A 42,774-nucleotide genomic window follows, 5' to 3' on the forward strand; every position below is an offset into this window, starting at 1 on the left:
GCCCCGCGCCCGGGCCCACCGGCGGGCCGCCGCCCGCGCGCCGCCGGGCGGCCTGCCGTCCCGCTTGCGCGGCCCCACCGGCCGGCCGCCCTGGTCCAGCGGTCCCACCGGCCGGCCCTCCTGCTTCCGCGGTCCCATGGCCACCGCGCTCCTTTCCGCGTGGCCGGTCCGGTGCCCCGCGGGGTCCGGCCGGTCGGCGCTCTTCCTGAACGGTTTCGGTCCGGTCAGCCTGGCAACGGAAAGGCCGGGTCAACAGGTCCAAACGCGTGCCGACCCGCAGGGCCAACGAATGACCGGCGCGGTCGGCGTGTCGGATCGGCGATGCGGAGAATGCCTCGATATCGTGACCTGTCGCCCAGGTCGGCGGCCGGATCGGGCACCGTACCGCTCGAGTCGGCACGATCTACACCTGTGGTCTGGTGGAATAGCGTGCTGTGAGTGGTCAGACGTACCGGCTGGTGCGGCGGGGAAGCGCGGGGCGGTCGATGCCTCCTGCTCTCGACGAGCACCAGCGAGCGGTCGTGCGCCACCAGGGCGGCCCGCTGCTCGTGCTCGCGGGCCCCGGCACCGGCAAGACCACCACGATCGTCGAGAGCGTCGTCGACCGCGTCGAGCGGCGCGGCGCCGACCCCGAGCGGGTGCTCGTCCTCACCTTCAGCCGCAAGGCCGCCGAAGAGCTGCGCGAGCGTATCACCGCGCGCATGCGCCGCACCACGAGAACGCCGCTCGCGCTCACCTTCCACAGCTACGCCTACGCCCTGCTGCGCCGCGAGGCCGTGCTCGCGGGCGACCCGCCCCCCCGGCTGCTGACCGGCCCCGAACAGCTCCTGGAAATCCGCCGCCTGCTGCACGGCGAGCTGGAGGACGGCGCGGCGCAGTGGCCCTCCGGCATGCGCGAGGCGCTCAAGACGCGCGGGTTCGCCGAGGAGCTGCGCGACTTCCTCGCCCGCGCGGCCGAACGCGGCCTGGACGGCGACGACCTGGTCGTCCTCGGCCGCGAGCACGGCCGGCCCGACTGGGCGGCGGCCGGCCGGTTCGCCTACCGGTACGCCGACCGCTTCGACCTGGACCCCACCCCCGCCCTCGACTACGCCGAGCTGATCCGCGCCGCCGCCGGCCTGCTGAACGACGTGGAGGTGCGGCGGCGCGAGCGCGCGGCCTACGACGTCGTGTTCGTGGACGAGTACCAGGACACCGACCCCGCGCAGGAGTTCCTGCTGCGGCGCCTGGCCGGCGACGGCCGCGACCTGGTCGCCGTGGGCGACCCCGACCAGTCCATCTACGGCTTCCGCGGCGCCGACGTGCGCGGCATCCTCGGCTTCCCCGATCGGTTCCGCACCGCCGAGGGCCGCGAGGCGCCGGTCATCGCGCTGCGGGTGTGCCGCAGGAGCGGTCCCGATCTGCTCGCCGCCTCGCGCCGCGTCGCCGGCCGCCTGCCGGCCCCGCCCGCCGTCCCCGGCGCCGAGCCGCCGTCCTCGACCGCGCGCTCGCGCGGTGACGGCCATCGCGAGCTCACCACCCCCGAGGGCGCCGACCCTGGCGAGGTCCGGGTGCTGCTGGCCGACAGCGAGAGCCAGGAGGCCGCCGTGGTGGCCGACACCCTGCGCCGCGCCCACCTCCTCGAAGGGGTGCCCTGGAGCCGCATGGCCGTCCTGGTGCGCTCGGCGAGCCGGCAGGTGCCCATGCTGCGCCGCGCGCTGCTCACCGCCGGAGTGCCGGTCGTGGTGGCCGGCGACGAGGCGCCGTTGGTCCAGCAGTCCGGCGTCCGGCCGCTGGTCACCCTGCTGCGCGTGGCGCTCCACCGCTCCGCGCTCGACGTCGCGACGGCCGAAGACCTGCTCACCGGCCCGGTCGGCGGCACCGACGCCATCGGCGTGCGGCGCCTGCGTCGCGCTCTGAGGGCCGCCGAGCTCGCGGCGGCCTCCGTGGACGACGGCACGCCGCAGCCGCCCCCGCGCTCGTCCGACGAGCTGCTGGTCGCGGCCCTGCGCGACGTCCGCGAGCTGATCCCGGTCGAAGACCACGTCGCCGCCTGCGCCGGGCGCGTCGCCCGGCTGATCGCCGTCGCCCGCGAGGCGGTCCAGCGCGGCGACACCGCCGAGGAGGCTCTGTGGGCGGTCTGGCAGGCGTCCGGGCTGGGCGACGCCTGGACCGAGGCCAGCATGGCCGGTGGCGCGCGGGGCGCCCAGGCCGACCGCGACCTCGACGCCGTGGTGGCGCTGTTCGACCAGGCCGCGCGGTTCGTCGACCGCCTCCCGCACGCCGGGCCCGAGGTCTTTTTGGACGACCTGTCCTCCCAGGAGATCCCCGGAGACACCCTGGCCGAGCACGCGCCCGACGGCGAGGCCGTCCGCGTCCTGACCGCCCACCGCTCCAAGGGCCTCGAGTGGGACGTCGTGGTCGTCGCCGGCGTGCAGGAGGGCGTCTGGCCCGACCTGCGCCTGCGCGGGTCGCTGCTCGGCGTCCAGGAGATGGTCGAGCGGGCCGGCGGATCCGCGCTCGACGGCGCCGACGCCGCCGGGGCCGCTCTGGCCTCCAAGCTGCTGGCCGAGGAGCGCCGGCTGTTCTACGTGGCCGCCACCCGGGCCCGCCGCCGGCTGGTCGTCACCGCCGTCGGCGGCGAGGACACCGACGAGCGGCCCTCGCGGTTCCTCACCGAGCTGCTGCCCGGGGCCGTCGAGGAGGCCGCCGTCGACGACCGCGCCCGCTGGCTCAGCATGTCCGCCCTGGTCGCCGACCTGCGGGCCGCCGTGTGCGACCCCGGCAGGCCCGAGCCGATGCGCCGCGCCGCCGCCGCCCACCTGGCGCGCCTGGCGCGGGCGGGCGTCCCGGGAGCCCACCCCGACGAGTGGTACGCGCTCACCCCGCTCTCGGACGACCGTCCGCTGAGCTGGCCGGAGAACGTCGTCCGGGTCTCCCCGTCCGCGGTGGAGAACTTCACCAAGTGCGGGCTGCGCTGGCTGCTCGAGACGGCCGTGGGCGCCTCGGGCACCGACATGTCCCGCAGCCTCGGCAGCGTCATCCACGCCATCGCCGTCCTCGCCGTCGCCGGGCAGGAGGGCGACACCCTGGGCAAGCGGCTGGACGAGGTCTGGGGCGACCTCGACTTCGGCGGGGTGTGGTTCAACCGCAAGCAGCGCCAGGTCGCCGAGCAGATGGTAGCCCGCTTCCTCGCCTGGCACGAGCAGAACCCCCGCGAGCTGGTCGCGGTCGAGGAGGCCTTCACCGCCGAGCTGTCCGACGGCGTGCACATCCGCGGCCGGGTCGACCGCGTCGAACGCGACGGCGAGGGCCGTGCCGTGATCATCGACATCAAGACCGGCACCACCAAGCCGTCCGACCAGGACCTCGACCGCCACCCCCAGCTCGGCGTCTACCAGCTCGCCACGCTGCTCGGGGCGTTCGAGCGCCACGGCATGACCGAGCCGGGCGGCGCCGCGCTCGTCCAGGTCGGCAAGGCCGCGGGCAAGGAGGCCAAGGAGCAGCGGCAGGGCGCGCTCGGCGACGACCCCGACCCCGGCTGGGCCAAGACGCTGGTCAGCACCGTCGCCACCGGCATGGCCTCCGGGGTGTTCACCGCCACGGTCAACGACGGGTGCCGAACCTGCGCCGCCAAGGCCAGCTGCCCCGTCAACGACGGCGGAGGCCAGGTGTGCTGACGCCCCCTCCCGATCCCTCCCCGCGCCCGTCCTCACCTGCGGCCGGGCCGGACGACACCAGGCCCGCGCTGATCAGCCCGGCCGAGCTGGCCGAGAAGCTCGGCATCCCGCCGCCCACGCCCGAGCAGGCCTCCGTCATCGAGGCGCCGCTCGAACCGACCGTCGTCGTCGCCGGCGCCGGGTCGGGCAAGAGCGAGACCATGGCCGGCCGGGTGGTCTGGCTGGTCGCCAACGGGCTGGTCCACCCCGAACACGTCCTCGGCCTCACCTTCACCCGCAAGGCCGCCGCCGAGCTGGCCGCCCGCGTGCGCAAGCGGCTCTCCCGCCTGGCCGAGGTCGGCCTGGCCCCGGCCGAGCTGCTGGAGGCCGAGCCGACCGTCTCGACCTACCACGCCTACGCCGCGCGGCTGGTCACCGACCACGCGCTGCGCGAGGCGATGGAGCCCACCATGCGCCTGGTCAGCCCGGCCGTCTCCTGGCAGATGGCGGCCCGGGTGGTCGGCCGGTACGACGGCCCGATGGACCGCGTCGACCTCGCCCCGCCCTCGGTCACCGCCGCGGTCCTCGATCTGGCCGGCGAGCTGTCGGAGCACCTGCGCTCCCCGGCGGAGGTCCGCGAGATCGGCCACTGGCTGGACGAGCGTTACGCCCGGCTCACCGGCCGCCCCACCCTGTCCCAGCGCCGGCCGGTCCGCACGCAGGACATCCGCGAGCAGTTCCTGCCCCTGGTCGAGGCGTACGAGCGCGAGAAGCGCCGGCGCGAGGTCATCGACTACGGCGACCAGATGGCGCTCGCGGCCCGCATCGCCGACCGCCACCCCGATGTCGGCATGATCGAGCGGGGCAGGTTCTCGGTGGTCCTGCTGGACGAGTACCAGGACACCAGCCACGCCCAGCTCGTCCTGCTGCGCGCCCTGTTCGGCGGCGGCCACCCGGTGACCGCCGTGGGCGACCCCTGCCAGTCGATCTACGGCTGGCGCGGCGCCTCCTCCGGCAACCTCAAGCGGTTCGTCCACGACTTCCCGGCGGCGACCGGCCGGCCCGCCCCCGTGCGCAGGCTCTCGGTCAGCTTCCGCAACGGCGAGCGGGTGCTCGACGTCGCCGCCCGCGTGCAGGGCCCGCTGCGCGCCGAGGCCCGCGAGGTGCCCGTCCTGGTCCCCGGCGGTAACCGCGTCGCCCGCGGGCGGGTGGTGTGCGCCTTCCACGACACCGCCGAGGACGAGGCGGCGTGGGTCGCCGACGGCGTGGCCCGCATGCTCGGCGGGGAGATCGCCCCGGACGGCCTGCCGTGGGGCGAGGGTGAACGCGACAAGCTACGCGACAAGCTCAAGCCGGGCGGCACGTGGGGCGGGGCCATGGCCCTGCAGCCGCAGGACGTCGCGGTCCTGGCGCGCAAGCGGGCGCAGTTCCCCGCGCTGCGCCGGGCCCTTGAGGCGCGCGACATCCCGGTCGAGGTCGTCGGGCTCGGCGGACTGCTCACCGTCCCCGAGGTGGCCGACCTGGTGGCGACGCTCCGCGTCCTGTACGAGCCGACGGCGGGCGACGCGCTCGTCCGCCTGCTCGCCGGGCCGCGCTGGCGCATCGGCCCCGCCGACCTGAAGGTCCTCGGCGACCTGGCCAGAGAGCTGACCATGGCCACCCGCCGCGGACCGGCGGCCGACGACCCGCTCGAACAGGTCGTCGTCGACATGCGCGAGGAGCGCGGCAGCCTGGTCGACGCCCTCGACGAGCTGGCCGACCGCTCCGAGTGGCTCGAACGCTTCTCCCCGCTCGCCCGCGCGCGGCTGCCGCGCCTGGCGCACGAGCTGCGCGTCCTGCGCGCCCACGCCGGGCAGCCGCTGCCCGACCTGATCGCCGAGATCGAGCGGCGCGTCGGCCTGGACGTCGAGGTGGCATCCCGCGGCGGCGGGCCGCTGGCCGCCCGCGCCGACCTGGACGCCTTCCTCGACGCGGCCTCCCGGTTCGCCGGCGACGCCGAGGACCCGACTTTGGGCGCCTTCCTCGCCTACCTCAAGGCGGCCGAGTCGGAGGAGTTCGGCCTGGAGGCCGGGCGGGTGGGCGAGACCAACAGCGTCAAGCTCATGACCGTCCACGCCTCCAAGGGGCTTGAGTGGCCGGTGGTCATCGTGCCGGGGCTCTCGCAGCTCACCACCCAGCGCGGCGGCCTGGCCAAGGGCAGCGTCTTCCCGGCGACGCCGGCGACCAACTCCCGGTGGACGGAGAACCCCCGCAAGCTTCCTTACCCGCTGCGCGGCGACCGGGCCGACCTGCCGGCCCTGGAAGGGCTGGAGAAGGACGACCTGGCCGAGTTCGACGAGCGCTGCCGCGAGCGCGACCTGATGGAGGAGCGGCGGCTGGCCTACGTCGCCGTCACCCGGGCCCACTACCTGCTGATCGCCTCCGGGTACCGCTGGGGGTCGGCCGCCAGGCCGCTGGAGCCCTCCAGCTTCCTGCGGGAGGTCCGCGACTCCTGCGGGCAGGTGGCGTACTGGGCCCCGGACGTCGAGGAGGACGCCGCCAACCCCCTGCTGGCCGAGCCCGCTTCGGCCGCCTGGCCGGCCACCCCCGAGGGCGAGCGGTACGAGGCCGTCCGCACCGGCGCCGACATGGTCCTGGCCGCCCTCGCCGCCTCCCCGCACCACTCCTCGGGCGCGTCCCCCCACCCCCCGGCCTTCTCCGGCGGGTCCGAGTCGCCGGGCGGGCGCGCCGTCGCCGCGGGGGTGGGTGCTCCCGGCGGCCCTGCCTCGCCCCCGATGCCCCCGATGCTCCCGACGGTCCCGACGGTCCCTGCGGTCCCGGCGGACGACTTCGCGTGGGAGGAGGTCCCCTGGGACGACGACGTCCCGGAGGACTTCCCCTGGGATGACCTGCTCCTCGACGACGCCGTCGCCGAGGATCTCCCGCCCCTGGAAGATCCCGCTGAGGACGACCTCTGGCCCGAGGTCCCCCCGCACACGACCTCCTGGGACGCCCCTCCGCCGCCGTCCCCGCGTCCCGGCGCCGTCCTGTCCGACGCGGCGTCCTCCGACGGCGCTCGCTCGGACGAGACGTCCTTCGACGAAGCCCCCTCCGACATGGCCTCCTCCGACGGCGTCCCCTCGGACACGGCGCCTTCGGGGTCGGCGTCCTCCGGCGCGGCGACCTCGCGGGTAGCGCCGGTGCCGTCGCTGGACGACCTTCCGCTGAAAGAGTGGGAGCGCGAGCGCGTCCGGGCCTGGGCGCGCGACACCGAGCTGCTGCTCCGCGAGCGCGAGCAGAGCAGGCGGCGGGGCGGCGCGGTCGTGGAGCTGCCCGCGCATCTGACGGTTTCCTCGCTGGTCACCCTGGCGACCGATCCCGCGGCGCTGGCCCGCCAGATCCGCCGTCCGCTGCCCCACAAGCCCGCGCCGCTCGCGCGCAGGGGCACCGCCTTCCACCGCTGGCTGGAGGGACGGTGGGGCCAGCAGCGGCTGATCGACGACTTCGAGCTGCCCGGCGCCTCCGACGAGCTGTCCGGCGCCGACGCCCAGCTCGCCGAGCTGCAGTCACGGTTCGAGGAGAGCCCGTGGGCGGCTCTGGAGCCGGTCGACCTGGAGGTCCCCTTCGAGACGATGATCGCCGACCGGCTGGTGCGCGGCCGCATGGACGCGGTCTTCGCCGACGGCGACGGGTACGTGGTCGTCGACTGGAAGACCGGCGAGCGTCCGCGCGGCGGCGCCGCCAGGGCCGCCTCGGTGCAGCTCGCCGCCTACCGCCTGGCCTGGTCGCACCTCGCCGGAGTTCCCCTGGGGAAGGTCGGCGCCGCCTTCCACTACGTCAGGGCCAACCAGACCGTCCGCCCGGTGGACCTGCTCGACTCCGCCGGCCTGGTCCGCCTCATCGAGTCGGTTCCCAAGGACGGGTGACGGCCGGGCCGCACCCGCCGCCGGTGTTCTCACCTGGTGTTCTCACTCGGGGCCGGAGCCGACCGGGGCGTCGAGCGAGAGCTCGTCGTTGGCCAGCAGCGAGAGCCAGCGCAGGGTCTCGCAGATCTGACCGATGGGGAACTGGAACTCCGGGGCGTCCCCGGCCGGGCTGACCAGGAACGCGGTGCCCCACAGTCTCGTGCGCACCGTGACCTTCGCCCGTGTCTTCCCGTCCGGCCCGTAGACGGTCAGCTCGGGCGGACGGCAGGCGCGCTGCGCCGGGATCGCCTCGGTGCCGATGGCAAGGCGCATCCTCATGAAGACGCGGCAGCGGACGCCTTCGGCGAGCAGGTGGCGGCGCAGGACCGTGAGCAGGCCGGCGTCGTCGGCCGCGCGCTTCTCCGAAACGATGTCATCGGCGCTCATCGTCATCGGCCCGATCTCGATCGGTGACAGGAGTCTTGACCGGTGCCGAATCCGCTGTTCTCTGCGGTGTCCCGCATCCGCTTTCATCGTCTATTTCGGAGTTATGTGCTTTCTCGGACATAGCCCCGCCCTCTCTGCGGCGAATCCCCCTGGTGCCCATCCCCACTTGGCGTTCGATCCTTACCCCGTGGAAGGGAATGTTCGCAACAAACGTTCGCCGCTTTCCGCTGGAGAGCCGATCGACCGGAATTGCGAGAAGGCGTCGAGGCTGCGGCAATTGCGGGAACGCTGTGAAGGGAGGGCGAAATAGCTAGGCCTAATCGCCGATTTCCCGGCAAGTCACAGAAATAGGAAAATCCGCTAACAAGGCGAGGGTGGAAGAGTCACGCGCGAGGGGCGCCGTACCAGCGCCAGGTGGCCGGACGCGGACGTCCGGGAAGCTCGCCGCGGCCGGTCGCCCACAGCAGGGTGGGCCAGGGCTCGGTGTCGTCCGGAGCGTCGGGGAACAGGCGGGCGAGGACGCGAACGCACAGGTCGGCGGGCGGTTCCCACGCGAGCCCGAGCCCGTCGATGACGTCGTGCACGTGGACCAGCGCCTCCACGACGCCCATCGCGGCGAACCCCTCGGGGTCGGACGCCCCGTACACGTGGTACGTCCGGGTGTGCGGCGGCTTGGTGCGCACGATGGCGGCGAGCAGCGCCCCGGTCGCCTCCAGCATCCGCAACAGCCCGTCCGGCCCCGCCTCGGGGTCGCAGCGGAAGGCGCTGGCCGGGCCGCCGGGCCTGCGGCTCTCCCAGACGAGCGGCAGGTGCCGGTCCACGAAAGGCGTCCTAGGGCCCTGCCGGATGGCGTAGGAGAAGAAGTCGTCGCTCAGATGCTGGATGGTCTCCCAGCGGTCCCACTCCAGCGAGCCGGCCCTCTGGCGCCAGGCGTCCTCCGGCACCCGCCGCAGGGTCTCCACGGCCATCAGGACGGTCCGGTCGAGATCGTCCGCCGTGACGGCCGGCGAGGACGAGGCGGAAGGAGAGACCGGCTCCGGGGACACCTCTGCGTCCGATGATCGCGACATGCCCTCGACCGTATCGCCCGCGCCCGGGCATCCCGCCCGGCGCCCCCGCCCCGTTCCCGTGGCGCGGCACGCGCGGCCCGGCGCCCGTCGCGCGGGGCAGGTCTGCAGGCCCCGGCCGCGGGTCGCAGGTCCGTTCGCGGTCAAGGAAGCCCTGTCCACGGGTGTGGGAAGCGGGCGGTGGGTCAGGACGCGACAGCACCTGGTCCAGCCGGGCGGTGGGTCAGGACGCCGACAGCACCTGGTCCAGCCGGGTGGCGAAGGCCACGTGCTGGGAACCGAAGCCCCCGTGGTCGCCGGGGAAGGCGACCGGCTCGGCGCCGAGGAGCTCGGCCAGCGCGATGGTGGCCCGGTACGGCGGCTCACCCTGCGACGCCTCGCCCACGGCCGGCACCACCCGCACCCCCGACGCGCGCAGCGCGGCGACGTCGACCGTGTAACGGGAGAAGCCCGGCACCTCGTAGCCGATGAAGAACGCGAAGTTCCTCCCCATGCGCTCCATCATCTCGGCCATCCCGGCGTCCATCCCCCCTTCCGGGCCGTGCGTCGCCGCGGCGTCCCCCTCACCAGCGGCGTGTCCTCCGGACGCGCCCTTCGGCCCGTCCGCTCCGCCTCCGTCCACCCTCTGTGCCCCGTCGGCCCCGTCGGCTCCGTCCGCCCCGTTCTCCTCGGACGGCTCGCCGCCGCCCATGCCCATCGCGGAGGAGAGCGCCTGACCCGCGGCCTCGACGCCCTCCTCGGTGAAGACCTTCTCGACCTGGTCGACGACGGCACGCCAGTGGTCGCGGTCGGGCAGCAGGTCGAAGACGGGCGGCTCGTGGGCGACCAGGGTGCGCACCAGCTCGGGATGGCGGGTGGCGAGCTCCAGTCCGATCTCGGCGCCGGAGCTGTTGCCGAAGACGTGAGCGGGCCGTTCCGCCGTGACGCCCACCGCCGTCAGCACGCGGCCGGCGTCGTCGCCGTGCACCTCGACGCTCTGGTGTTCCGGCGCCCCGTCGAGCGGGCTGCGCCCGTTGCCGCGCCGGTCGTAGGTGACCACGGTGTAGCGCTCGGCGAGCCGGCCCGCCAGGCCCGCGTACCCGGCCGCGTCGTACACCCCGCCGCAGATCAGCAGCAGCACCGGCCCCTCGCCTCGCACCTCGTAGTACAGCGTCGCCCCGGGCGCCTTGAGCGTGTTCGTCCTCACCGCGTCCACCGTCGTTCCTCCTGAAGGATCGTCGTCCCCGCCGATTCCGGCCTCTCACCAGGGAGTCGGAGCCGTCCCCGCCCTCTCGACGTCCCCCTCGGAAATTCTCCTCCGGCTCAGGTGAGGTAGTGGAAGCCGGGCTTGGGGTGCATGAGGAAGTCGTGGTGGGAGATGGTCCAGGCGTAGGCGCCGGCCAGGCCGAAGGCCACGATGTCCCCGACGTCGACCGTCATGGGGATCCGGCGGGCGAAGACGTCCTTGGGGGTGCAGAGCTGGCCGACCACGGTGACCGGCTCGGTGGTCGCACCCGTGCCGGGGCGGCCGGTCGGCAGCACGGCCAGCGGCTGGTCGTGGCCCTTGGCCGCCGGGGTGCGCAGGTGGTGGGTGCCGCCGGTGACCACGGCGAAGACCTCGCCGTGGACCCGCTTCACGTCGATCACCCTGGTGAGGTACCAGCCGCAGTACGCCGTCAGCGCCCGGCCGGGCTCGACGCGCAACAGCTCGCCAGGCTCGCGCAGCTCCGCGAGCCCCCGCCCGTAGGTCTCCCAGTCGAACAGCTCGGACGGGTCGTGGTACGACACGGCCATGCCGCCGCCGAGGTCGACCTCCACGGCCGGCGCGTCCTGGCCGAGGTCCCGGCTCGTCGGGATATGCCCTTCGCCGGACAGGTCGCGGGCGAAGCCCAGGACCGCCTTGGCCAGGTCGAGCAGGTCGGGCGCGCGCAGGCCGCTGGCCAGGTGGGCGTGCAGGCCGCGCGGCCGCACCCTGTTCTGCCGGCGCAGCAGCGAAAGGCACTCCCGCACCCCGCCGGGGTCCATGCCGAACGGCGTCGCGCCGCCGCCCATGGCCAGTGCGGCGCCCTGGACCGGCACGGCCAGGTTCACCCGCAGCAGCGCGTCGGCCGGGGCTCCGGTCTCGATGAGCCGGCGCAGCTCGCCGGGGCTCTCGACGTGCAGGCGGTGGACGTCCAGGGCCAGTTCGGCGTCGGTCTTGCCCGGGCCGCCGAACGCGAGGCGGGCCCGCGGCAGCACCGAGCGGACGTGCGCGACCTCGCCGCCGGAGGACACCTCGAAGCCGTCGGCGTACGGGGCCAGGGCGCGCAGCAGGGCGGGGTCGGGGTTGGCCTTGACGGCGTAGTACAGCTCGACGTCCCGCAGGGCCGCCCGGACGGCGGCGGCGTGCCGGTCGAGCGCGGCCAGGTCGTACACATAGGCGGGCAGGGCGTCGGCGAGGCGTTCGGCACGCTCGCGCACCCGGTCGGGGATGTTCACGCCGGCACCCCCGCGAACGGGTTGGCCACGGGGACGTACCCCGCGTCGCGGTCGGCCGAGCGGGCCCACCGGGTGGTCAGGTTGGCCTTGGCGGGCAGCGGGGCTCCGGCCAGCAGGTCGCGCAGGGGGAGCGGGAGCCGGCCGCGGCCGGCGTGGCGGGCGACGCGCCCCCGGGCGTCCGCCCACAGCTCGTGGAGCAGGTCGTCGCGGGCGTGCGGCGCGGCCGTTCCCGCGACGGTGGCGGCGATCTCGGGGAGGTGGTTCACCATGATGCAGTAGACCACGCGGTTCCAGCCGCGCGCGGCGTCGTAGGTGGCGGCTCTGGTGACCGGATCCGGAAGCCCGGACAGGTCGTGGCGGCCTTCGACCAGCTTGGTGCCCTCCATGTCCCGAAATATCGCTTCAATTGGCATGCCGTCGGCGTCGATGCCGACCAGGACGTTCTGCAGGTGGGGCTCCAGCACCACGCCGTGCCCGAAATAGGCGTCCAGCACCGGCAGCGCCACGTGCTCCACGTACGCGCCCCACCACCGCACCGGCTCGCGCCGCAGCGCGGTCACCACCGCCGCCGGCTCCGGCGCCTCGCCGTCCGGGACGGCGCCCAGGGCTGCCAGGGTCCCGGCGAGGATCGGAGTGACCCCGGGACCGGCGACCTCCCACGGGCTGGACCGGACGATGACGCCCAGCCCCTCCAGCAGGCGCGTCCCGAGCCGCGCCGAGCGGTACCCCGGTTCGGGCAGCCAGCGGGTGCCGGGCAGGCGCCGCGCCAGGTCGGCGAACACCGGCGCGAGCCGGGCGCTCACCTCGGCCGCCGAGGCCAGCTCGTACCAGGCGTTCTTGCGCACGCAGTTGGTGATGCGCACGTCGAGGCTGAACTTCAGGCACTTGCCGATCGCCGGCTCGTACACCGTGCGCACCGAGGAGGTCGGGACCGCGGGCAGCGCGGCGTCCCCGAGGTCCACCAACCACCCGTCCGCGAACGGGGCGGCCAGCTCGGCGGCGAGCAGCTCGAGCTGCCACGGGTGGGCGGGGAGCAGCGTGTACCCGGGCGGCGCCTCGCCGAGCCCGTCGAGGGCCCCGGAGTCGCCGCCGGTCGCCAGCACGTCGTCCCGCACGCCCAGCAGCCGCAGCGGGAACGCGGCGTGCGCCTCCGGCGCGTACCGGACCCACCCTGCGCCGCCTCTGGACTTGGGGGAGGGGTGGAACGGGTGCCCGAGCACCAGCGCCTGCTCCGAGGCCAGCCACGGATCCTGGGGAGGTTTCGCGCCGGCCCGCTCGCGCAGCATGACCGCGATGGCCGCACGGCTCGCGGCGACCTGCCCGGCGAACTCCTCGTTACGCCGGAGCACGGGCCGACCGGCGAACGACTCCTCCCCCCGGCCGGCCCCGGCCTCGACCAGTTCGGCCTCGACCAGGCGGACGAGGTGGTCGGCCGACAGCGGGCGCCAGGCGCCGTGCCGCAGCCGTTCGGCGTCGCCGTCGAAGCGCAGTGCGATCCCTCCGGAGGTCGGCACGCGGATGAGGGTGCCCGCCAGACGCAGCAGCAGGTACGGCGCGGCGGCCCAGACCTGTCCGCGCGGTCCGGCGACCTCCCGCACGCAGCACCGCAGCAGCGCCGCCAGCGTCGCCCGCTCCGCGACGCCCCGCCACGCCGGCTCCGCGATGCCCCGCCACGCCGGCTCCGTACCCCCGGCCTTCCCCGCACCTCCCGCGTGGTCCGCGTTCCCCGCGCCCGCGTTGTCTGTCCCCTCCCCGTAGTGGCCGGAGTCGCATACGACGCCGTTCAATGGTCGGCCTCTCTCCGGAGGTGGTGGCGCAGGTAGTTCGGCCCGCTGGCGCCGTAGTGCTTGTTGATGTCGGCCGAGACGATGCGCGACCGGGCCACCAGGGTTCCGGCGCTGACCATGGACTTGCCGACCAGGCGGGCGGCGTCCAGCGTGCGGGCGCGCAGCAGCCGCGCCACCGGGTCACCGCCGTACTCGGCCAGCGCGCTCTCCAGCGCCGGCGCGACCAGCTCGCCGTGGCCCGCGCCGAACGCCACCGCGGCGGCGGCCAGGTGCAGGGTGATCGTGACGAACACGTCCGCGAGCGCGTGCGGGTCGCCGTTGAGCATGCGCGGGTCGGCGAACGCGGGGACCTCCAGCCCCGCCGCGAGCAGCCGTTCCGGGGAGGCGAGCAACCCGTCGTCGTCCTTGACCAGCAACCGCATCGCCGCGCCGGGGCCCGCGTCCTCGTCGAAGACCAGGGCGAGGTTCTGCTGGTGCGCCTCCAGCGCGACGCCGTAGGTGACGAACAGGCGGACATTCCAGGTGAACAGCACGCGCAGGTAGTCGGCCAGCAACGCGGCCACCTCGCCGCCCCGGTAACGGGCGGCCAACTGGTCGATCACCCGGCCGCCGCCGGGGAACGGCGCGGTCAGGGCGGCGACCGGGACGATCTCGCCCGGGGGTAGCCTGCGCAGCATCCAGCCGAGGTGGTCGTGCCCCGCGTGCGCGTAGGTCTGCTCGTCGGCGACCAGCACGTCCAGGCCGTCCTCGCGGCGCAGGATCTCGCGCAGCAGCAGCTCCGCCCGCGCGCCGTCCTCCAGCGTGCCCGGTTTGATGGACCGCCGGTTGCGCGCGCCCAGCGTGCTCGTCGTCAGGGGCAGCTTGAGGTGCGTGCGCGGGTCCACCTCCACGGTGCGCATCGACAGCGTGGGACGCACCGCCAGGTACGGCTCGTCCAGGAGCAGCACACCGGGTATCGCGCGGACGGCGGCCACGGTCAGCGGGTGCACCGGGAAGCGCAGGTGCTCGGCGTCGCGCGCGGGCCACCACGCGGGAAGCGCGCCCATGGCCGCCGGCCTGGTCACCCGCTCGACCGGCACGACCGCCCAGCGCAGCGGGAAGGACGGCGCGAACTCGGGGGCGTAGGCGGCGACCTCGTCGTCGGCGAGGCCGAGGCGGGCGCGCGAGGTGGGGTAGACCGGATGGTCGGCGAACGCGGCGAGCGTCTCGTAGGCGACCGTCCGGCTCAAAGACGCCTCATCACCAGAGAAGCGGACGAAAGCGGGGAGAACGGGACGGTGCTCGGACGACGCAACCCACCGCTGCGCGTCGGCCGGGGAAGCGGCACGCGGGTGGGGCGGCGCGTCGTCTTGCTGGGCGGTGGGCGGGGAAGCGGTGCCCCGATGGGGCGGTCGTGTGTCGTAGGCGGAGGCCGGCAGGACGGGGCGAAGGCGGGCCAGGATCTCGTCCCGGCGAGGGTCGTGCAGCTCGTACGCGCGCAGCGCCGCGCGGCACTCCTCGGCGAAGGCGGCCACGCCCTCCGCGTCCCCGGGGGCGGCGCTCTGGACCAGCGCGTCGAGCACCTCGGCCAGGGTCAGCGACTGCCCGCGGGCGACCTTGAAGTCCTGGTACAGGTGGCCCGGTGTCAGGCGCACCCGCCGCCCGGAGGGCAGCACGAGCTGGACGCCGTCCTTGGTGCGGGTCATCCGGGAGGCCAGGCCGCCGTAGTCCTCGCGGACCAGCGCGTCCAGCACCCGGGCGGCCAGATACGGCTCGCGCGGTCCGCCGCCGCGCGGCCCCGCGTCCCGCACACGGCCGGGACCGTCCGCGCCATCCGGCGCACCCGCCCCGTCCTGGCCGCACTGGGCGTCCTGGCCGCGCTGCGCGTCCTTGCCGCCATGGCCCACATGGCCGACATGGTCGCCATGGCCGTGTGGGGCGCGATGGTCACGGGAGGGCTCTCCGGGACGGAGGCCGGAGGAGGTCTCCTCGCGCTCGGCGGTGGCCCGGGTCACTCGACCACCCACGGGGCGCGGGCGCGGAAGGCCTCGATGGCGCTGTCGACGGCCTGCCTGCCGGACCCAACAGCGCGGAGTATGCCGAGGTAGTCCCGGTTGGTGTGGGTCGGTTCCACGACGTCCCCGGGCGCGCGCAACGCGCGGTGGCGCAGGCGCACGCCGCCGATGGTCTCGGCCACGTCGCCCGGCCCCGCCTTGACGACCCCTGCCCGCTCCGCGACCAGGCTCAGCGCCGCCCCGTGGCCGGAGACCGGCGGCGGGGCCTGTGCGGGCTCGCCGAGGTGCACCCGCAGGATGTGCTCGAACAGCGGCACCCCGAGCAGGTCGGTGAGCAGGAAGCCGCAGGTGTCGCCGATGAGCCGGTAGTTGACCTCCACGATCCGCGGACCGCGGGCGGTGATGACGTACTCGGTGTGGCAGGCGCCGAATCCGGCGCCGATCGCGGCGAGCGCCCGCACGACATGCTCGCGCGGCCCCGCCTCGGCCCCGTCCGCGACGGACCGTCCCCGCGGCGCGTCAAGGGTGGGTGGGACGCGGTGGCCCGAGCCCGCGTCAAGGACGTCCGGGACGGACGGTCCCCGCGGCGGGTCAAGGGCGGTGGGGACGTGGTGGCCTGGGCCCGCGTCAAGGACGTCCGGGACGGGCCGGCCGGGGAGCGCCCGCGGGTCCCAGTCGAGGCGCTCTTCCACGAAGTGCGGGAGGGGGCCGAGGGTGGTGTGGAAGCCGCCGAGGACGTGGAGCGCGCGACCGTCGCCGAGGGTCTCCAGGGTGTGCAGGGGGCCCTCCAGGTACTCCTCGATCACGAGCGCGGCCCCCGGGCGCCGTGCGCGGACGCCCGCGACCGCCGCGGCCAGCTCCTCCGCGCCGGCGGCCAGCACGACGTCCTCGCTGGCGACGCCCTCGCGCGGCTTGACCACGACCGGGTACGCCGGCGGGTCCGGCACCGGCTCGCCGGGTCCGACCTGCGCGGACCACACCTGCTCCACTCCCGCGGCGGCGAGCCGGCGCCGCGTGAGCGCCTTGTTCTTGGCGGTCAGGCAGGCGCGCCAGTCCTTGGCCGGCAGGCCGAAGTAGTCGGCGGCCAGCGCGGTCTCGGGCTGGATGTGGTCGGAGTCGGAGAAGATCGCGTCGGGCCGGCGGTGGCGGGCGATCGCGTCGACGACCGCGCGCGCGTCGCGCACGTCGGTGCGCAGGGTCTCCACCCCGGTGTACCGCTCGGGCCGGTCGGTGAGCAGCGTCACCTCACAGCCGAGCGCGCGGGCGGCCGGCAGGAATCCATCGGTGACCGAGTCGGTCGGGTTCAGCGCGGTGAGGTACAGCCGCACGCAGGACACCCCCGGAATCAGGTAAGGCTAACCTAACTTGACCGGGTGAATCCTAGCCGCACCGCGATATCACTCGCTGCTGGACATGCTAACCACGCTGAATGTCCGTGTTGTGGCCGCCCACCGGGCATTTCGGTCGGCCATCTTCAGCGGCATAGGATGGACAACCTGCTGGGAGGGAGACGCACGTGGGAGAGATGTCGCAGGGCCAGCGGCTGCTCGGTCCCCTGCTTCTGGCGCGAGGAGGCGTCGACAGGTCCGCCCTGCACCGCAACGACGAGGCCTGGCTGAAGACCGCGTGGGCCGACCCCGCGACGCGCGTCCTGCTCATCAGCGACGGCAACACGCTGATCCGCCGCGACAACGGCACGGCGAACCTGGTGTTCGTGTCCCCGCACCAGGCGCCGCCCGGCGAGCGTTACCTGCTCGGCGTCGACCCCGGCGGCGTCGCCTACTTCGCCGTCGCGGTGAAGGGCGAGCTGCCGCTTCCCCCCTCCGCGCCGCTGCCCGAGGGCACCGAGGTCGCCGAGGCGATCCAGGACGTGCCCGACTGGGCCGACGTCGCCACCGAGGGGTTGCGCAAGGCGGGGGCCGCGCTCGGCGACCGCGACGCCGGCCTGCTGGTCAACGCCGTCGCGCTGGAGGCCTGGCACGCCACCCACGAGCACTGCCCGAGGTGTGGCGGCCGCACGAACATCATCAACGGCGGCCACATGCGGGTCTGCCCGAACGACGGCAGCCAGCACTTCCCCCGCGTCGACCCGGCGGTCATCATGCTCGTCCACGACGGCGACGACCGCTGCCTGCTGGCCCGCGGCCCGCAGTGGCCCGAGGGCCGCTTCTCGGTGCTGGCCGGCTTCGTCGAGCCCGGCGAGTCGCTCGAGCAGGCCGTCGCGCGCGAGGTGTTCGAGGAGGTCGGCGTCACCGTCGCCGAGCCCCGTTATCTGGGCAGCCAGCCGTGGCCGTTCCCGCGCAGCCTCATGCTCGGCTTCTTCGCCAGGGCCACGACCACCGAGATCACCCGCGACCCCGAGGAGATCGCCGAGGCGCTCTGGCTCACGCGCGCCGAGCTGGGCGCGGCCGTGGAGAACGGCGACATCCGGCTGCCGCCGGGGGTCTCCATCGCCCGCCGCCTCATCGAGACGTGGTACGGCTCCTACCTCCCGGGCGACTGGTAGCCGAGGAGGCAACCCCGGGTCGCGGCCGCCGGACGGGGCCGTCCGGCTGCGGAACATGGTGAACCGTCACCGGGACGGAGGCCCCGCAGCGAAACGGGCAACCCGCGATGAGATGGGCGACCCGACAGTGGGGCAGGGGGCCCGTAACGAGACGGGGTAACCCCGATCAGACCGGCAACCCCTCAGCGAGACAGGGCGACCGTCAGCGGGGCGGGGCACTCGCGACGGGACGCCGGCGAGCGGGCTGAGCCCGTCGCCGGCGGGCGCCGAGGGGGTCGCGTCAGGCCTTCGCCCGCGCGAGCAGCCCTTTGAGCTGGATGACCGAGGGGTTGGTCAGGGCGGTGCCGTCTTCGAGCACCACCGTGGGCACGACCTGGTTGCCGTTGTTGACGCTCTCCACGAACTTGGCCGCGTCTGGGTTGGCCTCGATGTCGATCTCCTGGAAGGAGATGCCCTCGCGCATGAGCTGGCCCTTGAGCCTCTTGCAGGGACCGCACCAGCTGGTGGTGTACACCTTGAGCGCCATAGCCTGATTTATCCCTTCATCGTCGGCATCACCTGGCAACACCGCCGCTCCCGCTGGTGTTCCCGGCGTCCGACGCCGCGTCAGTGTGCGCCGACTCGACGCGGCGTCAGTGCGCGCCGACCCGGCGCAGCGAAGGCAGGTGTCCGGACGCTGCCGACTTGGAGCCGCTCGCCGGCTTCGGCGCGGCGGGCGCGGCCAGCTTGCCGGCGACCCACTCGCGGACCCCCTCGGCGACGCCGGGCTCGCGGTAGAGCGGCGCGCTGTGGAAGTACCCCGGCACGACGCGGATGTTCATCGCCACGCCCACCTGGTTGAGCTGCTCCTTCAGCAGCTCGCTCTGGTAGGCGGGCACGAACTCGTCCGAGGAGTGCACCGTGAGGACGGGGGCGTCGTGCGCGCTGGCGTGCCAGGGCACCTCCATGCTGGACCAGACCCTCGCGCAGGCGCCGGTGGGACGGCAGCCGCCGGCCAGCGCGATGGCGCTCTGGCGGAGCTTGCGCTGGTCGAAGTCCGCGCCCTCGTCGCCGTCGGAGTAGGCGGTGAGCGGGGAGATCACCGGCGAGATGCCGACGACGCCGCGCAGCCCGGGCAGGCCGTCCTTGTAGGTGCCGACCGCGGTGGCGAGGTGGCCGCCCGCCGAGAACCCGACGACGACATAGCGGTCGGGGTCGAAGGAGAAGAAGTCGGCGTGCCGGCGGGCGGTGGCGATGGCGGCCAGCGTGTCGGTGCGCTGCGCCGGCCAGGCGGCCTCCTGCGACAGCCGGTAGTTGATGTTGAAGACGGTGTAGCCCATCGCGGCGTACGAGCGGGTGACCTCGGTCATGTACTTCTTGTCGCCGCTGTTCCACCAGCCGCCGTGGATGACGAACACGCCCGGCCTGCGGCCGGCGTGCGGATCCCACCACACGTCCATGCGCTGGCGGGCCGACTGGCGGCCATAGGCGTAGGTGCGCACGATGGTCGAGGCCAGCACGTCTTCACCGGGCGGTGCCTGGGTGGCGCTGGGGGAGGGTGTCGGCGTGGTGGTCGCGCCGGCGGGCGACGTGGCCGCCGGTGCGAGGAGTACGGTGGCCAGAGCGAGCGATCCCACCGTTACCGCGCTTCTCACTGGACGTCTTCCTTCCCCGAAACCATCGGCTCCCATTGTGGAGCAAACCTCGCACTCGCGCACGTACGAGAACCCCTGACGCGCACAGCCGAGAGCGTAGGGCACCAACCTGGGAGCGCTTTCAGGTTGTCCACATGCAGGCCGCGCGGGCGGCCGGCTGCTGGAAGGATGATGCCAGCACACCGTCCGCATCGCACGTTAGGAGGCCCAGTTTGGAGCGCGAAGACGCCCTCGCCGGGCTCGACCCGGAGCAGCGCGAGGTGGCCGAGGCGGTGCGGGGGCCGGTGTGCGTGCTCGCGGGCGCCGGCACCGGCAAGACCAGGGCGATCACCCACCGCATCGCCCACGCCGTCCGCTCCGGCGTCGTCGACGCACAGAGCGTGCTCGCTGTGACCTTCACCACGCGCGCCGCCGGCGAGCTCAAGCAGCGCCTGCGCGCACTCGGCGCGACCGGCGTCCAGGCGCGCACCTTCCACGCCGCCGCGCTGCGCCAGCTCACCTATTTCTGGCCACGCGTGATCGGCGGCGAGCCGCCGAGGGTCGTGGAGTCCAAGCTGCCCCTGCTGATCGAGGCGTGCCGGGTGGCGCGGCGCACCCCCGACCGCGGCGAACTGCGCGACGTCGCGGCCGAGATCGAGTGGGCCAAGGTCACCCAGGCGACCCCCGAGGAGTACGCCGCCCTCGCCGCCAAGGCCGGCCGCACGCCGCCGATCCCCGCCCAGGAGGTCGCCCATCTCTACGAGGCGTACGAGACGCTCCGGCGCCAGCGCCACCTGGTCGACTTCGAGACCATCCTCGAGCTCACCGCCGCGGTGATGACCGAGCACGAGGAGGTCGCCGCCGAGATCCGCCGTCAGTACCGCTACTTCGTGGTCGACGAGTACCAGGACGTCAACCCGCTGCAGAAGCTCCTGCTCGACACCTGGCTGGGCGGCCGCGACGACATCTGCGTGGTCGGCGACCCCAACCAGACCATCTACTCCTTCAGCGGCGCCACCCCGCGCTATCTCACCAACTTCGCCGTCGAGCACCCCTCCGCCACGGTGGTCAAGCTCGTGCGCGACTACCGCTCCACGCCGCAGGTCGTCGGGCTGGCCAACAGCCTGCTGGCCAAGGCGCGCACGCCCCACCGGCTCGAACTGGTCGCGCAGCGGCCCGACGGGCCGCGGCCGGTGTTCGCCCAGTGCGACGACGAGCCCGCCGAGGCCGCGGCGGTCGCCGCGCGGGTCAAAGAGCTCATCGCCCAGGGCGTGCCCACGCGCGAGATCGCCGTGCTCTTCCGGGTCAACGCCCAGTCCGAGCTGTACGAGCAGGCGTTCACCAAGGCCGGCGTCCCCTATCTCCTGCGCGGCGCCGAGCGCTTCTTCGAGCGGCCCGAGGTCCGGCAGGCCGTCGTGCTGCTCCGGGGCGCCGCCCGCTCGGCCAACGACGAGCAGCCGCTCGCGCAGGCCGTCCACGACATCCTCGGCGGCATCGGGCTCACGGCCGAGGCCCCCGGCGGCGGCTCCGCCCGCGAGCGGTGGGAGTCGCTGAACGCGCTCGCCGAGCTGGCCGAGGACATGGCGGCCGAGGGCGGCGACCTCGCCCGGTTCGTCGCCGAGCTCGAGCGCCGGGCCACCGAGCAGCACGCCCCGCCGATCGAGGGGGTGACGCTCGCCTCCCTGCACGCCGCCAAGGGCCTCGAGTGGGACGCGGTCTTCCTGATCGGCCTCACCGACGGCATGCTGCCGATCGTCTACGCCGAGACCCCCGAGCAGATCGAGGAGGAGCGGCGCCTGCTCTACGTCGGCGTCACCCGCGCCCGGGCCCATCTGCACCTGTCCTGGGCGCTGGCGCGGTCGGCGGGCGGCCGCAAGGCGCGGCGCGCGTCCCGCTTTCTCGACGGCCTCACCGGCACGGCCGCCTCCGCCGCGCCCGGCCCGGCCCGGTCCGGCCCGCGTGAGCGCCGCGCCGCGCAGGCCCGCGTCGCCGTGCCCATCTCCTGCCGCGTCTGCGGCAAGACCCTCACCGTGGCCGCCGAGCAGAAGCTCGGCCGCTGCGCCACCTGTCCCGCCGACTATGACCAGGAGCTCCTCGAGCGGCTTAAGCTCTGGCGTACGAATGCGGCGAAAGAGGCCAAGGTGCCGACGTACGTCGTATTCACGGACGTTACGCTCCAGGCACTGGCCGAGCGGGTCCCCACCACCGAGGAGGACCTGCTCTCGATCGCCGGCATCGGGCGCGTCAAGCTCGAGCGTTACGGCCAGGCCGTCCTGGACATCTGCCGCGGAGGGGAAGTGACGTGAACGAGGCGCTCAAGGAGGTCCTCGACCTGCTCGACCTGGAGCAGATCGAGCAGGACATCTTCCGGGGCAGAAGCCCGGAAGAGCGCATCCAGCGCGTCTTCGGCGGGCAGGTGGCGGCGCAGGCGCTGGTCGCGGCCGGCCGCACCGTGCCGGGCGACCGCACCGTGCACTCCCTGCACGCCTACTTCATCCGGCCCGGCGACCCGGCGGTCCCCATCGTCTTCAACGTCGAGCGGGTGCGCGACGGCCGCTCGTTCACCACCAGGCGGGTCGTCGCCATCCAGCACGGCAAGGCCATCTTCACCATGTCGGCGTCCTTCCACGTCCTGGAGGAGGGCATCGGCCACCAGGCGGCGTCCATGCCGCCGGTGCCCGCCCCCGAGACGCTGCCGCTGTTCCAAGACCGCATGCTCGACCTCGTCGGCGACACCGAGCCGTGGCGGAGTTGGCTGGCCAAGCCGCGCCCGGTCGACGCCCGCTACGTCACGCCGCTCACCTGGGAGGCCTACCGCGACCCCTCCCTGCGCGGCTCCGAGACGCAGGTGTGGTTCCGGTATGACGCCGACCTGCCGGACGACCCGCTCCTGCACGTCGTGCTGGCCGCCTACGCCTCCGACTACACGCTGGTCGACACGGTGCTGCTCACCCACGGTCTCGCCTGGGGCGCCTCCAACCTCACCGGTGCGTCCCTCGACCACGCCATGTGGTTCCACCGGCCGCTCAAGGTCGACGACTGGGTGCTCTACGCCCAGGAGTCGCCGTGGTCCGGCAACGCCCGCGGCCTCGCCCAGGGGCAGATGTTCACCGCCTCCGGAGACCTCGCCGTGTCGGTCGTCCAAGAGTGCATGATCCGTGTAGCAAATCCGTGAAATAGCAGGTAGAAAATAAGTTGCCGGGCCCCCGGGTCCGCGTTTAGAGTCATGCACAAGCCGGTCGGACGATCCCCGTCCAACCCCGCAATCACCTGGGAGGTGAGCCCCGTGAAGCAGATTCTCATTCCGACTTGCGCCACGCCGTGGCTCGCTTCCCCGCGTGGCAGTGGCATGCGCGGTGCCGCCCCGGTCATGGGCGCCGCCCGCTTCACCGCCCCCGTCGCCATGCCGGCCGCCGTTCTCACGGTCGCAGGCCCGGCGAAACTCCGACAGGAGAAGACCGCCCGCATCCTGGCCGATGCGGCCGGCTTCGCCTATGGCACCACCGTCGTGACCGCCGAGCACGCGGCCGCCCTCGGGCGTCCGTTCGGCGACGAGCAGACCAGCAGCACCGCCAATGGTGGGGTGCAGGGTCCGCCACCCTGGAGGCACCCGGTCATAACCTGACCGGGAACAAAAAGCGCCTCCAGGCCGCGGATCCGTACCCAGGATCCGCGGCCTTCTTGTTTTCCAAGCCGCCAGATCCGACACCCCAAGAGGTAAACGACCAGATCAACCAGCAAACAGAGAGGTGACGCAGATGGCGGTTTGGACGACCATGGACCTGGTCGACGAAGCCGATATCCCGTGTCGTACCGACCCCGACCTGTGGTTCGCCGAGTCCCCTGAGGACGTCGAGTTCGCCAAGGCCCTCTGCGGAGGGTGCCCGATCCAGAAGGCCTGCCTCGCCCGCGCGCTGGAGCGCGAGGAGCCGTGGGGCGTCTGGGGCGGAGAACTCGTCCTTCGCGGAGCCGTCGTTCCGAGGAAGAGGCCGCGGGGCCGTCCCCGCAAGACCCCGGTCGCAGCCTGACCACCAGCACAGTTCTTCCACACCAGACTTCATGACCCGAAAGGCCACCACGATGAGCTTCCTGCCTACCTGGAGCAGCGAGATCCCGTATATCCGCCAGGAACTGGTACGGGACCGAATACAGGCCCTGCACAACGAGGCCGAGCAGCAACGTCTCGTCCTTCGCCTCCAGCGCATCCGCCGAGCCCGCAAGCAGGCCGAACGTGCCTCCCTGCGGCTCAGGAACGCCTTGGCCCGCATGGCCTAGCGCGGTGACCGCACACGTTCACCGGGCGCGGCTCCTCACTCCGTCGTCACCGGGCCGGCGCGCCGTGATACGGCGACGCCGGCCACGACGCCCGGCCTGGTGAACTTCATCACCGGCACGATCCTCGGGCGGCCGCTCCTCTCTCACCGGGCGGCCGCCCCTTCCCAGGGTGGGCTCTCACCTCCCACCCCGCCCGGCCACCCGCCTCCCGCCGAGTGGCCGCGTCACCCGACCGGGTGACCCAGGGGCGGACCGGCCCGCACGGCCTGGTCCGCCCCTTTCGGTGTTCTCCGGATGACGGCCAGGTTCGCTCCTTTCGCCGTTCGCGGGGATGATGGGTACGCCCGCGAGCGGAGGGAAGAACGCCATGGTCCGCCAGGAAGGTCCCGCCACGGACGGCGCCGACCTCGCCGACCTCGCCGACCTCGCCGACCTCGCCGGGCTGCGGCGTAGGCTCGTCGAGCGGGTGCGCGAGCGCGGCGGGGCGCTCAGCGAGCCGGTGGCGGCCGCGCTGCGGTCGGTGCCGCGGCACCTGTTCGTGCCGGGCACGCCGCCGGAGGCCGCCTACCGCGACCTGCCCATCGTCACCAAGCGGGACGCCGACGGCCGGCCGATCAGCTCCTCCTCCCAGCCGACCATCATGGCGATCATGCTGGACCAGCTCGGGGTCGAGCCCGGCCACCGGGTGCTGGAGATCGGCGCGGGCACCGGGTACAACGCGGCGCTCCTTGCCCACCTCACCGGCCCCGGCGGTGAGGTGGTGAGCGTGGACATCGACCGGGACGTCGCCGACGCCGCGCGAGCACACCTGACGGCGGCCGGCCACCCAGGCGTCCACGTGGTGTGCGGGGACGGAGCGCGGGGGTTCGCCGCGCGCGCTCCCTACGACCGGGTCATCGCCACGGTGGGGGTGTGGGACCTCGAACCCGCGTGGCTGGACCAGATCGCTTCCGGCGGGCGCGTCGTCGTCCCGCTCGACCTGCGCGGGGTCCAGTGCTCGGTGGCCCTGGAGCGTGCGGAGGGCCACTGGACCAGCCGCTCGATCCAGCCCTGCGGCTTCATGCGCATGCGCGGCCCGGCCGCCGGTCCCGAGCGGACGTACGTGCTGGACCGGGACGCCCAGCTCATCCTGGAGTCGCCGGCCGGAGGCGACCTCGACGCCGCCGCGACCAGGGCCCTGCTGGCCGGCCCCGCCTCCGGACGCGAGACCGGCGTGACGGCGGGCACGGCGGAGGTCTGCGCCGGGTTCAACCTGTGGCTGGCGGTCCACCAGCCGCGCTGGTTCTCGCTGGCCGAGAGCGGCGCCTCCGGCCTGCTCGAACGGGCGCCGCTGGCGATGGAGGGGTACACGCTGACCTACGGCGTCCTCGGCGACGACGGCCTCGCGGTGCTGCGGCGCGGCGAGGGAGCCGACTCCTGCTTCGCCCTGGTCGTCGACGGCTACGGGCCCGGCGGCGAGCCGGCCGAACGCCTCGCCGCGCTCGTCCGCGAGTGGGACGCCGCGGGACGTCCCGCGACCGGCGACCTCCGCCTGGACGCCCACCCGAGGGACACCCCGGACGCCGCCCTGGACGGCCGGACGGTCATCGACAAGACCCACACCCGTCTCGCCCTCTCGTGGCCGAACCGGCTGTGAGGGGCGGGCTCGGCGGGTGAGGTCGGGTGGTCAGGACGCCGTTGGCGGTGTGCCGGCATCGGACGAACGGGACGAGCCATCGGTGAGGGGGAATCCGCGACCGAAGGCTCGTTCGACGGTGATGCGGGTAAGCCACCCGAGGGCCGCGGTGAACAACGGCGGCCACGCGACGGGCCCGGGGAGTAGGCGATCAGCACCACGAGCGGGATCCACACGCGGTGCACGGCCTGGTAGAGCATGCCGGGCGGACGAACCCCCGCGAGCCGCGCCAGGTCGCACAGCGCGAAGAACAACAGCGCGGCCGCGGTGGTGGGCAGGCCGTACTTGACGCTCTCGAAGACCGCGAACGCCGCCAGGAACAGTGCGAGCGCCCCCCATCCGATCTTCCGCGGCCGACCGCCGACCGGCGGGCCGGATCGCGACGCGTCATCGGGTGTGCGTTCGGTCGTCACACACACAGCGTAGGAGGAGGGATCGGACAGCGCGCCGCCGCGTGAACCTGGATCGGCACAGACCTAGGCGGAGGCGGGAGGGCCGTCGGCGAAGCCGGGAACCCAGCGGACGACCTCGTCGCGGAAGCGGGCCGTGGCGCCGAGCTGGCACAGCACTCCGATGCCGGCCGCGTGCACCCGGTTGATCAGGACGTAGGAGGGGGGCAGGTTGAGCTGGCGCACGACGTTGTTCGGCCGCAGGTCGGTGACCGTCGCGACCTGCCGCTGCAGCCACTCGCGGCTGAAGGTGAACTCCTCCACCCGGGTCGGCTCGACATAGGGGGCGAGGAAGGCCCGCAGCGCCTCGACGTCGACCTCGATGTGGGGGCGGATGAACCCCTCGTCGCGCAATCCCTGGACGACGGCGCGCATGTCGCCCTGGTTGAAGATGCGGGTGAGCGTGCCGAAGACCTCCGGATAGCCGTCGGGCATGCGGTTGACCGCTCCGAAGTCGAGCACGCCCAGCCGGCCGTCCGGCAGGACGCGGAAGTTGCCCGGGTGCGGGTCGGCGTGCAGCATGCCCGCGCGGGCGGGGGAGCTGAACAGGAACCGCACGAACAGCAGCCCGGCGCGGTCGCGCTGCTCCTTGGTGCCATCGGTGATGATCTTCGACAGCGGGGTGCCGTCCAGCCACTCGGTGACGATGATCTGCTCGTTCGCGGCGATGACATCCGGCACGAAGAAATCGGGGTCGCCGTGGTAGGCGGTGGCGAAGCCGTGCTGGGCCTCCGCCTCGCGCAGGTAGTCGAGCTCCTCGGTGACCCGCTCTCTCAGCTCGCCGAGCACGGCCTTGATGTCCAGCCCCGGAAGCAGAACCCCGAACAGCTTGCCCAACCGGGCGAGCTGGTTGAAGTCGGACAGCAGGGCCTTGCCCGCGCCTGGATACTGGATCTTGACGGCGACCTCGCGCCCGTCCTCCCAGACGGCCTTGTGCACCTGGCCGATGGAGGCGGCGGCCGTGGGAGCGTCATCGAAGCTCTGGAAGTGCCGGCGCCAGTCGTCGCCGAGCTGTTCGGCGAGGACGGCGTGCACCGTCGCGGCCGGCAGGGGCGGCGCGGCGTCCTGCAGCTTGGTGAGCGTGGCGCGGTAGGGCCCGGCGATCTCGGGCGGCAGCGCCGCCTCGAAGATCGAAAGGGCCTGGCCGAGCTTCATGGCCCCGCCCTTGAGCTCGCCGAGGACGCGGAAGATCTGCTCGGAGGTGCGTTGCTGGATCTCCTGCGCCACGATCTCGGCGGACTTCCCACCGATGCGCTTGCCCAGGCCGAGGGCGGTGCGGCCGGCGAACCCCAAGGGGAGCGTCGCCAGCTTGGCCGAACGCGTCACTGCGTGTTGGGGGAAGTCGCTCACGCGACCATTGTTAGCGGACCGAAGTGCTTTCGACTACAACGACATTGCGGATGGGCCTCCCACGACCGTTTTTTCCAACCCCAATCAGGCATTACGTCGACTGTGCAGTTCGTCACAGTGGGCTCCGCGCCGTCGACACAACCCAGTGCGTGACCGGCCGCATGCGCCGCGACCAGCGTTGACAGCACCGTGTCACAGGCGATCTCACCGGCCGGGAACCCGCCCAGCCGGGCGCCGATCATGGGCCACGACGGGTCGCGGTCGCGGCGGATCAGCTCCAGGCAGCGCAGGCACGAGGTGACTCCGGGGATCACCAGCGGGCCGACCGAACCGACGCCCTCCGCGGCGCCGGCCAGCAGGTGCGGGATGCCCAGCGCGACCAGCTCGTGCGCTATGAGGCCGTCCAGCGGGCCCACCGGCGCCAGGACGACCAGGTCGGGACGGCTGGCGCCGTCGGCGAGCTGGGAGGCGGTGCCGCCGGTCCAGGCGTTGACGCCCGGCGCCACCCGGCGCGCGGCGGCCACCGCGCCGTCCTCCCTGCGGTGGCCGGCGTCGGCGAACGACAGCCCGCCGGGGACGACGTCCTCGTGCCGGGCCGTGCCCGGATCGACCACGCACAGGTGCCCGACGCCCGAGGCGGCCAGCAGCACGGCGATCTGGGCGCCGACCCGCCCGGCGCCGTACACGCGGACGTGCGCCGCGCGGCGGCGTCCGAACGCCGACAGCCCGCCGTCGCCCGCGTCGGCGGGTGACAGCGACAGCGCGTCGAGGTCGGGCCCGAGCCGCGCGCGTTCGCCGGAGGTCAGGTCGCGCAGCGGCGCGGGCCGCGTGGCGGCGTCGTCCAGCACGCCGTGCTCGGACAGCAGGGCCACGACCCGCCGGACGGTGGCCTCGTCGAGGTCACCGCGGGCGATCAGCTCCTCCAGCGTGCGCGTGCCGTCGAGGCCCTCGACGAAGCGGCGCACGCGCGGCTCCAGATCGGTGAGCACCACCGCGCGCGACGGGTGGACGCCCAGCTGGAGGGTGCGGTCGTCACGGTGAAGGCGGCGCAGTGCGGGCTTGAGCCGAGGCCGGGCGGGTGGCGCGGGCGGCCGCCGGCGGGACGGGGGAGGGGGAGCGGCGGGGAACCGCGGAGAGGAGGTCACGATCGCGCAGCCTGCCACGGACACCGCCCCGCCCGGCGGCCGTTGTCCCCACCTGTGGATAAGTTCGGCGCGGATTCACGGTGGTCGGCGGCGGCATGTGGGACACATGAGGGCGCTGTGTTGACTGAACATCAGGCGAACGTTGATTGACCAGGGAAAACGTTGTTCACCCCCTGTGGAAATACGGCACTGTCGGCTACCGTTCATATGTGCCCCCCGAGACAGTCGAGGTCCGCCGGAGTGCACGCCGCCGGCGGACCGTATCCGCATATCGCGATGGAGACAAGACCATCGTGTTGCTGCCTGCCGGTCTGAGCCGCACCGACGAGGAACAATGGGTCCGGCGCATGCTCGATCGCCTCGCCGCCAAAGAGCAGCGCAGGCGCCCGAGCGACGATGACCTGCTCGAACGGGCCCGCGATCTCGCCGTGCGCTACCTGGACGGCAAGGCGGTGCCCTCGAGCGTGCGGTGGGCGGAGAACCAGCGGCACCGCTGGGGGTCGTGCACCCCCGACCACGGCACCATCCGGCTGTCGACGCGCCTGCGCGGCATGCCCGCCTGGGTCGTCGACTACGTCATCATGCACGAGCTGGTCCACCTGCTGGTTCCCAGCCACGGTCCCCGGTTCTGGGCCCTCGTCGAGCGCTATCCCAGGGCCGAACGGGCACGCGGGTTCCTGGAGGGGTACTCCATGGCGGCGAACGGTACGGTCGAGGAATGCTGAACCCGCGCGACGGCCGTCTCGCCACAGGGGTGGCGGCCACCGCCGGAGCCCGATGAGGCAGGCCGCGGTCCTGGTCACTCCGGCCATGGGCAAGGGCGCCCCGCCCGGCGTGGACTCCGGAGAGTTCCTGCTGGCCCTGGCCGAGGACACCTACGAGATCGTCGCCGGGCTTGACCTGGTCGAGCCCGTCATCCTGGCCGCCGGCGTCGACGGGCTCGAGGACCTCGCCTGGCCCGGCACCCGGGTGATCGCACTGCCGGACTCCGGCGGCGTCGCCGAGGCGTTCGCCGCGCTCGCGCCGTACGGCGAGGAGGCCGTCGTGATCAGCGGCGACGCACCCGACCTGCCCCCGCTGCTGATCGGCAAGCTGTTCCGCGAACTCGGCCGCGCACCCATCGCGGTCTGCCCGGCCGAGGGCGGCGGGGCCGTGGCGATGGCGGCCCGGCTGCCGTTCCCCGACTGGGCGAAGGCCGGGCTGGAGGAGGACGACGTGGTCGCGCGGCTGCGCGCGCAGGCGCCCGGCAGACGGATGGTCGCCACCGGCCCCGGCTGGCACCGGCTGCGCGTCCCCGCGGACGTCGCCCGGCTGGACCCGGGCCTGGAAGGCTGGGACAACACCCGGGCCCTGCTCACCGGCCGATGACGCCCCGCCAAGCGCCCCGGCGGTGAGGGCCGCCGGGCCGGCAGGGGGTCAGCCGGCGGCCGGCAGGGACAGCTCGGTGATGACCGCGCGGTGATCGGTGCGCGGGACGGTGTACACGTGGTAGCCGAGCACCGAGATGCGCCGGTCGGCGAGCACGTGGTCGATGGTGATCAGCGGCGGCAGCTTCTTGTTCGCCGGCCAGGTCGGAGTCAGGCCGCCCCCGGCGGTGTCGCCCGCGTCGCGGTACCCGCGCGCGACGACCTTGCGCATCTCGGCGTGGTCGAGGCTGGCGTTGAAGTCGCCCGCCAGGATGCGGAACGGCCCCGACACCGGCCCCGCCGGCAGCGCGCGCAGCCCTTCGGTCCACTGGGTGACCTGCGGACCCAGCGGCGGCAGAGTGTGCACGTCGACGATCTGGACCTGCGCGCCGCCCGGCAGGGTGAGCTTGGCCGCCGGCATGTTGTGCCCGATGACCTGGAACAGACCGTCCAGGCGGGTGATCGGATGGCGGGAGAAGATGCCGCTGCCCGCAGCGCTCCACTCGTCCTGCAGGTAGCGGTAGGGCATGAGGTCCTTCAGCCCCGCGGCGTCCAGGGCCTCCACGGCCCCCGGAGTGAGCTCCTGGGTGTTCAGGACGTCGGGGCGGTGGCGGCGCACCAGGTCCACCACGGTCTGGGCGTCGCCGTGGCCGAAGAAGAGGTTCGACGTCATGATCGTGAACGGCACCCCGGAGGACGCCTGCGCGACCGGCGCGTCCCCGAACGCGCGGGGCAGCACGCTGACGCCGAGCGCGGCGGTCGTCGCCAGGGCCACCGCGGTCACGGCCTTTCTGCGTGACAGGACCCCGAGCAGGACCGGCAGGAGCGAGCCCGCCGCGGCGTACGGAGTCGCGGTCATGATCTGCGCCGGGAACGATCCACGCTCCAGGCCGCCGAGCCGCCATACGGCCCAGGCGGCGAACGGGGTCACCGCGAGCCAGGCGAGCTTCCCGGAAACGCGGAGGCGGAGGCGCCGGGACGGGGTCACGATCACGCCCCCCACCGGTGTGTCGGTCGTGATGTTCACCAGTCCCCCGGGCATGCTTCGGCAGTACCTCTAGAGCCTATCCAGCCTGTGTATGACCCGCGTGAAGACGCGGCGCGCGGACCTCGTGTCACCGGAGAAGCAGAGATCTCAGGCGGGCCGCTGCGGGCTCGCGTCCAGCAGCAGCGCGCGGGCGCGGCGCGCGAGCCGGCGGGTCGCCTCGTCCGTCGGCTCGGGGATGTCCTCGACGGGCACCCAGCGAAGCTCCAGCGACTCCTCGCTGATCACGAATTCGGCGCCCGGCGGCGCCACGGCGCCGTACTCGACGTCCAGGTGCCAGCTGTGCGGGGGATGGCACCACACCCGGTGCCGGTCGAGCGCGAGCGGGCCGGGCAGGAGCCGCAGGCCCGCGATGCCGGACTCCTCCGTCGCCTCGCGCAGCGCGGCTTCCTCCAGCGACAGGTCGGCCGGCTCGCAGTGCCCGCCCATGGGCAGCCACATCCCGGCCTTCGGGTGCAAGGTGAGCAGCACCTTGCACCCGTCGTGCGAGAGCACCGCGGTGGTGGCCGTCAGGTGCCCCGGCGCGCACGAGCGCCACATGGCGTCGTCGTACCGGCCCAGGTGCGAGAGGAACTCCTCGCGGAGCGACTCCTCGCCGGAGGTCGGCGCGGACCAGCCGGACAGCGCGGCCAGCGCCCGCTCGTGGAGCGTCACCCTTCGCCGGGCCCCGCGGACCCGCGTCCCGGGCCGTCCTCGCCGGGCTCTTCCCCGCCCGGACCGTCCTGCGGCGCCTGGTCCTGCTCGAACGCCGACAGGTCGAGCTTGGTGTCGCCGCGGACGAACGCTTCGGGGTCGTCCAGGTCTGCGGCGACCGGCATCAGATCGGGGTGGGACCACACCGCGTCGCGCCCGTCGACGCCGCGGGCGGCGGCCAGGGCCTGCCACAGCGCGGCGGCCTCGCGCAGCCGGCGTGGACGCAGCTCAAGACCCACGAGCGTGGCGAAGGTGCGCTCGGCGGGCCCGCCGGTCGCCCGGCGGCGGCGCATGGTCTCCGACAGGGCGGCGGCCGAGGGCAGCTTGCCTTCGGCGGCGGCGTCGACCACCGTGCCGACCCAGCCCTCGACCAGGGCGAGGATGGTCTCCAGCCGCGACAGCGCGACCTTCTGACGCTCGGTCTCCTCGGGCTTGAGCAGCGCGCCGCCGCTCAGAGCCTCCTGGATCTGCTCGGGGTTGCTGATGTCCAGCCCGCGGATCTGCTCCTCCAGGGCGGAGGTGTCCACGGTGATGCCCTTGGCGTACTCCTCGACGGCGCCGAACAGCTGGGTGCGCAACCACGGGACGTGCTGGAACAGCCGATGGTGCGCGGCCTCCCTGAGCGCCAGGTAGAGGCGGATCTCCTCGGAGGGGATCTCCAGGCCGTGGCTGAAGGCGGCGATGCCGCCCGGCAGCAGCGCGGCGGTGTCCGACAACGGCAGCCCGATGTCGGAGGAGCCGATGACCTCGGGGGCCAGCGCGCCGAGGGCCTGGCCGATCTGGCTGCCGACCATCATGCCGCCCATCTGGCGCATCATGCCCATCAGCGGCCCGAGCTGCGCGGCCATCGCCTGGTCGCCGCCGAGCCCGCCGAGCCCGGCGCCGCCCAGAGCGCCGCCCATGGTGTCGACCATGCGCTCGGCGATCGGGTCGCACAGCTGCTTCCACACCGGGACGGTCTTCTCGATCCACTCCGAGCGGCTCCACGCCTCGGGCGCGGTCAGCCCGCTCGGCAGCTCGGTCACCTCGTTCAGCCAGAGGTCGGCGAGGCGGAGCGCGTCGACGATCTGGCGGCGCTCCCCCTCCATGACGCTCGGATCGCCTTCGGCGACCACGGCGTGGCGGGCGATGTTCTTGGCCATGTCCCAGTTGACGGGACCGGAGCCCGCCGGAGCCGAGAGCATGTCGGCGAACTGGCGCATGGCCGCGGCCATCTGCTCCGGATCGCCGAACATCGCGAACGGATTCTCGTTGGGGTCGTTTTCGCGACCTGGCAGGTCAGTCACCGCTCTACCTCGTGCAGGATGGAGGAGTCCACATCCGCCACGTTATCCGTCGCAGGGCGGATCAGTGCAAAGTGAGGACCTCGTGACTACCTCGAAACGCCTCCGCCCGCCGGTCGTCGCCGTCACGGGCGCGGCATCCGGTCTGGGGAGGGAGTTCCTCTCCCGGGTCGCCTCGTCTGCGGATTTCCGCCGCGTCGTGGCGATCGACGATCAGCGAGGGGACGTCGCGGACGTCACCTGGCGGGTGATCGACGTCCGAGATCCGCTCTTGGCGAACCGCATCTCCGACGTCGACGTGCTGGTGCATCTGGCCGCCGACTACCGGCTCGACTCCGACCCGGGCGAGCGCCGCGGGTACAACCTGCGGGCCGCCCAGACGGTGCTCACCGCCTCGGCCGCCGCGCGCGTCCGGCGGGTGGTCGTCGTGACCAGCGCCATGGTCTACGGGGCGGCGCCGGACAACCACGTCCCGCTGCCCGAGGACGCGCCGGTCGCCGCCGAGCCCGACTCCGGCGTCGTCGGCGACCACCTGGAGATCGAGGCGCTCGTGCGCCGCGCCCTGCGCAGCCATCCGGGCCTCGAGGTCACCGTGCTGCGGCCGGCCGCCGTCGTCGGCGCCGGTGTGGACACCGTGGTCACCCGCCACTTCGAGGCGCCCCGCCTGCTCACGGTCAAGGGCTCCGCCCCGCGCTGGCAGTTCTGCCACGTCGAAGACCTGGTCTCGGCGCTGGAGCTCGCGGCGCTCGGCCAGGTCTCGGGGGTGGTCACCGTGGGCAGCGACGGATGGCTGGAGATGGAGCAGGTCGAGGAGCTGTCGGGCCTGCGGCGTTTCGAGCTGCCCGCCGGGCTCACCTTCGGCACCGCCCAGCGCCTGCACCGGCTCGGCATCACCCCGGCCCCCGCGACCGACCTGCACTACGTCGTCTACCCGTGGGTGGTCGACTGCGCCTCCCTGCGCGCGGCCGGGTGGAAGCCCGCCTGGACCAACGAAGCGGCGTTCCAGCAGCTCCTGGAGCTGCGCGAGGGCCGCCACGCGGTCGTCGGCCGCCGCCTGCCGGGCAAGGAGGCCACCCTGACCGCCGCCGGGGCCACCGTCGCGGTCATCGGCACCGCCGCCATCGTCCGCCGGGCCCGCAGACGCCGCCGCATCTGATCGTGCTTGCGTGGCCTCGCTGCGCTCGGCGGGCTCGGGACGCGGCGGGGGCGGGAGAGACCGGATGTGGGGGGCGACACAGTAGGCTTCGAGGGGTGACCGCCATTCGTTTGCTGGGCATTCGGGACACTCCGCTGTCGGTGGAAGAGGTGCTCGCCGCCGTCGGCGACCACGGGGCCGGGGGGACGACGCTCTTCGTCGGCACCGTGCGCGATCATGACAACGGCAAGCCGGTGACCTTGCTGTCGTACTCGGCGCATCCGACGGCCGAGGCCGAGCTGCGCCGCGTGGCCGAGAAGGTCGCCGCGGACTTCCCGGTCACGGCGCTCGCGGCCGTCCACCGGGTCGGCGAGCTCGAGCTCGGCGACGCCGCGGTGATCGTCGCGGTGGCCGCCGCGCACCGGGGCGAGGCGTTCGAGGCGTCCCGCCGCCTGATCGACGACCTGAAGAGCGAGGTCCCGATCTGGAAGCACCAGGTGTTCACCGACGGCTCCACCGAGTGGGTCGGCGCCGGCGGGTGATCCGCCCCGCCGGAAGCTGCGATTGACCTGGATGTCCGCCCTGTGTGTGTCCGCGTAACCACCGACGTGGTAAGCGCATAGAGTTGCCACCATGTCCCGACGACGTCTGACGTTGATGATGGCGGGCGTCCTCACGCTCGTGCTGGGTGGGGCGGGCGCGCTGCTTCCGGTGCCGTACGTCGCGCTGAGCCCGGGCCCGACCGAGAACACCCTCGGCGACGTGAAGGGCAAGCCGGTCATCAGCATCTCGGGCCATCAGACCTACCCGACCTCGGGCAAGCTCAGCCTGGTCACCGTCGCCTACCAGGGCGGCCCCGACGCGCACATCGACCTGCTCACGGCCCTGCGCGGCTGGATGGACCCGACGGTCGCCGTCGTCCCGGAAGAGACGATCTTCCCCAAGACGGTGTCGGTCAAAGAGGTCGAGCAGCAGAACACCCAGGAGATGAGCAGCTCCCAGCAGGACGCCACCGCGGCGGCGCTGAACGAGCTGAAGATCCCGGTCGGCTACCTCGTGGCCGTGGCCAGCGCCCAGAAGGGCAGGCCCGCCGACGGCAAGCTGCGCGCGGGGGACGGCATAGCGACGGTCGACGGCACTCCGGTGCGCACCGTCGACGAGGTCGGGGCGCTGGTCCGCAAGCACAAGACGGGCGAGCAGGTCGACTTCGGCATCGTGCGCGACGGCAAGCCGATGAACGTCCAGGTCGGCACCGTCGCCGGCAAGGACGGCCCCATCGTCGGGGTGATGATGGGCGGCACGCGCTACAAGTTCCCGTTCGAGGTCACCGTCAACGTCGGCGACGTCGGCGGGCCGAGCGCCGGGCTGATGTTCTCGCTCGGCATCTACGACAAGCTCACCCCCGGCGAGCTCACCGGCGGCAAGTCGATCGCCGGCACCGGCACGATCACGCCGGACGGCAAGGTCGGCCCGATCGGGGGCATCCAGCAGAAAATGGTCGGCGCCCGCGACGCCGGCGCGACGGTCTTCCTGACCCCCGCCGACAACTGCGACGACGCCGTTCCCGCCGTGCCCAAGGGCCTGCGCCTGGTCAAGGTCTCCACCATGCACGAGGCCGTCCAGGCGATCGAGGCGTTGCGCACGGGTTCCGGGCCGGTGCCGAGGTGCTCGTCCCGATGACGCGGTGGCCGACGTGATCGCCGCACGCGACCGCGCCGCGGGGAACCCGCCGCCCGTCCGGGGCGTTGGGCCACGTGGACACGCGCGTCTCATCCAGGGGCGCCGCACGATCTCCGACCCTGCCCGCGGGCGGCCTTCGACAGGGGGCGTCCGCCGGCGAACCCGGCGCACGTTGTGCTCCGGCGGCGCCCAGGGCTCGGAGCGTGACCGCGCCATCACCGGTGTAGGTTGCCAAGACACGGACCGTTACTCGTGAAATCTAGGGGTGGGCCTTGACCTTCCGGAACCCCGGCGCGGGTCGGGCGATGCGTTTGCCCCGCCGGCCGCGGCTTCTCGTGCCCGTCGCGATCACTCTGGTCGCGATCGTCATCTTCTTCTTCGTCTTCGCCGGCATCTTCACCGACTGGCTGTGGTTCGACTCGGTCGGCTACACCACGGTGTTCTCGACGATGCTGGTGACCCAGTTGCTGCTGTTCGTCTTCGGCGCGCTGCTGATGGGCGGCATCGTCGGCGGGAACATCCTCATCGCCTTCCGGTCGCGGCCGCTGTTCGGCATCGGCATGTTCGGCGGCTCCGCGCAGGGCGCCGACCGCTACCGCGCGGCGCTCGACCCGCACCGCAAGATGATCTTCATCGTCGGACTGGCGGTCCTGGGCCTGTTCACCGGGTCCTCCACCGCCGGCCAGTGGAAGACCTGGCTCCTGTTCATCAACGGGACGCCGTTCGATAAGGTCGACCCGCTGTTCAAGATGGACGTCTCGTTCTTCATGTTCACCTATCCGTTCATCCGGATGGTGCTGAACTTCCTGTTCACGGCGGTGATCATCTCGATCATCGCCGCGGCGATCGTCCACTACCTGTACGGCGGCTTCCGGCTCAACTCGCCCGGCCTGCACGCCACGCGCGCCGCCCGTGTCCACCTCTCGGTGCTGGTCGGCCTGTTCGTGCTGCTGAAGGCCGTGGCCTACTGGGTCGACCGCTACGGGCTGGTCTTCTCCGACCGCGGCAAGGTGTTCGGCGCCTCCTACACCGACGTGAACGCCGTGCTGCCCGCCAAGAGCATCCTGGCGATCATCGCGCTGATCTGCGCCGTGCTCTTCTTCGCCGGCGTCATCCGGCCCGGCGGCATGCTGCCGGGCGTCGGCCTCGGCCTCCTGGTGCTGTCGGCCGTCCTGGTCGGCGGCGTCTACCCGGTCCTGGTCGAGCAGTTCCAGGTCAAGCCGAACCAGCAGAGCAAAGAGCGGCAGTTCATCGACAGCAACATCAGGGCCACCCGAGATGCCTACGGCGTGGCCTCCACCGAGGTCACGCCGTACAGCGCCAAGACGCAGGGCAGCCAGCAGGAGATCGCGAGCGAGGCCTCCACGATCCCGGGCGTCCGCCTGCTCGACCCGACGGTGCTGCCCGCGACCTACGAGCAGCTCCAGCAGATCAAGGGCTACTACCAGTTCCCCGAGTCGCTCGACGTCGACCGGTACACCATCGACGGGGTGTCGCGTGACACGGTCGTCGCGGTGCGCGAGATCGGCCGGCCGCCCGACCGCAACTGGATCAACGACCACCTGGTCTACACCCACGGCTTCGGCTTCGTCGCCAGCCCTGGCAGCAAGACCGATCCCCAGGGCAACCCCGACTTCCTGGTCAAGGACATCCCGCCGACCAACGGCCTCGGCTCCTTCGAGCCGCGCATCTACTTCGGCGAGCACTCTCCCGACTACTCGATCGTCGGCGGCGGCAAGAACATCGAGCTCGACTATCCCGAGCAGAGCGGCAACGGCCAGGGCAGCGGCCAGGTGAACACCACCTACCGCGGCAAGGGCGGCGTGCCCATCGGCAACTTCTTCACCCGCATGCTCTACGCCGCCAAGTACGGCGAGACCAACATGCTCCTGTCGTCCAGCATCAACGACCAGTCGCGCATCCTGTACAACCGGGACCCGAGGTCGCGGGTCCAGCAGGTCGCCCCGTTCCTCACCCTGGACGGCGACCCGTACCCCGCGATCGTCAACAACCGCGTCCAGTGGATCATCGACGGCTACACCATGTCGGAGGACTACCCCTACTCTCAGCGCCGCAGCTTCGGCGACATGACCCGCGACACCTCCACCGACCGGTTCCTGACGCCGCAGCAGCCCCGGGACCAGATCAACTACATCCGCAACTCGGTCAAGGCGACGGTGGACGCCTACGACGGCACCGTCACGCTGTACAGCTGGGACGACAACGACCCGCTGCTCAGGACCTGGGAGAAGGCCTTCGGCGGCGTCATCCAGCCCAAGTCGAAGATCCCCCCGCAGCTGATGGACCACCTGCGCTACCCCGAAGACCTCTTCAAGGTGCAGCGCGACGTCCTCGGCCAGTACCACGTGACCAACCCCGACGCCTTCTACGGCGGCCAGGACTTCTGGAAGGTCCCCGAGGACCCGGCAAGTTCCAAGACCAAGCAGCCGCCGTACTACGTGACGATGCGGATGCCGAACGAGACCGATCCGAAGTTCTCGCTGACCACCACCATGGTGCCCAACAACCGGGACAACCTGGCGGCGTTCATGTCGGTGGACGCGACGGGCGGTGCGGACACCAAGATCCGCATCCTGCAACTCCCCAGTGAGACGACGATCCGCGGTCCCAAACAGGCGCAGAACGCCTTCGACACCAAGGCGGCGAGCGTCCTCAACGATCTGCGCATCGGCGGCACCACCGAGACGCTGAACGGCAACCTGCTCACGCTGCCGTTCGGCGGCGGCCTGCTGTACGTCCAGCCGGTCTACGTCCAGCCGAAGGTGCAGAACTCCGCGCGCTACCCGACCCTGTTCCGCGTGCTGGTGATGTTCGGCAACGACGTCGGCGTCGGCAACACGCTCAAGGACGCGCTGGACCAGGTCTTCGGGCAGAGCGCGCAGACGCCGTCCAACCCGACGACGCCCGGCGAGCCGCAGACGAGCGTGGTCACCACCGACCTCGCCACCGCCTACAACAACGCACAGAAGGCCTACGACGACGGCCAGAAGGCCATCAAGAGCGGTGACTTCGCGGCGTACGGCGAGGCGCAGAAGCGGCTCGCCGACGCGCTGAAGCAGCTGCAGTCGGCACTGGACAAGCAGAACGCCGCCACGCCGGCGGCCTCTCCGTCCGCGTCCCCGTCGGCGACGACCACACCCAACCCCGCGTCGGTCTCGGCCACGCCGACACCGAGCGCCTCACCCGCGCCGAGTTCGTAGCCCGCTCTCGGGCCGGGGGCCGCGAGGCTCCCGGCCCGAGACCGGCGAGGCGCGACGATTTGCCAGTGCTCTCCACGGCCGATAGTCTCTTCAATGCAAGCCGACGCGGGGTGGAGCAGCTCGGTAGCTCGCTGGGCTCATAACCCAGAGGTCGTAGGTTCAAATCCTACCCCCGCTACCACGAAGGCCCTGGTCACAGAGATGTGACCAGGGCCTTTCCCGTTTCCCGGCCTCACCGGCTCCCCGCGGCGGCGGCTTTCAGACCAGCCGGGCGCCCTGCGCGGCGAACATCGCCACATCGATCACCGCGACCGCGACGGTCACCGCGAAGGCCGCCCGCCGCAGGTTGCCCCGCGCGGCCGCCAGACCGCCTCCCAGGGCCAGCACGACGGCCGCCAGGCCGGCCACGGCGGGCGCGCCGGCATGTCCGCCGGGACCGAGGGCGATGACGACCGACGCGGCCACGAGCAGGACGGCGGCGCCGACGCGGGCGCCGGTGGCCCCGAGGCGCTGCGGCAGGCCGCGCACGCCGAGGGCGAGGTCGTCCGGCAGGTCGGGGATCACGTTGGCGAAGTGGGCGCCCATGCCGAGCAGCGCCCCGGCCGCCATGGCCCACGCGGCCGGCCACGGGTGCCCGGGCAGCCCGAGGGTGATGAACGCCGGGAGCAGCCCGAAGGCGGCGGCGAAGGGGAGCGGCGAGGCCGCCGTGGCCTTGAGCCGCAGGTTGTACAGCCAGCCGCACGCCACGGCGGCCAGGTGTACGAGCCCGGCCGCGAGGCCGTTCGCCAGCGACAGCGGCACGCACGCCGCCAGGGCCACGAACGCGGCGCGGGCGACGGTACGGGGCGCCAGGCCCTCGCCTGTCCCGTCCGGAGTGCCGGGCCCGGCGGCGAGCGGCTTGTCGGCCCGGCCGATGGCCTGGTCGCGCCTCCGGTCGATCCAGTCGTTGCTCCAGCCGATCGACAGCTGACCGCTGAGCACCGCCGCACCGGCGAGCAGGGTGCCGCCGGCGCCCCTGCCGACGCCGGCCGCGAGGGCCGAGCCCATCGCCGTGACGACCACGGTGGGTCCCGGATGGCTGGCCCGGATCAGCGCGAGCATGTGATCTCCCTGCTTCCCGCCGCCCACGCCGCTTCCGCGGCGCGAACGGCGCAATCGAACCTGTGATCGAACGCTGTCGGCCCTCTCGGATAGTCTGCCGCTATGCGGATCGCGGTGACGGCGGACGCGGAGGGCGGCACGCTGCGGCCCTCGGGGGAGCATGCCAGGCGGGTGGGCGATCTCGCACGGGCCGTCGGCGATCTCGAGCGCTCCGCGCGCCCCCGGTGGGTCTGGGCCGACACGCGCGCCCTCTACCCTCCGCTGATCGCCAAGGGGGTCCGGGTGGCACGCTGCCACGACGTCACCCTCACCGAGTCACTACTGCTCGCCCACGAGGGCAGGTACGGCGAGCCCAGGTCGGCGCAGGCCGCCTACGCGCGGCTGCGCGGCCTGCCGGTGCCCGTGGACGAGGCCGGTCCGCACGCCGTCCAGGACACGCTCTTCGAGCCCGAGCCGGCCGAGGTCGACGTGAGCGAGGTGTACGCCGACCAGCTCAGGCGCATCGAGGCCGCCGAGCATCCGGGCCGGTTCCGTCTGCTCGTCGCCGCCGAGTCCGCCGGGGCGCTGATCGCGGCCGAGATGAGCCACGACGGCATGCCCTGGCGCGAGGACCTGCACGATGAGCTGCTGAGCGAACTGCTCGGCCCGAGGCCCGTGCACGGCATGCGCCCGGCCAAGCTCCAGGCCCTCGCCGACCAGGTGAGCGCGGCTTTCGGGCAGACGGTCAACCCCGACTCACCGCAGCAGATCGTCAAGGCGTTCAAGTCGGCCGGCCTCAGCGTCGCCTCGACCAGGTCCCATGTGCTCAAGCAGGTCGACCACCCGGCGGTCGCGCCGCTGCTCGCCTACAAGGAGCTCGCGCGGCTGTACAGCGCCCACGGCTGGACATGGGCCCACCAGTGGGTCCGCCGCCACCGGCTCCATCCCGAGTACGTCGTCGCGGGGGTGGTCTCGGGCCGCTGGGCGACCAGCGGCGGCGGGGCGTTGCAGATCCCCAAGGTGATGCGCCGGGTGGTGGTCGCCGACGAGGGGTGGAGGCTGGTCGTGGCCGACGCGGCGCAGCTCGAGCCCCGGGTGCTGGCGGCGATGGCCGGTGATCGCGGTCTGGCCCGCGCCGCCGGCGAGATCGACCTGTACGCGGCCCTCGCGCAGGCGTTCGGCGGAGCCCGCGACAACGCCAAGATCGCCATGCTGTCCGCGATGTACGGGGGCACCAGCGGCGACGCCGCGAAGCTGCTGCCCATCATGCGGCAGCGGTTCCCGCTCGCTTACGCCTTCGTCGAGGAGGCCGCCAAGGCCGGGGAGGACGGCCGGCTGGTGCGGTCCTGGCTCGGGCGCACGTGCCCGCCGCCGTCGGCGCACTGGCTGAACCTGGTCTCCGGGCCCGAGGGCGGCCGCGCGGCCCGCGACCGCGGGCGCTTCACCCGCAACTTCGTCGTGCAGGCGACAGCGGCCGAGTGGGCCCTCACACTGATGGCGTTGCTGCGCGGGCTGCTGCCGTCTCCCGCGAGGCTGGTGTTCTTCCAGCACGACGAGGTGATGGTCCACTGCCCCGAAGAGGTGGTGCAGGAGGTGTCGGCGGCGGTGAGCCGGGCGGCGGAGGAGGCCACGCGGCTGCTGTTCGGCCAGACGCCCGTGCGCATTCCGATGGAGGCCGTCGCGGTCTCCTGCTACGCCGATGCCAAATAGCTCACGCCCGCTCGCGCTCGGCCCACGCGGTGGCCCTGATCAGCGACAACGACTTGCGACCCGCCCAGCCGAGCAGGCCGACGCTGAAGACGATCTGGATGGCACGCAGCCACCCGGGCGTGGCCGTGGCGGCGAAGACCACCACGCCCAGCCAGAGCATGCCGAACACCGCTACCAAGGTGACAGCCGCCCAGTTCAGCCCCCGCATCAACATGGGGGAAGTCTCCCAGGGCGACTCTCATGTCGCGGCAAAGCCAGTCATCTCGACACGTGAGCTTGCTGTGCCGATTTGGCGTGGAATATCGATCAGCGAGGCAGCCTGCGGGCGGTGCCCCCACACCGGCGCATCCGAGCGCTCGCCCGTGGGCGGCTCGCCGGCCGCTGCTCAAGGTTGGCGAGCAGGGCCTCCGCCGACCGGACGTCCGACAGGATGCGCAGGACCTCCTCGTCGCCGTCGGGAAGCTGCCCCTTCTTGCCCAACTCGTGCCGCAGGAATGTCAACGGGTCGGCGTCCCCGATCGCCTCCGCGGCGACGGTCGCCCGAGCGGCCGTCAGCAGGCCAAGGTAGTGGGCGCGAAGCGTCGCCTCGCGCAGTCGCGCCTGCTCCAAGTCGTCGAGCAGGGTGCCGGCGATCTGCAGGAGATCGTCGGAGCCGCCCTTCTCGGCCGCGATGTGAGCACGGATGTCGTCGAACTCCGACCGCGTCATGATGACCACCTCCACGGGCGGGATCCCGGGCGCCGGGGTGGCGCCGAGGGAGTCCCGCACCCTCTTCGTAACGTGTGGCGATTGCGGATGACTTGCCGACGGGTTGCCCCGGCGCGAATCGCTCGCTGTTTGGGATGGCTGAGAGGCGGGAAAGGTTTACCGACTATCGAAGTGGCCTCGGGCACTCCTGGGATGCTGCTAGAGTTTCCCCTCGTTGGGCGGCGATCAGGCCCCGAGAGATCCAAAAAATCTTCCGGATGACTGGCTGTGCCCGCAATCCTCTCGCTGTCCGGTTCATCCCGGTTGATGCCTCAAAGTTGCATCTGTCCGGTTGGCCTGGTAAGCTTGAGGGGTTGCCCTGGAAACGGGGTAACGAATTTTAGCAGGTTTTGATGATTCACGGCAGATCGGTTGATTTGACGGAGATCGCCGGAAACTGGTAAAGTTTAAGAACACGAGATGAACGCCCCAGTCGGGGGTCGGGTCCTTGGTGGGTCTGGTTTCCGGTGGTGTACGCGTCCGTTTC

General features: G+C 73.0%; 33 protein-coding genes and 1 tRNA gene. 17 read left to right on the plus strand and 17 right to left on the minus strand.

Going from position 1 to position 42,774, the window contains the following annotated elements:
• Positions 1-485: 485 nt before the first annotated feature.
• Positions 486-3,659 (plus strand): ATP-dependent helicase, encoded by a 3,174-nt coding sequence (locus tag ACFQSB_RS38145; RefSeq protein ID WP_380832099.1) that lies wholly within the window; start codon positions 486-488, stop codon positions 3,657-3,659.
• 68 nt (positions 3,660-3,727) lie between these two features.
• Positions 3,728-7,543: a UvrD-helicase domain-containing protein gene (locus ACFQSB_RS38150; protein ID WP_380832101.1), complete on the plus strand. Its 3,816-nt coding sequence runs from the start codon at positions 3,728-3,730 to the stop codon at positions 7,541-7,543.
• 42 nt (positions 7,544-7,585) lie between these two features.
• On the opposite strand, the gene ACFQSB_RS38155 is transcribed toward ACFQSB_RS38150, so the two are convergent.
• The 7 genes from ACFQSB_RS38155 to ACFQSB_RS38185 form a co-directional block, all read right to left on the minus strand.
• Positions 7,586-7,975 (minus strand): hypothetical protein, encoded by a 390-nt coding sequence (locus ACFQSB_RS38155; RefSeq protein WP_380832067.1) that lies wholly within the window; start codon positions 7,973-7,975, stop codon positions 7,586-7,588.
• A 377-nt stretch (positions 7,976-8,352) separates the two neighbouring features.
• Positions 8,353-9,039, minus strand: coding sequence for a hypothetical protein (locus ACFQSB_RS38160; protein ID WP_380832069.1), 687 nt, complete (start codon positions 9,037-9,039; stop codon positions 8,353-8,355).
• A gap of 220 nt (positions 9,040-9,259) precedes the next feature.
• A complete protein-coding gene (locus tag ACFQSB_RS38165; RefSeq protein ID WP_380832070.1) occupies positions 9,260-10,222 on the minus strand; it encodes an alpha/beta fold hydrolase in 963 nt (320 codons plus the stop codon).
• 116 nt (positions 10,223-10,338) lie between these two features.
• Positions 10,339-11,493 carry an alanine racemase gene (locus ACFQSB_RS38170; RefSeq protein WP_380832072.1) on the minus strand — a complete coding sequence of 385 codons (1,155 nt, stop codon included), beginning with the start codon at positions 11,491-11,493 and terminating at the stop codon, positions 10,339-10,341.
• Positions 11,490-13,280 (minus strand): IucA/IucC family protein, encoded by a 1,791-nt coding sequence (locus tag ACFQSB_RS38175; RefSeq protein ID WP_380832074.1) that lies wholly within the window; start codon positions 13,278-13,280, stop codon positions 11,490-11,492. Before ACFQSB_RS38175 ends, ACFQSB_RS38170 begins: the two co-directional genes overlap by 4 nt.
• Positions 13,277-15,274, minus strand: a complete 1,998-nt coding sequence (locus ACFQSB_RS38180; protein WP_380832076.1) for an IucA/IucC family protein — start codon at positions 15,272-15,274, stop codon at positions 13,277-13,279. The genes ACFQSB_RS38175 and ACFQSB_RS38180 overlap by 4 nt, the downstream gene beginning before the upstream one ends.
• A complete protein-coding gene (locus tag ACFQSB_RS38185) occupies positions 15,271-16,602 on the minus strand; it encodes a siderophore biosynthesis protein (RefSeq protein ID WP_380832077.1) in 1,332 nt (443 codons plus the stop codon). The genes ACFQSB_RS38180 and ACFQSB_RS38185 overlap by 4 nt, the downstream gene beginning before the upstream one ends.
• A 197-nt stretch (positions 16,603-16,799) precedes the next feature.
• Between ACFQSB_RS38185 and nudC the strand changes: the two genes are divergently transcribed.
• Entirely contained in the window at positions 16,800-17,780 is a 981-nt protein-coding gene (gene nudC / locus ACFQSB_RS38190; protein ID WP_354840647.1) for an NAD(+) diphosphatase, read from the plus strand.
• A 280-nt stretch (positions 17,781-18,060) separates the two neighbouring features.
• Here nudC and ACFQSB_RS38195 read toward each other — a convergent pair whose 3' ends face one another.
• Both ACFQSB_RS38195 and ACFQSB_RS38200 read right to left on the minus strand, forming a co-directional pair.
• Positions 18,061-18,306 (minus strand): mycoredoxin, encoded by a 246-nt coding sequence (locus tag ACFQSB_RS38195; RefSeq protein ID WP_380832079.1) that lies wholly within the window; start codon positions 18,304-18,306, stop codon positions 18,061-18,063.
• 106 nt (positions 18,307-18,412) lie between these two features.
• Entirely contained in the window at positions 18,413-19,414 is a 1,002-nt protein-coding gene (locus ACFQSB_RS38200; protein WP_380832080.1) for an alpha/beta hydrolase, read from the minus strand.
• Positions 19,415-19,626: 212 nt separating this feature from the next.
• On the opposite strand from ACFQSB_RS38200, the gene ACFQSB_RS38205 reads away from it, so the two are divergent.
• The 6 genes from ACFQSB_RS38205 (at position 19,627) to fxlM (ending at position 25,304) form a co-directional block, all read left to right on the plus strand.
• A complete protein-coding gene (locus ACFQSB_RS38205; RefSeq protein ID WP_380832082.1) occupies positions 19,627-21,699 on the plus strand; it encodes an ATP-dependent DNA helicase UvrD2 in 2,073 nt (690 codons plus the stop codon).
• Positions 21,696-22,568, plus strand: a complete 873-nt coding sequence (locus ACFQSB_RS38210; RefSeq protein ID WP_380832084.1) for an acyl-CoA thioesterase — start codon at positions 21,696-21,698, stop codon at positions 22,566-22,568. Before ACFQSB_RS38205 ends, ACFQSB_RS38210 begins: the two co-directional genes overlap by 4 nt.
• A 111-nt stretch (positions 22,569-22,679) precedes the next feature.
• Complete coding sequence (locus tag ACFQSB_RS38215; protein ID WP_380832085.1) at positions 22,680-23,018, plus strand: hypothetical protein; 339 nt, start codon at positions 22,680-22,682, stop codon at positions 23,016-23,018.
• A 133-nt stretch (positions 23,019-23,151) separates the two neighbouring features.
• On the plus strand, positions 23,152-23,421 hold the full coding sequence (locus ACFQSB_RS38220) for a WhiB family transcriptional regulator (RefSeq protein ID WP_354840558.1): 270 nt from the start codon (positions 23,152-23,154) through the stop codon (positions 23,419-23,421).
• Positions 23,422-23,452: 31 nt separating this feature from the next.
• Positions 23,453-23,668 (plus strand): hypothetical protein, encoded by a 216-nt coding sequence (locus ACFQSB_RS38225; protein ID WP_354927400.1) that lies wholly within the window; start codon positions 23,453-23,455, stop codon positions 23,666-23,668.
• A gap of 367 nt (positions 23,669-24,035) precedes the next feature.
• The gene (gene fxlM, locus ACFQSB_RS38230; RefSeq protein ID WP_380832087.1) at positions 24,036-25,304 is read left to right on the plus strand and encodes a methyltransferase, FxLD system; all 1,269 of its coding nucleotides are present in this window, start codon (positions 24,036-24,038) and stop codon (positions 25,302-25,304) included.
• Positions 25,305-25,819: 515 nt separating this feature from the next.
• Here the strand turns inward: fxlM and ACFQSB_RS38235 are convergent.
• Entirely contained in the window at positions 25,820-27,142 is a 1,323-nt protein-coding gene (locus ACFQSB_RS38235; protein ID WP_354840568.1) for an ABC1 kinase family protein, read from the minus strand.
• Complete coding sequence (locus ACFQSB_RS38240) at positions 27,139-28,287, minus strand: ThiF family adenylyltransferase (protein WP_380832088.1); 1,149 nt, start codon at positions 28,285-28,287, stop codon at positions 27,139-27,141. The genes ACFQSB_RS38235 and ACFQSB_RS38240 overlap by 4 nt, the downstream gene beginning before the upstream one ends.
• A 209-nt stretch (positions 28,288-28,496) precedes the next feature.
• On the opposite strand from ACFQSB_RS38240, the gene ACFQSB_RS38245 reads away from it, so the two are divergent.
• Positions 28,497-29,012, plus strand: coding sequence for a M48 metallopeptidase family protein (locus tag ACFQSB_RS38245; protein WP_354840574.1), 516 nt, complete (start codon positions 28,497-28,499; stop codon positions 29,010-29,012).
• Positions 29,013-29,064: 52 nt separating this feature from the next.
• A complete protein-coding gene (locus ACFQSB_RS38250) occupies positions 29,065-29,655 on the plus strand; it encodes a hypothetical protein (protein WP_354927392.1) in 591 nt (196 codons plus the stop codon).
• A gap of 48 nt (positions 29,656-29,703) precedes the next feature.
• Here the strand turns inward: ACFQSB_RS38250 and ACFQSB_RS38255 are convergent, their stop codons facing one another.
• From ACFQSB_RS38255 to ACFQSB_RS38265, 3 genes are all read right to left on the minus strand, one after another.
• Positions 29,704-30,735, minus strand: a complete 1,032-nt coding sequence (locus ACFQSB_RS38255) for an endonuclease/exonuclease/phosphatase family protein (protein WP_380832090.1) — start codon at positions 30,733-30,735, stop codon at positions 29,704-29,706.
• Between the two features lie 93 nt (positions 30,736-30,828).
• Positions 30,829-31,392: an NUDIX hydrolase gene (locus tag ACFQSB_RS38260; protein ID WP_380832091.1), complete on the minus strand. Its 564-nt coding sequence runs from the start codon at positions 31,390-31,392 to the stop codon at positions 30,829-30,831.
• Positions 31,389-32,666 (minus strand): zinc-dependent metalloprotease, encoded by a 1,278-nt coding sequence (locus tag ACFQSB_RS38265; protein ID WP_380832103.1) that lies wholly within the window; start codon positions 32,664-32,666, stop codon positions 31,389-31,391. The genes ACFQSB_RS38260 and ACFQSB_RS38265 overlap by 4 nt, the downstream gene beginning before the upstream one ends.
• A 115-nt stretch (positions 32,667-32,781) precedes the next feature.
• On the opposite strand from ACFQSB_RS38265, the gene ACFQSB_RS38270 reads away from it, so the two are divergent.
• From ACFQSB_RS38270 to ACFQSB_RS38290, 5 genes are all read left to right on the plus strand, one after another.
• Positions 32,782-33,870, plus strand: a complete 1,089-nt coding sequence (locus ACFQSB_RS38270; protein WP_354927384.1) for an NAD-dependent epimerase/dehydratase family protein — start codon at positions 32,782-32,784, stop codon at positions 33,868-33,870.
• 95 nt (positions 33,871-33,965) lie between these two features.
• Positions 33,966-34,391 carry a molybdenum cofactor biosynthesis protein MoaE gene (locus ACFQSB_RS38275; protein WP_380832092.1) on the plus strand — a complete coding sequence of 142 codons (426 nt, stop codon included), beginning with the start codon at positions 33,966-33,968 and terminating at the stop codon, positions 34,389-34,391.
• A gap of 91 nt (positions 34,392-34,482) precedes the next feature.
• Entirely contained in the window at positions 34,483-35,529 is a 1,047-nt protein-coding gene (locus ACFQSB_RS38280; RefSeq protein ID WP_354840593.1) for a YlbL family protein, read from the plus strand.
• A 305-nt stretch (positions 35,530-35,834) separates the two neighbouring features.
• Entirely contained in the window at positions 35,835-38,750 is a 2,916-nt protein-coding gene (locus tag ACFQSB_RS38285) for a UPF0182 family membrane protein (protein ID WP_380832094.1), read from the plus strand.
• A gap of 104 nt (positions 38,751-38,854) precedes the next feature.
• Positions 38,855-38,931 (plus strand) — tRNA-Met (locus tag ACFQSB_RS38290).
• Positions 38,932-39,008: 77 nt separating this feature from the next.
• Here ACFQSB_RS38290 and ACFQSB_RS38295 read toward each other — a convergent pair.
• Positions 39,009-39,851, minus strand: coding sequence for a UbiA family prenyltransferase (locus ACFQSB_RS38295; protein WP_380832095.1), 843 nt, complete (start codon positions 39,849-39,851; stop codon positions 39,009-39,011).
• A gap of 102 nt (positions 39,852-39,953) precedes the next feature.
• Here ACFQSB_RS38295 and ACFQSB_RS38300 point away from each other — a divergent pair, with 102 nt between their 5' ends.
• Entirely contained in the window at positions 39,954-41,540 is a 1,587-nt protein-coding gene (locus ACFQSB_RS38300; protein ID WP_380832097.1) for a bifunctional 3'-5' exonuclease/DNA polymerase, read from the plus strand.
• Position 41,541: 1 nt separating this feature from the next.
• Here the strand turns inward: ACFQSB_RS38300 and ACFQSB_RS38305 are convergent, their stop codons facing one another.
• The gene (locus ACFQSB_RS38305) at positions 41,542-41,754 is read right to left on the minus strand and encodes a hypothetical protein (RefSeq protein ID WP_380832098.1); all 213 of its coding nucleotides are present in this window, start codon (positions 41,752-41,754) and stop codon (positions 41,542-41,544) included.
• Positions 41,755-41,846: 92 nt separating this feature from the next.
• Positions 41,847-42,248: a hypothetical protein gene (locus tag ACFQSB_RS38310; RefSeq protein ID WP_354840608.1), complete on the minus strand. Its 402-nt coding sequence runs from the start codon at positions 42,246-42,248 to the stop codon at positions 41,847-41,849.
• Positions 42,249-42,774: the final 526 nt, after the last annotated feature.

It is taken from the genome of Sphaerisporangium rhizosphaerae, assembly GCF_042665155.1.
GTDB classification, from domain to species: Bacteria; Actinomycetota; Actinomycetes; order Streptosporangiales; family Streptosporangiaceae; genus Sphaerisporangium; species Sphaerisporangium rhizosphaerae.

What these genes read in the sequence shown, in the direction of transcription:
- ACFQSB_RS38305 (WP_380832098.1), bottom strand. Translation starts at nt 41,754, where the DNA reads ATGTTGATGCGGGGGCTGAACTGGGCGGCTGTCACCTTGGTAGCGGTG.
- ACFQSB_RS38285 (WP_380832094.1), top strand. Translation starts at nt 35,835, where the DNA reads ATGCGTTTGCCCCGCCGGCCGCGGCTTCTCGTGCCCGTCGCGATCACT.
- ACFQSB_RS38310 (WP_354840608.1), bottom strand. Translation starts at nt 42,248, where the DNA reads ATGACGCGGTCGGAGTTCGACGACATCCGTGCTCACATCGCGGCCGAG.
- ACFQSB_RS38155 (WP_380832067.1), bottom strand. Translation starts at nt 7,975, where the DNA reads ATGACGATGAGCGCCGATGACATCGTTTCGGAGAAGCGCGCGGCCGAC.
- ACFQSB_RS38255 (WP_380832090.1), bottom strand. Translation starts at nt 30,735, where the DNA reads ATGCCCGGGGGACTGGTGAACATCACGACCGACACACCGGTGGGGGGC.
- ACFQSB_RS38280 (WP_354840593.1), top strand. Translation starts at nt 34,483, where the DNA reads ATGTCCCGACGACGTCTGACGTTGATGATGGCGGGCGTCCTCACGCTC.
- ACFQSB_RS38265 (WP_380832103.1), bottom strand. Translation starts at nt 32,666, where the DNA reads ATGTTCGGCGATCCGGAGCAGATGGCCGCGGCCATGCGCCAGTTCGCC.
- ACFQSB_RS38160 (WP_380832069.1), bottom strand. Translation starts at nt 9,039, where the DNA reads ATGTCGCGATCATCGGACGCAGAGGTGTCCCCGGAGCCGGTCTCTCCT.
- ACFQSB_RS38220 (WP_354840558.1), top strand. Translation starts at nt 23,152, where the DNA reads ATGGCGGTTTGGACGACCATGGACCTGGTCGACGAAGCCGATATCCCG.
- ACFQSB_RS38195 (WP_380832079.1), bottom strand. Translation starts at nt 18,306, where the DNA reads ATGGCGCTCAAGGTGTACACCACCAGCTGGTGCGGTCCCTGCAAGAGG.
- ACFQSB_RS38250 (WP_354927392.1), top strand. Translation starts at nt 29,065, where the DNA reads ATGAGGCAGGCCGCGGTCCTGGTCACTCCGGCCATGGGCAAGGGCGCC.
- ACFQSB_RS38225 (WP_354927400.1), top strand. Translation starts at nt 23,453, where the DNA reads ATGACCCGAAAGGCCACCACGATGAGCTTCCTGCCTACCTGGAGCAGC.
- ACFQSB_RS38145 (WP_380832099.1), top strand. Translation starts at nt 486, where the DNA reads ATGCCTCCTGCTCTCGACGAGCACCAGCGAGCGGTCGTGCGCCACCAG.
- ACFQSB_RS38295 (WP_380832095.1), bottom strand. Translation starts at nt 39,851, where the DNA reads ATGCTCGCGCTGATCCGGGCCAGCCATCCGGGACCCACCGTGGTCGTC.
- ACFQSB_RS38300 (WP_380832097.1), top strand. Translation starts at nt 39,954, where the DNA reads ATGCGGATCGCGGTGACGGCGGACGCGGAGGGCGGCACGCTGCGGCCC.
- nudC (WP_354840647.1), top strand. Translation starts at nt 16,800, where the DNA reads ATGTCGCAGGGCCAGCGGCTGCTCGGTCCCCTGCTTCTGGCGCGAGGA.
- fxlM (WP_380832087.1), top strand. Translation starts at nt 24,036, where the DNA reads ATGGTCCGCCAGGAAGGTCCCGCCACGGACGGCGCCGACCTCGCCGAC.